54 protein-coding genes and 3 tRNA genes (1 of these 57 running past the window's edge) are annotated in these 57671 nt (G+C 54.1%); 23 read left to right on the top strand and 34 right to left on the bottom strand.

From position 1 onward, the window contains the following. On the top strand, positions 1 to 308 hold the end of the coding sequence (locus B2T33_RS13765) for a globin-coupled sensor protein (protein ID WP_197147285.1). It extends 1015 nt beyond the left edge of the window; only the last 308 of its 1323 coding nucleotides appear in the window; the start codon falls outside the window, past its left edge; its stop codon occupies positions 306 to 308. Positions 309 to 356: 48 nt separating this feature from the next. Here the strand turns inward: B2T33_RS13765 and B2T33_RS13760 are convergent, their stop codons facing one another. Beyond that, positions 357 to 1226, bottom strand: coding sequence for a helix-turn-helix transcriptional regulator (locus B2T33_RS13760; RefSeq protein ID WP_252724101.1), 870 nt, complete (start codon positions 1224 to 1226; stop codon positions 357 to 359). 340 nt (positions 1227 to 1566) lie between these two features. On the opposite strand from B2T33_RS13760, the gene B2T33_RS13755 reads away from it, so the two are divergent. The 3 genes from B2T33_RS13755 (at position 1567) to B2T33_RS13745 (ending at position 5171) form a co-directional block, all read left to right on the top strand. Further along, positions 1567 to 3579 (top strand): TonB-dependent receptor domain-containing protein, encoded by a 2013-nt coding sequence (locus B2T33_RS13755; protein WP_197147283.1) that lies wholly within the window; start codon positions 1567 to 1569, stop codon positions 3577 to 3579. Between the two features lie 103 nt (positions 3580 to 3682). Then, positions 3683 to 4828 carry an ABC transporter substrate-binding protein gene (locus tag B2T33_RS13750; RefSeq protein ID WP_197147282.1) on the top strand — a complete coding sequence of 382 codons (1146 nt, stop codon included), beginning with the start codon at positions 3683 to 3685 and terminating at the stop codon, positions 4826 to 4828. Positions 4829 to 4868: 40 nt separating this feature from the next. Further along, the gene (locus tag B2T33_RS13745) at positions 4869 to 5171 is read left to right on the top strand and encodes a DUF2218 domain-containing protein (protein WP_064790820.1); all 303 of its coding nucleotides are present in this window, start codon (positions 4869 to 4871) and stop codon (positions 5169 to 5171) included. Positions 5172 to 5224: 53 nt separating this feature from the next. On the opposite strand, the gene B2T33_RS13740 is transcribed toward B2T33_RS13745, so the two are convergent. The 5 genes from B2T33_RS13740 to B2T33_RS13720 all read right to left on the bottom strand — a co-directional run bounded on the left by B2T33_RS13740 (position 5225) and on the right by B2T33_RS13720 (position 8238). After that, complete coding sequence (locus B2T33_RS13740) at positions 5225 to 6193, bottom strand: energy transducer TonB (protein WP_286792337.1); 969 nt, start codon at positions 6191 to 6193, stop codon at positions 5225 to 5227. A 1-nt stretch (position 6194) separates the two neighbouring features. After that, on the bottom strand, positions 6195 to 6602 hold the full coding sequence (locus tag B2T33_RS13735) for an ExbD/TolR family protein (protein WP_286792336.1): 408 nt from the start codon (positions 6600 to 6602) through the stop codon (positions 6195 to 6197). Next, a complete protein-coding gene (locus B2T33_RS13730; RefSeq protein WP_120226299.1) occupies positions 6599 to 6988 on the bottom strand; it encodes an ExbD/TolR family protein in 390 nt (129 codons plus the stop codon). Before B2T33_RS13730 ends, B2T33_RS13735 begins: the two co-directional genes overlap by 4 nt. A gap of 23 nt (positions 6989 to 7011) precedes the next feature. Next, a complete protein-coding gene (locus tag B2T33_RS13725) occupies positions 7012 to 7893 on the bottom strand; it encodes a MotA/TolQ/ExbB proton channel family protein (RefSeq protein ID WP_286792335.1) in 882 nt (293 codons plus the stop codon). A gap of 269 nt (positions 7894 to 8162) precedes the next feature. Beyond that, positions 8163 to 8238 (bottom strand) — tRNA-Lys (locus B2T33_RS13720). A 267-nt stretch (positions 8239 to 8505) separates the two neighbouring features. On the opposite strand from B2T33_RS13720, the gene B2T33_RS13715 reads away from it, so the two are divergent. Together B2T33_RS13715 and rpsM are read left to right on the top strand one after the other, a co-directional pair. After that, a complete protein-coding gene (locus tag B2T33_RS13715; RefSeq protein WP_286792334.1) occupies positions 8506 to 10089 on the top strand; it encodes an FAD-binding protein in 1584 nt (527 codons plus the stop codon). A 701-nt stretch (positions 10090 to 10790) separates the two neighbouring features. Beyond that, positions 10791 to 11150: a 30S ribosomal protein S13 gene (gene rpsM, locus B2T33_RS13710; RefSeq protein ID WP_286792339.1), complete on the top strand. Its 360-nt coding sequence runs from the start codon at positions 10791 to 10793 to the stop codon at positions 11148 to 11150. Positions 11151 to 11193: 43 nt separating this feature from the next. Here the strand turns inward: rpsM and B2T33_RS13705 are convergent. The 5 genes from B2T33_RS13705 to B2T33_RS13685 form a co-directional block, all read right to left on the bottom strand. Then, a tRNA-Lys gene (locus B2T33_RS13705) sits at positions 11194 to 11269 on the bottom strand. 152 nt (positions 11270 to 11421) lie between these two features. Further along, positions 11422 to 11925 carry a peptidylprolyl isomerase gene (locus tag B2T33_RS13700; RefSeq protein ID WP_063088087.1) on the bottom strand — a complete coding sequence of 168 codons (504 nt, stop codon included), beginning with the start codon at positions 11923 to 11925 and terminating at the stop codon, positions 11422 to 11424. A 62-nt stretch (positions 11926 to 11987) separates the two neighbouring features. After that, a complete protein-coding gene (coaD, locus tag B2T33_RS13695) occupies positions 11988 to 12515 on the bottom strand; it encodes a pantetheine-phosphate adenylyltransferase (RefSeq protein ID WP_008890703.1) in 528 nt (175 codons plus the stop codon). Positions 12516 to 12526: 11 nt separating this feature from the next. Continuing rightward, on the bottom strand, positions 12527 to 15337 hold the full coding sequence (gene gyrA, locus B2T33_RS13690; RefSeq protein WP_286792333.1) for a DNA gyrase subunit A: 2811 nt from the start codon (positions 15335 to 15337) through the stop codon (positions 12527 to 12529). A gap of 203 nt (positions 15338 to 15540) precedes the next feature. Further along, the gene (locus tag B2T33_RS13685) at positions 15541 to 16512 is read right to left on the bottom strand and encodes a DMT family transporter (protein ID WP_286792332.1); all 972 of its coding nucleotides are present in this window, start codon (positions 16510 to 16512) and stop codon (positions 15541 to 15543) included. A 305-nt stretch (positions 16513 to 16817) separates the two neighbouring features. Here B2T33_RS13685 and B2T33_RS13680 point away from each other — a divergent pair, with 305 nt between their 5' ends. Then, on the top strand, positions 16818 to 17039 hold the full coding sequence (locus tag B2T33_RS13680; protein WP_286792331.1) for a hypothetical protein: 222 nt from the start codon (positions 16818 to 16820) through the stop codon (positions 17037 to 17039). A 24-nt stretch (positions 17040 to 17063) separates the two neighbouring features. On the opposite strand, the gene B2T33_RS13675 is transcribed toward B2T33_RS13680, so the two are convergent. After that, positions 17064 to 17942 carry a DUF547 domain-containing protein gene (locus B2T33_RS13675; protein ID WP_286792330.1) on the bottom strand — a complete coding sequence of 293 codons (879 nt, stop codon included), beginning with the start codon at positions 17940 to 17942 and terminating at the stop codon, positions 17064 to 17066. A 133-nt stretch (positions 17943 to 18075) separates the two neighbouring features. Here B2T33_RS13675 and B2T33_RS13670 point away from each other — a divergent pair, with 133 nt between their 5' ends. Continuing rightward, positions 18076 to 18963 carry a putative metalloprotease CJM1_0395 family protein gene (locus tag B2T33_RS13670; protein ID WP_286792329.1) on the top strand — a complete coding sequence of 296 codons (888 nt, stop codon included), beginning with the start codon at positions 18076 to 18078 and terminating at the stop codon, positions 18961 to 18963. Between the two features lie 181 nt (positions 18964 to 19144). Here B2T33_RS13670 and pyrC read toward each other — a convergent pair whose 3' ends face one another. The 5 genes from pyrC to B2T33_RS13645 all read right to left on the bottom strand — a co-directional run bounded on the left by pyrC (position 19145) and on the right by B2T33_RS13645 (position 24530). Then, a complete protein-coding gene (pyrC, locus tag B2T33_RS13665) occupies positions 19145 to 20188 on the bottom strand; it encodes a dihydroorotase (protein ID WP_286792328.1) in 1044 nt (347 codons plus the stop codon). 96 nt (positions 20189 to 20284) lie between these two features. Continuing rightward, a complete protein-coding gene (locus B2T33_RS13660) occupies positions 20285 to 20839 on the bottom strand; it encodes a hypothetical protein (protein ID WP_286792327.1) in 555 nt (184 codons plus the stop codon). A gap of 129 nt (positions 20840 to 20968) precedes the next feature. Then, positions 20969 to 21844, bottom strand: coding sequence for a serine hydrolase domain-containing protein (locus tag B2T33_RS13655; protein WP_286792326.1), 876 nt, complete (start codon positions 21842 to 21844; stop codon positions 20969 to 20971). Positions 21845 to 22138: 294 nt separating this feature from the next. Beyond that, positions 22139 to 24319 (bottom strand): tetratricopeptide repeat protein, encoded by a 2181-nt coding sequence (locus tag B2T33_RS13650; protein WP_286792325.1) that lies wholly within the window; start codon positions 24317 to 24319, stop codon positions 22139 to 22141. A gap of 134 nt (positions 24320 to 24453) precedes the next feature. Further along, positions 24454 to 24530 (bottom strand) — tRNA-His (locus B2T33_RS13645). A 330-nt stretch (positions 24531 to 24860) separates the two neighbouring features. Here B2T33_RS13645 and B2T33_RS13640 point away from each other — a divergent pair. Then, the gene (locus tag B2T33_RS13640) at positions 24861 to 25862 is read left to right on the top strand and encodes a Gfo/Idh/MocA family protein (RefSeq protein ID WP_286792324.1); all 1002 of its coding nucleotides are present in this window, start codon (positions 24861 to 24863) and stop codon (positions 25860 to 25862) included. A gap of 65 nt (positions 25863 to 25927) precedes the next feature. Here B2T33_RS13640 and B2T33_RS13635 read toward each other — a convergent pair whose 3' ends face one another. After that, on the bottom strand, positions 25928 to 26797 hold the full coding sequence (locus B2T33_RS13635; RefSeq protein ID WP_286792323.1) for a LysR family transcriptional regulator: 870 nt from the start codon (positions 26795 to 26797) through the stop codon (positions 25928 to 25930). A gap of 136 nt (positions 26798 to 26933) precedes the next feature. Between B2T33_RS13635 and B2T33_RS13630 the strand changes: the two genes are divergently transcribed. Continuing rightward, positions 26934 to 27284: a rhodanese-like domain-containing protein gene (locus tag B2T33_RS13630; protein WP_286792322.1), complete on the top strand. Its 351-nt coding sequence runs from the start codon at positions 26934 to 26936 to the stop codon at positions 27282 to 27284. A 101-nt stretch (positions 27285 to 27385) separates the two neighbouring features. Here the strand turns inward: B2T33_RS13630 and B2T33_RS13625 are convergent, their stop codons facing one another. Both B2T33_RS13625 and B2T33_RS13620 read right to left on the bottom strand, forming a co-directional pair. Next, on the bottom strand, positions 27386 to 27871 hold the full coding sequence (locus B2T33_RS13625; protein WP_286792321.1) for a hypothetical protein: 486 nt from the start codon (positions 27869 to 27871) through the stop codon (positions 27386 to 27388). Positions 27872 to 28035: 164 nt separating this feature from the next. Continuing rightward, the gene (locus tag B2T33_RS13620; protein WP_286792320.1) at positions 28036 to 29208 is read right to left on the bottom strand and encodes an aminotransferase; all 1173 of its coding nucleotides are present in this window, start codon (positions 29206 to 29208) and stop codon (positions 28036 to 28038) included. Between the two features lie 405 nt (positions 29209 to 29613). Between B2T33_RS13620 and B2T33_RS13615 the strand changes: the two genes are divergently transcribed. From B2T33_RS13615 to B2T33_RS13605, 3 genes are all read left to right on the top strand, one after another. Next, complete coding sequence (locus tag B2T33_RS13615; protein WP_007091888.1) at positions 29614 to 29952, top strand: P-II family nitrogen regulator; 339 nt, start codon at positions 29614 to 29616, stop codon at positions 29950 to 29952. A 62-nt stretch (positions 29953 to 30014) separates the two neighbouring features. Next, a complete protein-coding gene (gene glnA / locus B2T33_RS13610) occupies positions 30015 to 31424 on the top strand; it encodes a type I glutamate--ammonia ligase (protein ID WP_008890688.1) in 1410 nt (469 codons plus the stop codon). 145 nt (positions 31425 to 31569) lie between these two features. Then, positions 31570 to 33333, top strand: coding sequence for a tetratricopeptide repeat-containing sulfotransferase family protein (locus B2T33_RS13605; protein ID WP_286792314.1), 1764 nt, complete (start codon positions 31570 to 31572; stop codon positions 33331 to 33333). Between the two features lie 42 nt (positions 33334 to 33375). On the opposite strand, the gene B2T33_RS13600 is transcribed toward B2T33_RS13605, so the two are convergent. Both B2T33_RS13600 and B2T33_RS13595 read right to left on the bottom strand, forming a co-directional pair. Next, a complete protein-coding gene (locus B2T33_RS13600; RefSeq protein WP_252724100.1) occupies positions 33376 to 35031 on the bottom strand; it encodes a diguanylate cyclase domain-containing protein in 1656 nt (551 codons plus the stop codon). Between the two features lie 181 nt (positions 35032 to 35212). Beyond that, a complete protein-coding gene (locus B2T33_RS13595) occupies positions 35213 to 35545 on the bottom strand; it encodes a hypothetical protein (protein ID WP_008890686.1) in 333 nt (110 codons plus the stop codon). Between the two features lie 199 nt (positions 35546 to 35744). On the opposite strand from B2T33_RS13595, the gene B2T33_RS13590 reads away from it, so the two are divergent. The 3 genes from B2T33_RS13590 (at position 35745) to B2T33_RS13580 (ending at position 38534) form a co-directional block, all read left to right on the top strand. Beyond that, positions 35745 to 36149 (top strand): OsmC family protein, encoded by a 405-nt coding sequence (locus B2T33_RS13590; protein WP_063088127.1) that lies wholly within the window; start codon positions 35745 to 35747, stop codon positions 36147 to 36149. A gap of 152 nt (positions 36150 to 36301) precedes the next feature. Beyond that, positions 36302 to 37597 (top strand): alpha/beta hydrolase, encoded by a 1296-nt coding sequence (locus B2T33_RS13585; RefSeq protein WP_286792313.1) that lies wholly within the window; start codon positions 36302 to 36304, stop codon positions 37595 to 37597. Positions 37598 to 37613: 16 nt separating this feature from the next. Next, positions 37614 to 38534: an alpha/beta fold hydrolase gene (locus B2T33_RS13580; protein WP_197147267.1), complete on the top strand. Its 921-nt coding sequence runs from the start codon at positions 37614 to 37616 to the stop codon at positions 38532 to 38534. Positions 38535 to 38574: 40 nt separating this feature from the next. Here B2T33_RS13580 and B2T33_RS13575 read toward each other — a convergent pair whose 3' ends face one another. The 4 genes from B2T33_RS13575 to B2T33_RS13560 form a co-directional block, all read right to left on the bottom strand. Then, the gene (locus tag B2T33_RS13575; protein ID WP_197147266.1) at positions 38575 to 39549 is read right to left on the bottom strand and encodes an adenosine deaminase; all 975 of its coding nucleotides are present in this window, start codon (positions 39547 to 39549) and stop codon (positions 38575 to 38577) included. A 68-nt stretch (positions 39550 to 39617) separates the two neighbouring features. Continuing rightward, positions 39618 to 40946 carry a tetratricopeptide repeat-containing sulfotransferase family protein gene (locus B2T33_RS13570; RefSeq protein ID WP_197147265.1) on the bottom strand — a complete coding sequence of 443 codons (1329 nt, stop codon included), beginning with the start codon at positions 40944 to 40946 and terminating at the stop codon, positions 39618 to 39620. Between the two features lie 591 nt (positions 40947 to 41537). Continuing rightward, positions 41538 to 42434, bottom strand: a complete 897-nt coding sequence (locus B2T33_RS13565) for a DMT family transporter (RefSeq protein WP_197147264.1) — start codon at positions 42432 to 42434, stop codon at positions 41538 to 41540. 113 nt (positions 42435 to 42547) lie between these two features. Continuing rightward, entirely contained in the window at positions 42548 to 43324 is a 777-nt protein-coding gene (locus B2T33_RS13560) for an AraC family transcriptional regulator (RefSeq protein WP_252724099.1), read from the bottom strand. 250 nt (positions 43325 to 43574) lie between these two features. Between B2T33_RS13560 and B2T33_RS13555 the strand changes: the two genes are divergently transcribed. After that, positions 43575 to 44645: an EAL domain-containing protein gene (locus B2T33_RS13555; protein WP_197147262.1), complete on the top strand. Its 1071-nt coding sequence runs from the start codon at positions 43575 to 43577 to the stop codon at positions 44643 to 44645. Positions 44646 to 44660: 15 nt separating this feature from the next. Here the strand turns inward: B2T33_RS13555 and B2T33_RS13550 are convergent, their stop codons facing one another. After that, a complete protein-coding gene (locus tag B2T33_RS13550) occupies positions 44661 to 45287 on the bottom strand; it encodes a TetR/AcrR family transcriptional regulator (protein WP_197147261.1) in 627 nt (208 codons plus the stop codon). 162 nt (positions 45288 to 45449) lie between these two features. On the opposite strand from B2T33_RS13550, the gene B2T33_RS13545 reads away from it, so the two are divergent. Continuing rightward, positions 45450 to 46289, top strand: a complete 840-nt coding sequence (locus tag B2T33_RS13545; RefSeq protein WP_286792312.1) for an NAD(P)H-binding protein — start codon at positions 45450 to 45452, stop codon at positions 46287 to 46289. Positions 46290 to 46386: 97 nt separating this feature from the next. Here B2T33_RS13545 and B2T33_RS13540 read toward each other — a convergent pair whose 3' ends face one another. The 7 genes from B2T33_RS13540 to B2T33_RS13510 all read right to left on the bottom strand — a co-directional run bounded on the left by B2T33_RS13540 (position 46387) and on the right by B2T33_RS13510 (position 52768). Next, on the bottom strand, positions 46387 to 47103 hold the full coding sequence (locus tag B2T33_RS13540; RefSeq protein ID WP_197147259.1) for a GntR family transcriptional regulator: 717 nt from the start codon (positions 47101 to 47103) through the stop codon (positions 46387 to 46389). A gap of 55 nt (positions 47104 to 47158) precedes the next feature. Continuing rightward, positions 47159 to 48439, bottom strand: coding sequence for a TRAP transporter large permease (locus B2T33_RS13535; protein ID WP_197147258.1), 1281 nt, complete (start codon positions 48437 to 48439; stop codon positions 47159 to 47161). Beyond that, positions 48439 to 48891: a TRAP transporter small permease gene (locus B2T33_RS13530; RefSeq protein ID WP_120226337.1), complete on the bottom strand. Its 453-nt coding sequence runs from the start codon at positions 48889 to 48891 to the stop codon at positions 48439 to 48441. Before B2T33_RS13530 ends, B2T33_RS13535 begins: the two co-directional genes overlap by 1 nt. Before the next feature lie 87 nt (positions 48892 to 48978). Beyond that, a complete protein-coding gene (locus B2T33_RS13525; protein ID WP_063088149.1) occupies positions 48979 to 49959 on the bottom strand; it encodes a C4-dicarboxylate TRAP transporter substrate-binding protein in 981 nt (326 codons plus the stop codon). Positions 49960 to 50275: 316 nt separating this feature from the next. Then, positions 50276 to 51187 (bottom strand): AraC family transcriptional regulator, encoded by a 912-nt coding sequence (locus B2T33_RS13520; protein ID WP_197147257.1) that lies wholly within the window; start codon positions 51185 to 51187, stop codon positions 50276 to 50278. Positions 51188 to 51308: 121 nt separating this feature from the next. Beyond that, complete coding sequence (locus B2T33_RS13515) at positions 51309 to 52493, bottom strand: NADH:flavin oxidoreductase/NADH oxidase family protein (protein ID WP_197147256.1); 1185 nt, start codon at positions 52491 to 52493, stop codon at positions 51309 to 51311. 2 nt (positions 52494 to 52495) lie between these two features. Further along, positions 52496 to 52768 carry a hypothetical protein gene (locus B2T33_RS13510; protein ID WP_197147255.1) on the bottom strand — a complete coding sequence of 91 codons (273 nt, stop codon included), beginning with the start codon at positions 52766 to 52768 and terminating at the stop codon, positions 52496 to 52498. Between the two features lie 160 nt (positions 52769 to 52928). Between B2T33_RS13510 and B2T33_RS13505 the strand changes: the two genes are divergently transcribed. The 5 genes from B2T33_RS13505 to B2T33_RS13485 form a co-directional block, all read left to right on the top strand. Further along, the gene (locus B2T33_RS13505) at positions 52929 to 53828 is read left to right on the top strand and encodes a LysR substrate-binding domain-containing protein (protein ID WP_063088155.1); all 900 of its coding nucleotides are present in this window, start codon (positions 52929 to 52931) and stop codon (positions 53826 to 53828) included. 257 nt (positions 53829 to 54085) lie between these two features. Beyond that, entirely contained in the window at positions 54086 to 55282 is a 1197-nt protein-coding gene (locus B2T33_RS13500) for an ABC transporter substrate-binding protein (RefSeq protein WP_008890666.1), read from the top strand. 141 nt (positions 55283 to 55423) lie between these two features. Beyond that, positions 55424 to 56206 (top strand): ABC transporter ATP-binding protein, encoded by a 783-nt coding sequence (locus B2T33_RS13495; RefSeq protein WP_286792311.1) that lies wholly within the window; start codon positions 55424 to 55426, stop codon positions 56204 to 56206. Beyond that, complete coding sequence (locus tag B2T33_RS13490) at positions 56203 to 56910, top strand: ABC transporter ATP-binding protein (RefSeq protein ID WP_286792310.1); 708 nt, start codon at positions 56203 to 56205, stop codon at positions 56908 to 56910. The genes B2T33_RS13495 and B2T33_RS13490 overlap by 4 nt, the downstream gene beginning before the upstream one ends. Before the next feature lie 12 nt (positions 56911 to 56922). Beyond that, positions 56923 to 57671, top strand: a 749-nt coding sequence (locus B2T33_RS13485) for a branched-chain amino acid ABC transporter permease (protein ID WP_286792309.1), incomplete at its 3' end; no start/stop codon positions are given.

The raw sequence follows: 57671 nt of genomic DNA, 5'->3' as shown, positions 1-57671 counted from the left end.
GCACGGTTGCCGCGGTGAATGCAATTCACGGGGTCGCCGGCCAGATCAGCAACATCGTTGATTCCGTTACCGCCATCTCAGCAGCCGTCGAACAACAGGCCGCCGCCACCACGGAAATCAGTGGCAATATCAACGCGGTGTCTTCGGCCAATCGCGATGTGAACGGCAGCCTGGAAACCGTCAATGGCACCGCACAACGCACCAGCACGGTGGCGCAAAACGTCTCGGACGTCTCACGCATGCTTAAGCAGAATTCCGAAAAACTGCGGTCCGATGTTGATGCCTTCATCACGAAGCTGACGTCATAGGATCAAACACCGCCTTCACCCCCGAGGCCGTGCTGCTTAAGCCCGTTGCTAGCGGTCGCGTGCCTCGGACGGTGTGATACCAAAGACGCGCTTGAAGGCGGTTGCGAAATTGGCCGGGCTTTTATAACCCGCTGCCCAGGCGGCCTGTGCAATCGTCAGGCCGTCCTTTTCCATGGCATCGCGGGCCGCGACGAGGCGGCTTTCACGGATGAAATCCTTTACCGTCATGCCATAGGCATCCTTGAAGATGCGCTGCATGCTGGTGACACTGATCCCGATGGCGGCTGCAATGGTCGGAAGGGTTTGCTGTTCCGGGTCACTGGCCAGAATGAAATCACGGATTTCCTGTGCACGATGATGGCGATCTAGCGCATCCGGGCCGGAATTTTTGCCAAGCGTTGCCGTTTGGTCCTTACCGTTCTGAATGGCGGATAGTGCCTCGGCAAAAATCTCCAACCCGCGGCTTTCTTCATACAGCTCGCGCATAAGCGGATCCGTTGCATGCGGATAGATCAACTGATCAGCAAGTGCGAGTACCCGGCGTGACGGCCGCCAGCTGCGCACAGAAATGCCAGCATTGAAAAAATCGGCGATTTCACGATAGCGGGCCGGTGACTTGCCAAGCTGGCGCAAGACCCAGTCAAACTGTGCCGAAATCATCACCTTGCTGATTTCGCTGCCTTTGTGGATATAACGCCTGACCTTCGAGGGCTGCGGCACCGCCCAGATAAAGCCGACCGGGTGATCCCGCGCATCAAGGTCAACCGGCACGCCGTCAAACTCGGCCTGCAGCCGTCCCTTCAGCATAATGGCGACCTTTACCGCCGCCCCGACATGATAGTCGGCGATGGCATCCTTCATCTCCATCGTGTCAGATGTGTGAATATCAAGAAACGACTGCGTATCGCTAAATGACATGCGCCCGCTCATCAACGCGCCGCGACTTGCCAAGGCGTTGCCGAGCTCGCCTGTTTCCTGGATAAGGGTGCCGCGTTTTTCCAGATGGCTCCTGGTAATAGAGTCACGCCGCGTTATTTGCCGGTGTGCTGTTACCCCCACAAACCTCTCCTGCATCATTTTGAAGTCACAAAGCATCTTTGAACATGCAATCGGCGCCGAACGGCCTTTGCAAAGACATGCTGACGATTTCGCAAACATGTCCGGCGATTTGGCAAACATCATTCCTGTTGCATCCCCGCCTGCGAAAATAATATTCACAATCATTCGCATTTGCAATTATATTTCTCAGGAAATGAACATGCCACAGTCACCCTCGCCAACCTCGTCGCCCCGGATCAGCGCCCTTTTGCGCACAACCGTTCTTGCCGGTTTTTCGCTTGCGGTTTTGCCATCAATCACCTTTGCCCAACAGGCCAACAACGATGAAACCGTGACCAAGCCCCTCGAAGTCACCGCATCGGCCAAATCGGCACAGGGCCTTCCGGGTGGCGTTTCGATTGGCCAGGAAGAATTGGATCGCAAAAACCCGCAGACCATGAAGGATGTCTTTTCATCGGACGCGTCGGTTAAAGTCGGCGGGCCGACCGCCATCGTTCAGAAGGTCTATGTGCAGGGTATCGAGAATACCAAGCTCAACGTTCAGGTTGATGGCGCCCGTCAGGTAGATTCAAGCTTCCACCATATCGGAACAGCGATCATTGATCCGGCGATGCTGAAATCGGTTAATGTTGAATCCGGTGTCGCCCCGGCGGATGCCGGGCCACATGCCTTGGGCGGATCGATGTCTTATGAAACCCGTGATGCCCGGGACGTTCTTGAAGCCGGTGACACGTTCGGTGGCTGGGGCAAGTTGCAGTACAACTCAAACACCAAGGGCTTTGCCGAATGGCTGACCGTTGCCGGACAGTCAGACGGGTTTGAAGCGCTGGCGTATCTGAAAAACAGCAATCAGGGCAATTACAAAGACGGCGACGGTGATGAGGCGATTGGCACCGCCGATGGCAGCGAAAGCGGACTGGGCAAGTTTGCCTTTACCGGCAATGACGGTGGCCGTTTCGAAGCGTTTGCCAGCCATCTTGAAGATGAAGGTGTCCGCCCGTCCCGCCCGAACTATGCGGTTCTGGCCAACGGCGCAGCGCCACAATGGCTGTCCTATCGCGATACGTCGGTTGGGGTGAGCTATGTCGATGAAATGCCGTCTGGCCAGTTCGATCCGGAATTCAGTCTGGCATACAGCCGCACGGTTCTGAACATTCCGGCCCTTCAGGGTGGTGCGAACTTCTATCACGTCAAATCCGATATCCAGTCCATCAACGGCAAGGTCGCCAACAATTTTGAAGTCGATAACGGTGTCATCACCGCCGGGATTGATTTCTATCGCGATGAGGCAACCGGATATCACAACCGATCCCCGCGCAACGGTAGCTATTCGGAAACCTCGACCGATATTGGCGCATTCTCGCAAGCTCGCCTGTCCCTGACCGATCAGTGGCGCGTGTCGTTCGGCGGCCGTGCCGATCAGCAATGGTTCGAAGGCCTGACCGGTGAAGACTTTTCCGAATTCGGACTAAGCGGCAATGCCAACACCGAATATGATCTGACCGAACAGCTGATGGTCTATGGTGGTGCCGGGACGACGTTTGGTGGCCTCCCGCTTGGTGAATCGGCAATTTATGAATTCAGTGGCAACTGGAATTATGACGGTTTTGCCCCTTCGCGGTCCTATAACGCAAAGGTCGGTTCGCGCCTTGCGCTTGATGACTGGACGCTGGATGGAAACCTTTTCTACAACCTGATCGATGAATCCCACGATCTGTCCAGTGCAACGCGTAACTCGACCGTCGATCTCGATACCCGTGGTGTCAATCTGTCTGCCATGTATTCCTATGGTCCGGGGTTTGCGCGCCTGACCTACTCACACACCAACGTCAAAACCGACGGCGGCGTCCCGCTGAGCACCGAGGCCTCCTATCAGGGCGTCATCATGGGTGACATGTTCAACTTCGATGCCGGTCACAGCTTTGATAGCTATGGGCTGCGCGTTGGCGGCAATGCGGAATTCGCCCTTGCCGATGACAGCCCCGAAGAACGTGGCAACGAAAAACTCGATAGCTACTTCGTTGCCAATCTCTATGCCGAATGGGTCCCCGGAGTGTTGAACGATGCAGTTACCCTGCGTGTGGACGCGCTGAACATCCTTGATCGCGATTACATCGACCGCGCAACAACCGGTTATGACAGCACGCGCATTAGCGAGCCGTTCCACGAACCCGGACGCACTTTCCTGATTTCGGCGAAGGTCGATTTCTAGGACGCGAAGAAACACACTTCAAACCGAAATGGGTAGCACATCAGGTGCTGCCCGTTTTGGCGTTTGAAATGCACGAAAAGACAAACCTTCAGGATAACCTGACATGAAAATTCGCAATCTTCTTGCCCTTGCTGCGGCGACACTGATCTGGAGTGCAAACGCGTCCGCTGGTGAAACGGTCACACTAACTGATATTGCCGGACGTGAAGTCACCGTCGAGGTGCCGGTCAAACACATGATCCTTGGCGAAGGGCGTTTCCTGCCGTCCATCGGTATTCTCGATCCGGAAAATCCGGTGCGCTGGATTGCCGGAATGATGGGCGACTTCAAATCGCTTGATCCGGCATCCTTTGCGCAATATCGCGAAAAATTTCCCGAGATTGATGATATTCCGCTGGTTGGTCGTCAGAACGAAGAAACGTTTTCTGTTGAAAAGGCCGTGACAGTCGAACCCGACGTGGCAATTTTCGGCATGTCGGGCGGCCATGGGCCCGGTTCCACCAGCCACGAAGTTCTGTCAGTCATGGGGGCGGCAGATATCCCGGTGGCGATGATCGATTTTCGGGCCAAGCCGTTTGAAAACACCCCCAAAAGCATCCGTCTTCTCGGCAAGCTGATGGGCAAGGAAGAACAGGCAGAAGCCTTTGTGAAATTCTATGAGGAGAACCTTCGAAAGGTGACCTCACGCGCCACAGAGACAACCGAAAAACCCAGTGTCTTCCTTGAAAGCCGTGTCGGCCTTGCCGAGAACTGCTGCGAAGCCATGGGCAACGAGATGATCGGCAAGTTCGTTACCCTGGCTGGTGGTAAAAACATCTTTGCCGATACCGTTCCCGGCGTAATCAGCCAGATATCGGTCGAACAGGTGATCTTCACCGACCCGGACGTCTATATCACCACGGCCATCGGATCGTCCGGGCTGGATGCGGAAACAAATGCGCGGCGCATTGTTCTGGGTGCAAAGACAAATGCCGATCAGGCACGTGCGTCCTTGGCACGCAGTATGGAACGGACCGGCCTGCCGCTTCTGAGTGCTGTCAAAAACAGGAAGGTCTATTCCGTCTGGCATCACATTTATAACAATCCGATCAATGTGTTTGCCCTGCAGGCGATGGCAAAGTGGCTCCATCCCGACATCTATGCCGACCTTGATCCCGACGCCGAACTGGCAACATTTTTCGAGCACTTTCAGGCGGTTGATCTGAATGGCGTGTACTGGATCGGCCTGAACGACGCGCCGTCGCCATAAACCGACCCAGCCCCGCAAACACAAACAGAGAGATCGCCAGATGTTTACCACAAAGGGATCGGTCAAAACCGATAAGGCCGCCAAGTATCTTGTCCAGCTGTGCAAGCATTTCGCCCACAAGGTCGAAGTCGATCTGGGCGAAACCACCGGCAATGTGGCATTTCCCATGGGGCCGTGCGTCATTACCGCCCATGAGGACCGACTGACCTTTGACGGGCAGTCACACAAGCCCGAGGGTATCGAGAGCATGAAGGGTGTGATTATCGTCCATCTCGACAAATTCGCCTGGCGCGAGGCACCACTTGATTATCACTGGGAGGACGGCGAAACGCCTGATGCCTAAACGCGCCTTACGCAAACGAAAACGCCAGCCTTCATGGGCTGGCGTTTGTCATTCTAGTGAAGCTGATAGGCGACCGGCACGGTCCAGACGACTTGTTGTTCGGTCATCTCATCGGGGAATGGCGGGAATTTCCGCACCCGTTCGATCAGGCGTTCGGTTTCACGATCAAGGATGCTTGATCCGCTTGAACTGACCATACTGGCCTCAAGCACCGTGCCATCGCGCGCAATGACAAGGCGAATACGATTTTCGCCCTCGATCCGTCGACGCATGGCGCGTTCGGGATATTCGCGGTAACGCGCCAGTGTTTGAAGAACCGATGCCTGATAATCAACCATCTTGGCCTGGCTTGCCGCACCACCACCACTACCAGCCGATGAACTGGCCGCCTGACTTTGGGTGGTTTCACCCGTCGTGCCCTCTGACTTGACAGAGTTGGTCAGCCCGGAGGGCTGTGGCGTTGGCTGGGCGGCTTTTGCGACCGGCTCTGGCGCCTTGGTCGGCTTTGGGGCCTCTGCCTGCTCTAGGGGTGGTTTGGGCTTCATGCGCACCGGCAGGACCTCTGCCAGCTGCTGTTCGACAACCGGCTCGGGCACAGGTTCAGGCTCCGGTTCGGCAACTTGTTCGATAACCGGTTCTGGTTCTGGTTCAGGGATGGGTTCAGGCTGTTGCTCGACGACTTCCGGCTCCGGTTCCGGGAGAACTTCCGGTTCAGGCTCTGGCTCCGTCTCGACCACTTCCTCTGGGATCGGTTCAGGCTGGGCTTCCTGTTCCGGATCCGGTTCAACGATTTCTTCGGGCACTTCGGCCGCCATGCTGTCGACCGCGTCGGCACTTTGAGTATCGGTTTCGGCCTCGCCTGTTTCGGCCTGCCCGGCCCCCAGCGAGATGCTGATACTTTGTACGGCACCGGCTCCGCCCCAGCCCGATGGCTGCGGGTCGGGCATGGCAAGGACGATCCCGCCAGTCAGGACAAGACCGGTCAGCCCGGTCGCAATCAAAAGATCAACGCGTTTGGACATGCTATTCCTGACCCGGCTGCATGGCCGTCATCAATTGAACCTTTTCGATGCCAAGTTCCTGAAGGCGCGCCAAAAGGGTCACCACCTTGGCCCCTTCGACTTCGCGGTCGGCCCGGATTTCAACCGGACGGCCGATATAATCGGCTGGCAGCATCGACGACAGGCGATCAAGGCCCCCCGTCAGATCATCAATCCCGATTTCACCATTGCTGCCAAACCACAGAACAATGGTGTCTTCCGGTTGGCCTTCGGCCGTCTGGCTGGCAGGCGGGTCAACTTCAAAGGGTCCAAGTTTTTGCAGGCTTCCGGCGATCATGAAAAAGATCAAAAGCAGGAAGACGATGTTGATCAAAGGCAGCATCGGTTCCAGAACCGGTCCGTCCTCTGCAATCTGGATGCGGCGTTTCATTCAATGAACTCCACATCCGTAACACCGCCGCGGCCCAGCGTATCCATGACTTCGACCAGTCGCTGCAGATTGGCACCGTTGATCGGCCGCAGGCGCACCGGTGATCCGTCATGATCGCGCAAAAGCGTCGGTGCCAGATTGGACAGCGCAATCGCATTGCCATTGATCGACAGGCCACCATTCACATCGACTTCGACCGTGACCGGTCGGGTATCGCTTTGGCTGGTGGCGCGACCATCGGTAATGCTGACCGACATCTCAAAGCCCTTCCAGTCAAGGAAGCTTGAAGCCAGCATGAAGAAGATCAGCAGGATAAAGACAACATCAATCAGCGGGGTCAGACCGATCATCGGTGAAGAACCGCTGTTGCGTTCGCGCAGCTGCATGGGGCGACTTTCGGAAACGGGTTTTATTCGGCGGCGTGGCGCAGTTCGGAAATGTTTGATGCGCGGCTAAGCGTCTTGCGGGCCAGTTCACCGCGATTGACCACCAGCGTACAAACATCTTCCATCGTGGCGGCGGCACGGCCAATCACGCCCTGCATCCACATATGAAACGCGGTTGCCGGGATCGCGACTACAAGGCCGATTGCGGTTGTCAGAAGTGCCAGCCAGATACCGCCAGACAGCACAGAGGGATCAATACGGCTGCCTGCCCCTTCCATGCGCTGGAAGGCCTCGATCATGCCCATGACCGTACCCAGAAGGCCCAACAGCGGGCTTAGCACGGCAATGGCCGACATGATCCGCAGACCACCATTGAGACCATCAATTTCCTTGCGCGCACGCGAAGCAATCAGATCCGATGCCGCTTCGCGTTCCTCAGACGAACTTACCGGAAGCATCATGCCCGACAGCGCAATACGCGCGGCCGGATGGCGACGGCGTGCCAGAATTTCGGCCGCCTGCTGTTCGTCACCCGATGACAGATGACGTTCGACATCCTTTACAAAGCCGTCGGCAAAAACACCACGGCGCAGGAACCCGACCAGCTTATAAAAGAATACCATCAGCCCGATCAGCGCCATCGCGGCCAGCACCCAGCCGACCACGCCGGCCCGGTCGACCTGTTCAATCACCGGAAGGCCAACAAAGCCATCCAGCATACCGGTCGACTGGGTCGTTGCCGTTGCATCGATGGCAAGCCCGGTATTGGGGTCCACCATGACAGAACCGTCCGCATTGAGAGTTCCGGTCGCAGAGTCAGCCCCCACCGGGACGAGTGCGCCATCGGAAGAAAGCGGCGTTTGCGCATCCGAAGATGCGGCTGATGAATTCACAGGGTCAGACATGTAACTTTCCCGATCACAAAATTGATCACCACCAGACGTCCTGCTCTGGTGCGTTTGAAACTGATTTGCATTCTTTACAGGAAATAGAATTGCGATGCAATCGCAACCAACAGGCCAAAATACATTTTCATGCTGATCCCCTGCACCGAGCAGGTCATTCAGGGCGGGACAGGGTTTGCGTGATCGATCGGGAATTGCGATGGGAAATATGATGGCAAAAGCCGGATATGCAAAACCCCCGGAACTTCTGGGTTCCGGGGGTTTTGAATTGGTGAGCCCGACAGGATTCGAACCTGTGGCCAACTGATTAAAAGTCAGTTGCTCTACCAACTGAGCTACGGGCCCTCAACGTTGGTGAGCGGCGTTTTAATGGGACTGGCGGCATCGGTCAACCCCTCTTTTTATGCAAATGGTCCTTTTTACCTATGTTTCACCCTCCGCCAATCCAGCTTACCTCTTAAGCTATTGTTTTCATGGCATTGACCTAACGCTGGCAACAAGAACCATGCACAAAAACCAATTTACGGTTGCATAAGGTTTTTGATATACAGTGTATGTATACCTGCATGTTTGCAGCACACTAAACACACAGGGACCTTGGGGAAACACTAAATGGACACAATCGCAGATAACGCTAGGTACAGACGAATACTAAGTCAAGCATCATTGCCTCGTCTGGGAAGGGCTTACTCTGTAGGACCATTCGGTCGTCGAGTTAGCTTCGCATCACAGCAAATGCGAGCCCTTTCGATAGTCGCCGCACTCCAAGGAACAAATACGATTCATGAGAAAGCCCGCGTTGCTGTAATTGGAGCTGGCTTATCAGGCCTAACAGCAGCTGTCGCAGCTAGATCATGCGGAGCAAAAGTTTGGCTTTTCGAGAAAATGGGGGATCCTTTTACTATCCAAAAGCATGCGCAGCATCGTTATCTCCATCCGACAGTGAACTTCTGGCCAGAGATGCGATTAAGTGAGAGCACTAACTTTCCAATTTTTGATTGGGTGGAAGCAAATGCTTCGACCGTGTCAAACCACCTTTTAAACGAATGGAAAAGTTACCAAAAGAGGATAAATTTTAGACCATTTCATTTATTCACAGGCATCAAGAAATCTAAAGATGATTTGTATACAATATATATTCATAATAAAGAGTTTAACGAAGCAACATTCGATGTAGCTATCTTTTGTACTGGTTTTGGTGTTGAAGAGGTTTTTCCGCCAGCAATATCTGTTCCATACTGGTCACCCGACTCATTTTCAAACGAAATACATGATGACAACATTAACTATTTTTTTAGTGGCACAGGTGACGGTGGACTAATAGATTTATTTCGGCTTATACACAAAGATTTCGACTCAGGAAAACTTTGCCTGAGAGTAATAAGACTTATGGAAGACATACGCCTTGATGAAGATATAAAGAACATTGAGGATAGAGCGTTTGAGATTGCAGATGCCGGAAAAGACAATACAAGTAAAAAACAAGATTTAGAAACTGAGTACAAAATAGACGAAATATATAACGAAGGGTACAAGCGTGTCATTACAGACGCCGGAGATGACTTAAACTCAATACTAGGATCATCATATTTCGATGATATAGAGAGAAATATCATTGTAGGTGGCACCACAGAAAACGGTTTTAACTTTTCTGCAGCTCCTATTCATAAACTGATGTTCGCTCATTCATTAATGAAAAACAAAATTCGCTATATTAAAGGAAAAACTTCAATAAAAAAAACACTGACAGGAAAGTACAAGGCCACTTTTTCCAGTGAAAAAAATAAAATAGATCTATCTGACTACAAAATAATAGTTCGACACGGACCAACATCTGAGTACCCCATAAAATCCGCAATAAAAGACAAAACACTTCTAGAACAATTCATCCGAAGGCAAAAAATATTCTCTGATTGGATAGAGTACGATGGAATACAGCTCCCGGAGTTTTCCAACCTATTCAAATTTACTCTTAGCAAGAAAGATCCGCACTATATCCAAACGCGCCTAGGAAAAGCAGCAGACTATTTTTATCGTGAGCACGATTTAAACACCTTTGCTGATAGAAAATTCATAGTCAGCCCTCAGACTCCATCGAAAATCGATAAATCGAGGCTTCCCAACTCTTTGTTCGGCATCGAAGTACATGTCGGAGACTTTCCACATAGCATTTCGCGAACCGAGGAGGACAAATAATGACATCATTTCATTCCCCCGGTGAACGAGAACCCAAGGAAGTCACCAGTAATCTTGGCGTTACAGCAGGCTTAATCGTTCAAGAAATAAGCAGCAATGCAACCTATAAACTAACAGCCTCTCTTGAGCTAGCTATGGTGAAGAACCCCAGCATTCAATCGGAAGCCACAATTCGAAGTGAACAGATGGTAGTGCCGATCTATTACCCACCATCACAGCCCATGGTAAACCAACTAAATTCACAGCGATTTATTGAGGGGCATCATTCCCCAGAGGAGGCAATTTTTAGCACAGTCGAAGTCTGGCGCAAAAACGGACAAGAGAAAAGGTCAGAGGCAAGAATCGCTGGCATTAATCTCACCGTTGGTGTCACCGCCAAAGGAAAAAAAGAAGAAGTCATCGTAAAAGGATTGTTTGCAATAAAGTTAGCCGACAACGCCCCCCCCATTTCCGATGGTGACACAGGCGCTCCGGTAACATTTTTCAATCAAGAAACAGAGAAGAACGAGGTAATTGGCTTAATAGTTTCTTCGAATGAACAGCATGCCTTTGCCTGCCCGATTTCACGTGCTATGAGCGACAACAACTTCGAACTTGTTAAACGGTACAAATATCTCGGCATACACTTAGATACCTCCAACGTACTCCAAGACCTCGATGATAGTGAACATGTAAAAAATAATGTCAGAGCGAGTAAAAGAATTGCAGGTGTTGATTTACCTGAAAGTAAGAAAACAGTTTACGCATTAACACGAATCGCGGGTATCGGAATAACCAGCGCACGCGCCCTCTGCAAATGTGCGAATATCGAGGAACATGTAAAGTTTAGGGATCTTACAACTCAGCAGTTCCGCACAATCGTCACCTTAATCGCTGATAACTTTTTGGTTGAGGGTGACCTCCGACGTAAAACAGCTACGCGCATCAAACGCCTGATGGATATAGGCTGTTACCGGGGCCTGCGTCACCGAAAAAGTTTACCCACGAGAGGACAACGAACGCACACCAATGCTCGAACAAGAAAGGGTAAACCAACCCCAATTGCAGGTAAGAAAAAATAGCAAATAAAAAGCCCCCGAAACCGGTTGGGTTTCAGGGGCTTATTGGTGAGCCCGACAGGATTCGAACCTGTGGCCAACTGATTAAAAGTCAGTTGCTCTACCAACTGAGCTACGGGCCCTCAAGGTTGGTGAAGCGCGTTTTAATGGCACAGGCGGCATCGGTCAACACCTGTTTTCCATATTTTGGCTCTTTTTGCGCATTCAGCCCCAAAAACGCGAAAGCCGCCCCATGAAGGGACGGCTTTCGGTTGCAATAGTTCAAATATCGCGATTATTGCGCGTCGGCAGCAACCTGCATTTTGACGATCTGATCCGGGTCGGCAACGCTGCCATTGGCCCAAGGGGCACCCTTTTTGATCATATCGACATATTCCATGCCCTCAGTCACTTCGCCCCAGATGGTGTACTGGCCATCAAGATGCGGTGCATCGGCAAAGACGATGAAGAACTGGGAGTCCGCACTGTTCGGATTGGCCGAACGGGCCATGGAAACGGTGCCGCGAACGTGACGTTCGTTGGAAAATTCGGCATCAAGTTTCTGGCCGGAACCACCGGTTCCATTGCCTTTGGGATCACCGGTCTGCGCCATGAAACCTTCGATCACACGATGGAATTTCAACCCATCGTAAAAGCCTTCACGGGTGAGTTCCTTGATCCGGGCAACATGTTTCGGTGCCAGATCCGGGCGAAGCTGGATCACAACGCGGCCATCTTTCAGGTCAAGATAAAGCGTGTTTTCCAGATCCTGAGCGACAGCGTCGTTTCCATTGGACATGGTGATAAATCCTAGTACGAGAGCGATAATTGAAAATAGACGAAAAAGACGCATGGCCTGCGTTATTCCTTTTCTTCTGCCAGCTTTTCGTGCAGCCGTTTCAGCACGTTTGCCGGCACAAATTCAGTGACATTCCCGCCCAGACGGGCGATTTCCTTCACGAAACGCGAAGAGACAAACTGTTGTTTGTCCGATGCCATCAAAAAGACGGTTTCAACTTCCGGCGATAGCCGGGCGTTCATCCCGGCCATCTGGAATTCATACTCAAAGTCCGATACCGCCCGAAGACCACGGATAATCGTGCTGGATCCGTTTTCCTGGGCAAACTGCATCAGAAGCGATGAAAATGGCTTAACTGAGGTACGGGCGGCAACTTCACCGCCCGCAGCCTTGAGCGCACCTTCAACCAGTGCACAGCGTTCATCGACCCCGAACATCGGACCTTTGCCGGCGTTGATCGCAACGCCGACAATCAGTTGATCGACGATCCGGGTCGCACGACGAATGATATCCATATGCCCCTGGGTTACCGGATCAAAGGTGCCCGGATAAATCCCGATACGCGATACGGTAGAAGACGTTTCAGTCATCGAACTTCCCGTTATTCGTCGCGGTCCGCTTCATCAGATGCCGGTGCCTCAGCCGCATCTTCATCAGATGCTTCCGGGGCCTGGTCGGCGGTTTCAACGGCACCTTCGGCACCCTCGATCACACCTTCCTCGCCATCGATGATCTCATCATCTTCATCACCAAGGTTTGACAGACGTTCGACTGCGACGACCTGTTCGTCTTCGGCAGTACGGAACAGCGTCACACCCTGGGTCTTACGCCCGGCAATACGGATGTCATGGGTCGGCATACGGATGACCTTGCCACCATTGGTGACCATCATCAGCTCGTCACCTTCTTCGATCACGAAGGAGGCAGCAACATTACCGTTACGTTCCGACATCTCGATATTGGCAAAGCCCTGACCACCACGGCCGGTCACGCGATATTCGTAGGCAGACGTCCGTTTGCCATAACCGTTTTCAGTGACCGACAGGATCATCTGATCGCCACTGAGAATTTCCTGATAGCGTTCTTCGGACAGCAGTTCGAGCGGAAGGTTATCAGCCGTGATTTCCTCGCGACGCAACTTGCCGGTGATCGAGAGGTATTCACCGCGCTCTTCCATCGAAACATGGTTGCCAAACAGCACCGACATCGCGATGACTTCGTCCTGATCGGCCAGACGGATGCCACGCACACCAACCGAATTACGGCCGGTAAAGACGCGCACGTCACTGACACGGAAACGAATGCACTTGCCCTGACGGGTTGTCAGAAGGATGTCGTCATCATCGGTACAGGTCTGAACCGCAATCAGCTTGTCACCACGTTCTTCTTCAAGCTTCATGGCGATCTTGCCGTTTGATTTCACATTCACGAAATCGGCAAGGCTGTTACGGCGGACGTTACCGGTCGAGGTGGCAAACATCACATGCAGATTCGGCCATTCTTCCTCATCGGGAAGCGGCAGGACCGTGGTGATATATTCACCTTCTGACAGCGGCAACAGGTTCACAAGCGCCTTGCCGCGTGATTGCGGCGTACCCATCGGCAGGCGCCAGACCTTCATCTTATAGACCATCCCCTCCGAGCTGAAGAACAGAACCGGGGTATGGGTATTGGCAACAAACAGCTTGGAAACGAAATCTTCCTCGCGGGTTGCCATGCCCGAACGGCCTTTACCACCGCGACGCTGTGCGCGATAGGTCGACAGCGGAACACGCTGGATATAGCCGCTGTGCGACACGGTCACGACCATGTCTTCACGGGCAATCAGGTCTTCGATGTCATGTTCGAATTCTGCTTCCTGAATTTCGCTACGACGCGGGTCGGCGAATTCATTGCGCATTTCGGTCAGTTCATCCTTGAGGATGGTCAGCTTGCGCTCACGCGAGGCAAGGATATCAAGGAAGTCCTTGATCTTCTCACCCAACTCGGTCAATTCGCCCGCGATCTTGTCGCGTTCGAGACCGGTCAGGCGATGCAGACGCAGCTCAAGGATCGCACGTGCCTGTGCTTCGGACAGGCGATACATGCCATCGGTCGAACCAACCTGGTTCGGATCGGCAATCAGTTCGATCAGCGGAACAATATCGCCCGCCGCCCAATCACGTTCCATCAGCTGTTCACGCGCAACAGTCGGATCGGCTGCATTACGGATCAGTTTGATGACTTCGTCGATATTCGATACCGCAATACCCAGACCCACCACGACATGGGCACGATCACGCGCCTTTTTCAGAAGGTGGATGGTCCGGCGGGTAATGACTTCTTCGCGGAATTCGACGAAGGCCTGAATGATTTCCTTCAGGTTCATCAGTTCCGGCTTGCCACGGTTCAGCGCCAGCATGTTGACACCAAACGAGGTCTGAAGCGCGGTAAAGCGGAACAGCTGGTTCAGAACCACATCGGCATTGGCATCACGCTTAAGCTCGATCACCATGCGAACGCCCGAACGGTCAGACTCGTCACGCAGATCGGAAATGCCTTCAAGCTTCTTGTCGCGGACCAGTTCGGCGATCTTTTCCATCAGGGTGGCCTTGTTCACCTGATAGGGAACTTCGGTCACGATGATGGCTTCGCGGTTGGCACGGATTTCCTCGACATGGGTACGTGCCCGCATGACGACAGAACCACGGCCGGTCTTGAATGCCGAATGGATGCCCGAACGACCAAGAATAAGGCCACCGGTCGGGAAATCCGGACCATGGACAAATTCCATCAGACCTTCGACGGAAATATTGGGATCATCGACATAGGCCATGCAGCCATCAATGACTTCACCCAGGTTGTGCGGCGGAATGTTGGTTGCCATACCAACCGCAATACCACCGGCACCATTGACCAGCATGTTGGGGAAACGGGCCGGGATAACGGACGGTTCCTTGGTGGTTTCGTCATAGTTATCGCGGAAATCAATCGTATCCTTGTCGATATCATCCAAAAGGAAGTGCGCGGCCTTGGCCATGCGGGCCTCGGTGTAACGCATGGCGGCGGCCTTGTCGCCATCCATGGACCCGAAGTTGCCCTGCCCGTCAATCAGTTGCAGGCGCATGGAGAAATTCTGCGCCATACGGACCATGGCATCGTAAATCGCGCTGTCGCCGTGCGGGTGATATTTACCCATCACGTCCCCGACCACACGGGCCGATTTGCGGAACGGCTTGTTATATTCAAACCCGTTCTCGTGCATGGCGTACAGAATACGACGATGTACCGGCTTCAAACCGTCTCGGACGTCAGGCAGTGCGCGGCTGACGATCACGCTCATCGCGTAATCGAGGTAGCTGCGGCGCATTTCTTGTTCGATGGAAACCGGGAAGATATCGCGGTTCTCGGGATTGGTCTCTTTGGTGGACAAAGGCCGTGACCTCTTAAACGCTTGATCAGAAATGATTCAATCGGCGTGACATACACCTATTTGAAGGCACATGCCGGACCAGAAAGGCGGAAAGTATCAGGTTTGTCCCGCACAAACAATATTGACAAATCCTATCGCGCAAGGTTGGGCAATAAAGTTCAAAATTTCGCGAAAATTCGCGGATTTTCCGGTATATAAAACCGTCACTTCCCGCCCGATTTGTCGCCTTTGGGAACTTCCATCACCGGTGTCATCGGATCAGACTTCAAAACCGTCGCCTCGACATGCTTCGGTTTGCGGCCAAACCGCATCTGTGATGCGGCAATCCCGCCCAGAATGACCGCCAGGGCAATCAATGCATTGGGCTGGGGCACTTCGCCCAGCACGATAAAGCTGATCACCACCCCAACGGCTGGCACCAGATAATTGTTAAACACAAGGAAGCTGGCCCCGGCCACCGCGATCAGTTGTAAAATCAGGAACATGGCAATGCCGGTCGGAAACATGCCGAGATACATGATGGCAAACGCGCCTTCAGGGTCCCAGTCCATTGTCCAGGGCTGATCGACAATCAGGGTAAAGGGCATCAGCATTAAGGCGGCAAATGTCAGGATCACGGCCGTCGATCCGATGCGCGGCTGATCACGCAGATTGCGCGCCACAAGCGACGAGATCGCATAACCGATTGCGGCAACCAGAATGGCCAACTGGAACAGGAACTCGCCCCCCAGCCCGGAAAGTGTTTCCGGCCCGACCAGCACAATCACGCCAATCGTTCCCAAAATCACCCCGACGACCTTGCCGGTCGAAAGCTTTTCATCATGGGTAAAGAAATGCGCCAGAACCACCGTGGTCAGCGGCACAGTCGACATCAGGATCGCGGCCAAACCGGCATCGACCTGTGTTTCGCCAAAACTGATCAAAAAGAACGGGATGGCATTGCCAATCAAGGCGACCATAAAGGTCGAAATCCAGGCACCCCGCCCCTTGGGCAGTTCGGATTTACGAATAGCTGCGAAACACCACAGAACAAGGGCGGCAAAGGACAGACGACCACAGGCCACCACCAGCGGCGAATAGGCATGCACGCCGATTTTGATGAAGGTGAACGAACTTCCCCACATCAATGCCAGCAGCAACAGCAAGCCGTATTCACGAATTCCCGGACGTTTCATTTTCTCAGCCCATTTTTGCCATACTTATTGGGCCTTATCGCGATCACGAACAGACCAGATCAAGCGTTAAGACCCATACGCTTTTTAATCAAGGAAATACCTTTTCACAGATTTTGCCCCAATAACAGCACGCTGCAGGCCGCTGAATGCAGTTTGCGAAATTCTCGCATTGAAGCCCTGCCTTAAGGCAGATCAAAGCGTTTCAGAGATAAAAATGAAAAAAAGTCACCATCGACATAGAATAGTTGTTGCGAATGAATTGCAATTGCATTACATTACGCATAACAAAAAAATCGGGATATGAGATGATGAGTTATGTTGATCAGGAATTGACGGTCGAAGACATGCTTGCCGACCCGATCGTTCAGACATTAATGCGCTATGACGGCGTCTCTGCCAGTGATGTTCGTCACACGATCGAGCAGGTAAATCAGAATCGGCCGGAAAATCCGTTGGATGGCGCACATGCCGACGCATGGGCACCGACCAACCCTGTCAAACCAGGGCTACACAACACGGCGGCGTAACGCACCTTCCCACCTTGGCAGGTGTTATCGGGCGTTCAGGGCCCAGTCATATTCATAGTCGGCGATATCAAGTTCCGTGATATCGCCCAGTGCTTTCGTCAGCTCCGGCCCGGCGAATTTTCTCAGATGCGCGATGAATTCAGCATCACTTTTCCCGAAATCATCCCGATACCAGTCATACAGGCTTGAAAGCACAAACCCGCCATCGGCATTGATGCGCACCGCGCGCGGATGGTTGATGAAATCGCGCGCCGCCTGATCCAGCTGCGCTTCAAGCTTATCCGCATCAAAGGCCTCCGGTGCCAGTGCCGGGCAACCGATCGACGCACAATTGACCACATAATGAATGCGCGCATCGCGCCAGATCGGTCGCAGGATGCGATGTTCGATATCATCAAGGCTAAGTGTTCGGCCCTCGACCGTGATCAGCTTTTTGCCCCATGGGCCAGAAGACAACAACGATGAAAATAACCCAGGCGAGATATCGATATCGCGAATGCTATCGACCGGATAATGATCGAGAACCACCTTGACGGTCAGCGCATTATACAGGTTCACCCAATAGGCAAATTGTTGATCGCGGTTAAGCGCATCGACGCTGACCTTGGTCATGGCATCGACATAGCCCGCGACCATCCCCGCCCCGCCATCACGACTGGCCGCTGCATAATCAAAGCTGGTCACACCGGGCTCATGCTGGATCACGTATCGATCCAGCACCGTCTGCCAATCGCCATGGTCAATCTCGACCGTACTGCTTGGATCATGGGCCTGCCAATCCGGCCATAAATCGGCATCCGGCGCAGCGTGCACGGGGCGCACAGGCGCAACAACCGCGACAGCAATCAGCAAAAGGGACAGGGCAACACTTAACGCACGCATGATCACCAGACCAGATTTCAACAGATTTGATCCCACCTTACCCGCTGCGGGCAAAACCGGCGCATCAAACCGGCGTGATCACTATCATCACGCCCGGTCATCCCCTTGATCGGCTTATATACATTTAACCCCAAGTTGGGTTATACTGGCCGTCATGATACAGGCAGGTGCAATACAGGTTATCCCCGGCAGTGGCGGGCAACTTGGTCAGATTATTGCCACACGCGCCCTGCTCGGCTCCGGGAGCCACCCGCCGACCAACGGGTCGGGCGGAACGATTGCGTCTGCGCCGCAAACATTGCCGGCCGCCGTTGCACTTGTCCCGCTGTCGAGCACCATCGCCGCCACACAAGCACCGGCAACCGGGCCTTCGGCACGGACAGAGCAAGCAACCCCGTCGCAATCCTCCAGCACCGGCGATCGCCAACCGGCACCACCACCCTCACCAGCGCCCGCGCCTGCGCAATCCGCACCGGTCAATAGTGCGGCCTCGGTGGTGACCATCATTCAACAGCTTGATCCACGCGATATCAATGGTGCTGCACCGGACGATGCGAATACACAAAGCCCGACACAGCGCCAGCAGGAAGAACGCGAAGCCACCCCTGAAAATGCACGCCAACCCACCTCAAACCCTGCCCTTCTGACCGCGTCGGAGCGCGAGATTGTGCGCGAACTAAGTGCCCGCGATGCGATTGTCCGGACAGAGGAAGAAAGTCACCAAACTCTTGCCGGGGCCAATGCCGGCATGATCAGCTATAGCTATACCGCAGGCCCCGACGGGCGGCTTTATGCCACCGGCGGCAAAGTCAGCATCCGCCCGATTCAGGGGCTTGATGGTGTGGCAGCCATCGCCAATCAGGCCGCCATTTCGCGTGCGGCATCGGTACCCGGAAGTTCGGCGGCTGATTTCAATGTCGCCAAGGGGGCATCAAAGAACATCTCGGCAATGATCGCCTCACAGGCCAGTGCCGCGGCAGAAAGCTATCGCATGACCCTTGGCCTCAATGCCGCGTCGGGCAAAGTGGATCTCAGCGGTTAGTAGGATCCAAGCCCCCGTCATTCCCGTGCGGAGCCTGTGCCCGCGAAGGCGGGTACGGGAATCCATTATCGGCCACGACATAAAGATCTCGGCCCGTCGCTGCGCGCCGTCCGGAATGACGAACACCCAACGAAAAAAGCGGCCCCGATGGAGCCGCTTTTGTTTTGTCATGCCCTTGCGCTTAGGCGTAATGCCAGAACACATCAAAGCCCGGATTAAACACCGTTACCGGGCCTTCGCCGGTTTCGACCTTCTCGGCGAACTTGGCCGGTTCAGCCCGTTTTTCCAGCGTGATCTGATCACCATTGATTGGCAGGCCGTAATATTGCGGGCCGTGGATCGACGCAAAGCCTTCAAGCTTATCGAGCGCCCCTTCTTCGTCAAACACATGGGCTAAAAGCTGCACGGTGTTGTTGGCGGTAAAGATCCCGGCACAGCCACACGGGCTTTCCTTGCGCTCGTCGGTATGCGGCGCTGAGTCTGTTCCAAGGAAGAAACGCACATCACCCGATGTGGCTGCTGCCCGCAGAGCCAAGCGGTGCTTTTCACGCTTGGCCACTGGCAGGCAATACATATGCGGATGAATGCCGCCGACCAGAATGGCATTGCGGTTAATGATCAAGTGGTGCGTCGTGATCGTCGCGCCCAAATTCTTGTCATTGGCTTTGACATATTCGACACCGTCTTCGGTCGTGATGTGCTCCATCACAACGCGCAGTTCCGGCAACCGCTTGCGCAGCGGATCCAGAACCCGGTCGATAAACACCGCTTCACGGTCAAAGATATCAATATCGGGATCGGTCACTTCGCCGTGTACACACAGCGGAATGCCAAGCTCTGCCATCCGCTCCAGCGCTGGCATCGCATTATCAAAATTGCGCACGCCGCTGTCAGAGTTGGTGGTGGCGCCTGCCGGATAAAGCTTCAGCGCTGTGATCACCCCGGCCTTGTAGCCTTCCTCGATATCATCGGGATTGCTGCCCTCGGTCAGATAAAGCGTCATAAGCGGCGTGAAATCATGACCCGACGGGATGGCCGCCGTAATCCGGTCGCGATAGGCCACCGCATCAGCCGTCTTGACCACCGGCGGCACCAGATTGGGCATGATGATCGCGCGGGCAAAATGCTCGGACGTCTCGCCAATCACACCTTTAAGCATCTCGCCATCACGCAAATGCAAATGCCAGTCATCGGGACGGCGAAGGGTAATGCGATTGGTCGACATGCGGCGATCTCCTGGCAAGCAATGAACCCGTTTGGGAAATATGGAGCGTTACCTAGCAGATTGGCGCGGAATTGGGAATGTTAAAGCTGGCTCCCCTCAACGTCCCCTATCTAGGTACGCCAACAGATTTAGAACAGACTCCCTCGCAGGCGTTCCAAGTTCATCCTCCCATACGTGTTCTGTTGCCACAGCCAAGAGCTTGCTGCGAACCACTCTAACTTCATCGTCTAGTTTTTCTGTGAATATCGCTTCTGGAATTTGCGGCATTTGCTCCAACAAGTTCTTTGCCGCGATTTGAAGCTGCGCAAGGAGATCGCGATCTTCAACAATAGAGTCCGCAATCAATTTGTGGGGAATATTGCTGGTATAAGCTAAGAAAACTTCGGCCGCATCTCTTAACCTCGACTTGTAAATCATTTTTTGCTTACGTTGCGTCACTCTGTACGGTGTTACTGCCCCAACGTAGGCGATGAATGCGCCCACTACAGCCAACATTCCAGCCAACAACGTTTCCCATTGCAGCCTTTGAGTTTCACTGGGAGCAATAGAACTCCATGCCTGAATTTTGAAAAACTCAAAGAAGCCATTGGACAGGAACCCAAAAGCAACAAGCAGAACAGCAAAACCAATTTTTTCCGAAATTTTTAACAAGCTACCACCACCGAATTAGTTCGACAAACACAGGGTAAGGCAGTTTGTATAAAACTGTAATAAGTTATCCTGAAACGCGAAAAGACCAGACATCTTTGCCGACCTTTTATATTCCCTTTGTCGCTCTCGTTAGGTCAGTGAAAGCACAGGCCCCTCAAGCAGATCCATCAGTTGCCCAAAATATCCGCCTGAGCGTGCGGGCGAGGTCGGATCAGAGGTAATCGCCAACGCCAGGCCCTTTTCCGGATGTGCTGCGATGATCTGGCCGCCATAGCCGCGTGCGATAATGAAGCCGCTGCGGCTCAGGAACCAGCCATAACCATAAGCAAGACCCGAATAAGGTGATCGCGTGTGGGCTTGGGTGGATTGGTCTATCCAGTCGGCCGGAATGATCTGGTCGCCATCAAACCGGCCTTGATCCCGCATCAGGGTCGCAATGCGCAACATCCCGCGCGGTGTCATCGCCATCTGGTTCCCGCCGAAATAATAGCCTTGCGGATCCTGTGTCCAAGCCGGAATTTCAATGCCAAGTGGCTGGCCAAGGACAGCGCGCGCCTGTTCCAGCAGGCTTTTTCCTGTCGCAACCGTTAGCACCGCACCAAGGATATGCGTGGTGCCGGTGGAATAGATCATCCGCCCGCCGGGTGTGGCGACCATCGGTCGGCGCAGCGCAAAGGAAACCCAGTTATCGGAATTAACCCACGCGCCGTAGTTACGCCCTGATGTGCCCTCAAGCCCGGCCCTGAGCGTCACCAGATCTTCGACGGTCAGATCTTCCACCCCGGGGGTGGCATTCGAGGGCATGATAGACGGCGCGATTTCGCCGATGGTGGCGTTGACCGAGGGGATCGCGCCTTCCGCGATCGCGTTGCCCGTCAGCAGACCAATGATGCTTTTCGAGCAGGACTTGATGTTCGCAACCCGATCCAATCCCGGCCCGCGTGGCGCTTCGGCGACGATGATCTCGTCCCCGCGTTGGACTAGGATCGCATGAAGCTGGGACATGTTCGCAATTCGCGAACGGATGTCGCTTGGTGTTTGTGCGAAGGCCCTGGCCACAAAGGGAGTGGCCATAGCCCCCAGAAGGGTTACTGAGAAGGCACGGCGGGTCAGCATCGGGTGGGGTCTGTCGCTCGGCATATCCATCAGTCCTTGGCGGTCGGGATCACATGCGCACTCACCCTTCCAGCCAAGCAAGCCAGAAGAGATATTCCTTATCTGGAATTAATTCGTCAGGAATGTGACATCGGATCACAATCGGACAAGCCCCCGGCCAGGAGCCAGGGTCAGGGTCAGGACCTAGACACTCACGGCAATATCCGAAAGAGCCTCTCCTGCCAGTCTTTGCGCAAAAGCACGCTCCAGCCCCTGCTCAAATCCGCGCGTGTAGCCCTCGGTATCAAACAGCGGTTTGGTCTGGCGGTTGGTGGCAAGTTTGGTGCGGATATCGGACAGCATGTCCGGGTTTTGCGCGAGCTTGAGGATGAGCTCCTCATAAGCCTCTGGCGTCTCGGTGATCAGTTCCGGCAGGCCGACCGCCGACAGCAGGCTGGCGGCAACACGGGCGGCAAACTGTTTACCGGCCCGTGTCACCACCGGCAATCCGGCCCACAGCGCGTCGCTGGCTGTGGTATGGGCGTTGACATGGAAAGTATCGATAAACAGATCGGCGTGACGAAGGCGCGCGAGATGTTCGGATTGCGGCATGTAACCGGCAAAGATCAAACGATCACCCGAGATACCCTGCTTTTCGGCAGCCGCCCGCAAATTGGCCTTGGCAACATCATTATTGCACCAAAGCCAGAGCACGCTGCCCTCCACCTTCGCCATCACCCGCATCCAGATGGCAAATTCGGTTGGCATGATTTTGTAATTGTTGTTGAGACAACAGAAGACAAAACCGTCTTCAGGCAGGCCAAGCTCAGCCCGCGCCATCGCCTTTGTCGAAATCTCGCGGGTATTGTCATTGGGCTGATAGCAATCGGGAAGATAAATGATCTTCTCATGATAACCGCCGCGCTGTTCGGGCGGAATGACGACCGGGTCGGCCACAATATAATCGATGAAATCGCATCCAAGCGTGCCGGGATAGCCAAGATAACTGACTTGCAGCGGTGCCAGGCGGGCGGCAAACGGCTCCAGCCGGCTATCGCGGGTATAGCCCTTAAGATCAATGGCGATATCAAGGTTTTGCGCCCGCGCAAGCGTGATCAGATCGCCGTCGGACATATCGCGCACATCAAAGAACTGATCAACGTTATCAAGCACCTGATCACGCTGTGCACCATCCTTGTTCTTGCCGTAGCTGAACACGAAGATTTCGAACTTTGATCTGTCATGATGACGCAAAATGCCTGCCATCAGGAACATGGTCGCATGATCATGAAAATCTGCCGAGAAATAGCCGAGCCGGATTTTGCGACCCTCTGGCGAAGTTGGCTTGATCGTTGAAACCGAGGCTGCTGGCGGCAACAGGCTTTTGGCAAAGTTGCGCGACCGGGCAAGCTGATGAGCCGGGTTATCTTCAAACGGCAGAAGCGGAAATGGCAGCGCCGCATCGCCGGTGATGCCAAGCTGAGCAGCATGTTGCGCAAACAGATCACACGCCCGCCAGTCGCACAGATGGCTTTGTTCGCGCAATTGTTCGACCATGGCCGGGACATAGCCCGGCTTGACCGCCAGTGCACGTTGATAGGCCTCGACCGCCTCTGGCAGGGATTTAAGGGCGGCCATGGTTTGACCAAGCCCGTACCAGGCCTCGGCCAGTTTTGGCTGCAGCTTAAGCGTCTTGAAATATTGCTGCTTGGCGTCTTCAAGCAGGTCACGTTCGCGCAGCGTATTGGCAAGGTTATAGTGCGCATCGACGTAATCGGGTTTGCGCGCAATCGCATTGAGGTAACAGGCTTGCGCCTCTGCAAGCTTGCCGGCACTTTTAAGGATATTGCCCAGATTGTTATGCGCCTCGGCAAATTCGGGGGTGCGCGCGATCACTGCGCGATAGCATTCCTCGGCCTCATCGAGTTTGCCCAGACGTTCCAGAATGACACCAAGGTTGCTTTTGGCGGCCACCATATCGGGCTGCAAGCGGACAACGTTTCGCAAGGCCTGCTCGGCATCGGAAAGCAGGTTCAGATTGCTGCTGACCGCGGCACGGAAATTCCAAAGCTTGCCGGAATTGCCATACTGACCCAAAAGCTGGCCTGTCATGGCATGCACATCTTGCAAACGACCGGCCTGATAAGCTTGCGAGAGTTTGGCAAACACCTCGGCCGGTGGCTCGGTGGCACCAGACGCACCAACCTTTGCAGGTGCCGCAACCTTGACCGGGCCGCTGAGTTCGGCAAGGGCCGTTTTGACGCGTTCGTTTTTGGGGTAATCGGCAAGGATGGCTTCATAAAGGGCGCGCGCCTCGGCCATTTCGCCTTTACGCATATGCGCCTTTGCGCGCTTCATTGCCTGATCAACTTTGAGCTTCGCCATGCCGCCCCATATCGCCCCGAACATTGATATTTTCGGGCAGTCTAGTCGATCACCCGTCAAAGGCAACCGGGGCTGCGGCAAAAAGGCGCACAAAAGACAAAAGGCCAGGCATTTCTGCCTGACCTTTTCACAAATGGGGCGAGTGATGGGACTTGAACCCACGGCCCCCAGTGCCACAAACTGGTGCTCTAACCACCTGAGCTACACCCGCCATCGTGTGGCGCGGTTTATATGGCCCGAGGCCCCCAACGTCAAGCGCATATTTTCAATTTTTTAGCCCGATTTCCGCCAAGTTGTTCAAAGCACCGATTTTTGCGGGCTTGAGCATTCTGTGGCGATCAAACACACACCATTGATAACACAAATCCCGCCTCCTACCCATCAGGGCAACTTGCATGTAAATACAAATGACTTAATTAATCTGGTTCAATAACAGGCTATTGCCACAAATGCAGGTTACCAAGACACCATATATAAAGGGTTGCTTGCCTGTCTTGGCATGGAAACGGCCAAATAATAGAAAAACAGACGGAGTATCGGAATGAAGTGGGGCATCCTTAGCACCGCCAAGATCGGCACGGAAAAGGTCATCCCGGCCATGCAGGAAAGTGATCAGCTTGAAATCCTGGCGATTGCCGGTCGTGATCTTGAAAAGACCCGTGAGGTCGCTGAAAACATGCGCATTCCGCGCGCCTATGGTTCGTATGAAGAACTGCTGGCTGATCCGTCAATCGAGGCGATCTATAATCCCCTGCCCAACCATTTGCATGTCGAATGGACGATCAAGGCGCTTGAGGCCGGAAAGCATGTGCTGTGTGAAAAGCCGATCGGCCTTGATACCGAAGATGCCAAACGCCTGATCGCAGCCCGCGACAAAAGCGGCAAGCAAGTGCTTGAGGCCTTTATGGTCCGCCATCATCCGCAATGGCTTGAAGCCCGCAAGATCGTCGAAAGCGGTCAGATCGGCACACTCACCACGGTGCAAAGCATCTTTACCTATTTCAATGCCGATCCGAACAATGTCCGCAATAAAAAGGACATTGGTGGCGGCGGATTGCTTGATATCGGGTGCTATTGCATTGTCGGACCGCGCTTTATCACCGGCAAGGAGCCCGTCCGCGTGGTGTCGCTGATGGACAAGGACCCGAAATTCGGAACCGACCGTTTGGTATCTGGCATGCTTGATTTCGGATCCGGCCTGCAGGCAAGCTTTGTGTGCGGCACACAATCCGCCGCGGTACAGCGTGTGCATATTCTGGGCACCGAGGGCCGGATTGAAATCCTGATGCCGTTCAATCCCGTGCCGGAAAACGAAGCCCTGATTCGCGTCGCGGGCCAGAAACAACCAGGCTTTGACGAAGCACGCGAAATCAAATTTCCGGTTTGCAACCACTACACCCTGCAGGGTGAGGCAGCCACCGCGATCTTCAAGGGTGACAGCCCGATCGATTACCCAATCGAGGACGCAATTGCCAATATGCAGATTCTGGATGCATTTGCCCGCTCTGCCAAAACCGGCAGCTGGGAAATGGTCAAATCCTGATCATTCTTTTTACCGATATTCAAATGCACGAAAAGCCGGGGAAACCCGGCTTTTTCTTTGCGCACTCACGCGCCGGCAAACACGGCCGATTTGGCTTTGAGCCGCGGAAACATAAAGTCATTGAAGGCCCGAACGCGCGGTACAGCCCTGAGATCGCGGTGCATCAGCATCCAAAGATCATTATCAAGCCCGTCAATCGCATCACCAAGGACCGCGATATTGTCAAATGCCCCGGCAAGAAACACCGGCAGCACCGCATAACCCGCCCCGGCATTGACCAGCCGCGCCACATTCAAAAGTGAATTGCTGCGCATCGCGACATGCTGATCGTGAAAATGTTTGTCGCGCCACTGGGCGGCCTTGATATGGGCAAGACTTTCATCACAGGTGATCCATGGCGCATCGCCATTCTTGGGATCACCCATGCCCTTTGCGGCACAAACCACCGACCGGATCGGGGCAATTTGCCGCCCGACCAGATTTTCATTCGGCGCATTGCTGGGCCGGATGGCGATGTCTGCATCGTGACGGTTGAGATCATAAAACCGGTTATCGGTCACGACCTGTATGGTGATTTCGGGATAGGCCTGCGCAAACGCCGCAAGATCATCTGCCAGCACGGCATGAAGCAGCGTATCGGTCGTGGTCAGGCGCACTGTGCCTGACGGGCGGATATCCTGTCCGGCCAGGGTTCGGGCAAGCACGGCCATTTCGGCTTCAAGCTTTTCGGCGGTTTCGATGGCCGCCAATCCCGCTGGCGTTGGTTGATAGTCACCTTGCTGTCGCTCAAACAGCTTGACACCGATGCGACTTTCAATATCAGCCATGCGGCGAAACAGCGTGGAATGATGAATGCCGGTTTGTCTGGCCGCCTGCGTGATGCTGCGCGCCCGCCCCACCGCCAGCACCAGTTTCAAATCATCCCATTCCAGCATGTGACATCCTCCGAACGCGCCATCTGATTATTCGCATTATGGCACATACTATTCGATATATCGCAAATTTACTTCGCATGGATGCACATCGATAATGATCCCATCAACCAACGATATTTCTGATGGAGATTGGAAAATGACCAGAACCATTACCCGTGACGAGCTTAAGGCCGCCCTTGGCACCGCCAATGCCCCGACCCTGATCGAAGCGCTTCCGGCGCAGTATTATGTTGATGCCCACCTGCCCGGTGCGATCAACATTCCCCATGATGCGATTGATGAGGGCATCAAACAGATCCTGCCCGATCTGGATGCACCGATTGTTGTCTATTGCGCCAGCGGCCCGTGCAAGAATTCCGGCATTGCCCAGATGGCACTGACCAAGCTTGGCTACAGCAATGTGCGCGATTATCATGAAGGCAAGAATGACTGGCGCGAAGCGGGCCTGCCGCTTCAGGGACAGGGCGCACTTGAAAAAACCGTGTAACGCATAATTCCCAACTGCGTCACCAAAACGGGCCGACACTTTCATGTCGGCCCGTTGTATTTTCATTAATCAAACCGTGAACTTGCGAGTTATGACACAAGTCAGTTCACGAACCCTTGCAACCAACGCCCCCAAACAATCAAGAACCGATGAAAGTCAGCCAGAGACAGCCGAAGAATCTGACTACCCGCTCCTCTACGCAAATCGCATACGAAAGCTAAATAGGACGCAGGTCCATCGTAGCTAGTTCTCCCATACTCATCGAGATACGCTACGTTTCCATGCGCTAAAGAATGGCGAAAACACTCTGCCACATCCCCCAGCGTCAGCTCATTCTTAGCATCAATGGCAGCTTGCTCATTTAACGCAACCTCTACGAACTCAGGAAGCCCATTAGGAACCAAGAAAATTCGAGGTTTCTTGTGCTCAGTTTTGTAGTAGGCCCAATTTCCGCAGTGTATCCAATCGACATCACTCATATTTAATTTCATGGCGCGACGGAACTCAGACACTGCTTCACGATCTATAACGATCTCTCGAGCACGATCATGCTTTAGATCAAAACGCTCAAACGGCAGAATGATCATAGGCATTGCCATGGACAAAAGAAATGTAGCCGTCAGACTTCCTCTTCCATCATCAGCCTTCAGGCTCTTCTCAACGATAGGATACAAACCTTCGAGAAGAGTTAGTCCGCGCGCGGGGATCTCAGCTCCATAGACTTTTGGTATCCCCGCGGCGCTCTCCTAATTTAACGAGCAAAGGCCTTTTTCATGCGCGCAATCGCCTCGGCCATTTTGGCTTCGTCCTTGCAGAAGCAGAACCGCACAAAGTTGCGCACGCCACCATCTTCGCCCTGATAGAAGGCCGATACCGGGATTGCGACCACACCGGCTTCCTTGATCATGATCTGGCAGAACTCGACATCGTCGCAATCATAGCCAAGCGGTCGGAAATCGCAGGTGATGAAATAGGTGCCTTGCGAATCAAGGACGTCAAACCCGACCTCCTTAAGCCCCTTCATAAGGTAATCACGCTTGGCCTGCATTTCGGCGGTGAAGTTTTCGAAATAGGCGTCATCCTTGTTCAGCCCATAGGCCACACCATGTTGCAGGTCCGGTGCGACGGTAAAGACAAGGAACTGATGCGCCTTCTTGATCGGCTCCATCAGCTTTGCACAAGCCGTAATATAGCCAATCTTCCAGCCGGTCAGCGAGAAGGTCTTGCCCGCCGATCCGATGCGCACGGTGCGCTCATGCATGCCTGGGAACGTCATCAACGGTTTGTGTTTGCGCCCGTCAAAGACCAGGTGTTCATAAACCTCGTCACAGAGCGCAATCACATCATGCTTGATGCACAGATCGGCAATGAATTGCAGCTCATCATCGCCGTAAACCTTCGAGCACGGGTTCTGCGGCGAATTCAGCAGGATCAGCTTGGTCTTTTCCGAAAAGGCCGCCGCCAGTTCTTCGCGTGGCAGTTCCCAATGCGGCGGGGTAACGCGCACCAGTTTGGGAATGCCGCCCGCCAGCTTCACCATCGGAAGGTAGCTGTCATAAAGCGGTTCGATCAGGATGACTTCATCACCGGGCGCGACCAGACCAAGAATGACGTCAGCCAACCCCTCGGTCGCACCGACCGAAACCAGCACTTCTTTTTTTGGATCAACCTCGATGCCATAAAACCGCTTGTTATGGTCTGCAACGGCCTGAAGCAGCTCGGGCACACCTGCCAGCGGCGGATACTGGTTGGACAGCTCCATCGTCGCCTTGGCGGCGGCTTCGCGAATATCAGCCGGGCCATCTTCATCCGGCGCACCCTGCCCCAGATTGATGGCCTTATGTTTCTGGGCCAGTTCGTTCATCACTTCGAAGATCGTGATCCCGCCCGAAGCGAAAAGCGGATTGCCGACGAATTCGGTCATGAGGCGTCCTTTATATTATGGTCGTTCACCGGATGGTGGCCCCCGGTCGTATCATGGTCAGTCGAGTCCCTGTCATCGGGTATAATTTTTGTGCCCGACAACACCCTTGCATAGCAAATCCTGTCGCATGATGGCCCCGGAATGGCAAGCCCGGAGAGGTTTGAACGGGCCTGCCTGCCTTCTAAACAGGGCGTTTGCATATTTTTTGAACATCTTGCCTAAAACACAGTCACCAGCAAACCAGAAAATCTTAAAAATTTCATGGGTTTTGCTGGGTTTTCGCACAGAGAATCCTTAGAATGCCGTTGCTGGTGAAAACTGGCATGGTCCGTGCAATAGTCAGCGGGCGAAGCATTACGCTTTACAGAGTTCAACGCAACTCTCGCCAAAAAGCAGAGGGCGCTAATGAAAAAAATTGAAGCCATCATCAAGCCGTTCAAGCTTGACGAGGTAAAAGAGGCCCTTCAAGAGATTGGTCTCAAAGGGATTACCGTCACCGAAGCCAAAGGTTTCGGACGTCAGAAAGGTCATACGGAGCTGTATCGCGGCGCCGAGTACGTTGTGGACTTTCTGCCGAAGGTAAAGCTGGAAATCGTCGTCGAGGACACGCTGGTAGAGCGTGCGATTGAGGCAATCCAGCAAGCCGCTCATACCGGGCGTATCGGCGACGGTAAAATTTTCGTTTCCTCACTTGAGGACGCGATCCGTATTCGTACTGGTGAACGGGGTAACGACGCGATCTGATCGGTCACGCCTTTCGTTGAACACCATACGGTAACTGTTTATGAGTTTTAAAGGGTTGCATCATGTCTGACGCTGCTTCTGTACTTAATCTGATCAAAGAAAAAGGCATCCAGTTTGTCGATCTGCGCTTTACCGATACCAAAGGTAAATGGCAGCACACCGCACAGGATATCTGCACCATCGACGAAGACGTCTTTGTTGACGGCATCATGTTCGACGGTTCGTCGATCTCCGGTTGGAAAGAAATCAACGAATCCGACATGATCCTGATGCCGGATCCGTCGACCGCCGTTGTTGATCCGTTCACCGCGCAGCCGACCCTGATCCTTGTTTGTGACGTTATCGAACCGGCCACCGGCCAGGGTTACGAGCGTTGCCCGCGTTCGACCGCGAAACGCGCACTTGCATACATGAAGTCCGCTGGTATCGGCGACACCGCATATTTCGGCGCAGAGCCGGAATTCTTCATGTTCGACGACGTTCGTTGGAGCACCTCGCAGGAGAGCATGGCCTATGCGCTTGACTCCGAAGAAGGTCCGTACAACACCGGCACCGAATTCGAAGGCGGCAACCGAGGCCACCGTCCGGGTCCGAAGGGTGGTTACTTCCCGGTACCGCCGGTTGACTCGGCAAACGACATCCGTGCCGAAATGGTCAACTACATCAACGAAATGGGCGTGCGTTGCGAAAAGCACCACCACGAAGTTGCTCCGTCGCAGCACGAACTGGGTATCGCGTTCGGCACCCTGATCGAACATGCTGACGCGGTTCAGGTTTACAAATACTGCATCCACATGGTTGCTCACCAGTATGGCAAAACCGCAACCTTCATGCCGAAACCGATCTTCGGTGACAACGGCTCGGGCATGCACACCCACCAGTCGATCTGGCACGAAGGCAAGCCGCTGTTTGCTGGCAATGGCTATGCTGACCTTTCTGAAACCGCTCTGTACTACATCGGCGGTATCATCAAGCACGCCAAAGCTCTGAACGCTTTCACCAACCCGACGACCAACTCTTACAAGCGTCTGGTCCCGGGCTTCGAAGCACCGGTTCTGCTGGCATATTCTGCACGCAACCGTTCTGCTTCCTGCCGTATCCCGTACACCGCGTCTCCGAAAGGCAAACGCGTTGAGATCCGCTTCCCGGATGCCCTTGCCAACCCGTATCTCGCATTCTCTGCAATGCTGATGGCTGGCCTTGACGGTATCGAGAACAAGATCCACCCAGGCGAAGCAATGGACAAAAACCTCTATGACCTTCCGCCGGAAGAGCTCAAAGAAGTTCCGACCGTTTGCCGTTCGCTGCACGAAGCTCTCGACAGCCTCGACGCAGACCGCGAATTCCTGAAAAAAGGCGATGTGATGACCGACGACCTGATCGACGCATACATCGCCCTGAAAATGGAAGAAGTCGTTCGCTTCGAACAGGCTCCGCACCCGGTCGAATTCGACATGTACTACAGCGGTTAATCTTCCATCCGGAAGACAATGCTTACGCGAAACGCCCGGCCAATCGGCCGGGCGTTTTTCGTTTCACCGTCCAGCCCTAACAGTTTGCTTACCCCTTTGCCGCTAAGCTTGACCTCACCTTTCGCATCGGGATTAAATCAGCTTCATGACCAAGCCAGCATCACCATCGAGTTTCGCCGAAAAGCGCAACCGTCAAAAGGCTGACAAACTGATCCAAGCCGCGCAAAGCGCCCTTGCATCAGGCAACGCCGCAGATGCCAAGGCACGCGCGCAGCAGGCGATGTCAACCGCGCCAGGCTACGGTCCCGCCTTGATGATGATGGCTCAGATCCATCGCGCAACGGGCAATCTGAACGAAGCCGCACAGTTACTGCAATCCGCCTGCAATCTGCCTGACAGTAAAATTGACTATTTCCGTGAACTTGCCGGCATTTTTGCCAGTGCAGGCCGGTATGATCTCGTTCAGCAAATCCTGTTTGCCGCGATCCGGAAATTCCCGACACATGGGCAGACCTACAGCGACCTTGGCGTTTACCTTATTCAGAGCGAACACATCACCCAAGGCATCACAATCCTTGAAAAGGCCGTCAGCTTCAGCCCCGATAACTGGCAGGCATTGAACAATCTTGGGGCAGCACTGCTTAAGGTCGGGCGCGAAAAAGAAGCACTTGAATACCTTGCCCGCGCAGAAGAGATCGGCCCGGATGATCCGGAACGCCGAACGAGCAATCTGCTACAACTTGGTGAAGCAAAACGTCACATGGGCGATCTGGAAGGTGCGCAGGAATGCTTCCGGAAAGTCATCGCCCAAAACCCTAAATCAGGGCGTGCTTGGCATGATCTGGCCGATGTCATGAAGTTCGAGCCCGACAGTCCCGAAATCAAGATGATGGTCGATATCCTCAACGATGCTGACTTCGTGCTGCAAAAGGTTGATCGGGAGATGATCGGCTTTGCACTTGGCAAGGCCTATATCGACAGCAAAGACCCAAAGCAGGCTATCCACCATCTTGATGCCGCCAATGCGCTGCGCCGTCAGGACTTCGCCGAAAATACACCGACGCAAAAGGCCTATGATTCAAAAATTGCCTGCGGGCGGGTGCGCGCGATTGCCGATTATTTTCCGGCTGAGTTATTCAAAGACCTGCCGCAACACGACGACAACGGTCCAGCTCATACCTTTATCGTTGGTATGCCGCGCTGTGGCAGCACGCTGACCGAACAAATTCTTGGCAGTCATCCAGAAACATTGGCGACGGGTGAGTTGCGGACATTCCCGAAATTCAAGGATCGCCTGTTTGGCACGCTTTTCCCCAGTCAGCCGGAAGACCATGACAAAATCGGCAATTCTGCGCTGCTCGCGGAACTCGCGAAATCCTATCGCGAAGAAGTCAACGCGATGTATCCGCCGACCCCGGCGACAAAGCTGATCATCGACAAGATGCTGGGGAACTTTTCCTGGGTTGGGTTGATACTGGCTTCCGTGCCGGGTGCCAAGATCATTCATTGTCGCCGCAATCCGGTCGATACGTGTCTGTCTTGCTATTCCAAGCGGTTTGCCAATTTGCAGGTCTATACCTGCAACCAGACAGAACTTGGCGAGTTTTATCGCGCCTATGAGGACCTGATGGCGCATTGGCGCGCCGTCCTGCCAAAGGATCGGTTTATCGAGATCAATTACGAAGATCTGGTCACCAATATCGAACCCGAAGCCCGCAGGCTGATCGACTTTCTCGGCCTGCCTTGGGATGACGCGATGCTGGATTTCCACAAGACAGAGCGCTCGGTCCGGACTGCGAGTGCGGCACAGGTCCGACAGGGCCTTTATCAGACCAGTGTTGAACGCTGGAAACCGTATGCACCCTATATCAAACCGCTCTTGAAAGCCCTGGGCATTAAACCCGATTGAACCAAGCGCGCTGATACTTCGTGGAAAAGAATTCCCGTCGGCTCAGTCGTCAGTATGCAGATCGGGTTCCATATCCGGGGTATAGAGGCGATACTGCGCTTTGCCTGCCGCCTTGGCTTCATACATTGCCTTGTCGGCCCGGCGGAGTTGCTCGCTCATATCGCAATTGCCGCCATCGAACACAGCCAAGCCGATCGAGGCGGAAATATCGCAATCATGTCCTTCCCAGACAAATGGACGGCTCATTTCGGCAAGAATGGCTTCGGCGGCCTCCGCCATTTCCTTCTCAGCGCCCTTGTTCAAGAACAGCAAGGTAAACTCGTCCCCACCAAGGCGTGCCACCTCCTCTGCACGGCGGGCTGCACGTTTCAGGCGTTTGCCGGTTTCAACAAGTACCCAGTCCCCGGCGGCATGACCTTGTGTGTCGTTCAGCTGTTTGAAACCATCAAGATCAAGGATAAAGATCGCGGCGGGCGTATCGGTTCCGCGCAATACGGTTTCACACTGATCAAGTTTCTGCATGAAGCGCGCACGGTTAGCCAACCCGGTCAGCTCATCATTATTGGCCTTGTTCTGCAATTCGCGCGCGGCATGCTTTTGCTTGGTGATGTCGCTGGTCCACCAAAGCACGCTTTCCTCCCCCTGGAACGAAAGCGGTTCGATCGATGTTTTAAGCCAGCGTGCCTCGGGCATATCAGATCGGCGCAACCGGATCTCGACGTCCTGAAGTTCGCCCAGCGCATCCATATCCTCAAGCGACTTCTCGCGATAACGTTCGGAAAGAAGAATGGAATCCGTTGCTTTGCTTTCGTCTTCAATTCCGAGCATTTTGGAAAATGTGCTGTTGAAGAATTTGAAAACGCCGCTTTCCCGGTTGGAAATCCCGACCCCGATCGGTGCACTTTCAAGCAGCCCGGTCAGACGCTGGGATGCCTCGGCGACCTCGGCCTGCGCCTTCTTAAGGCTGGTCACGTCAATCAATGACCCGATGGTGCCCGCAATCGCGCCACTTGGGCCCCTGAGGGTGGCGGCGGCAAACAGGGCCGTGCATTCCTTGTCATCAATCGCAAAGGTAATCTCGTCACGTACCTGCCCCTCGGCATCGCGTAATGGGGCTTCGAGTTCACCGACGGTTTTGGCAAGTGATTTGGGCGCGAAATCCGCCATTCTCTTGCCAATTGCCGTTTCGACATCCGTACCAAACAGTTCGGCAAAGGCGCCGTTGCAACGAGTCAGAACCCCTTCGCGGTTTTTGAGATAAACCGGGGTTGGCAAAACATCGATCAGGTGCTGAATGAACGTCTTGTGTTCTGACAGTGCCTTGGCAAGTTCCTGGGCCCGCCCGGCATCACGTAACACCAGCGCGAATGTTCCGGACGGTCCGACATCGCAATGCCAGTTAAACGGCGTTTTGCCCAGACGAAAGGCCGGAAGTTCGGCATGTTTGCCCGACGAAATCGATGCAAGGGCGTTGCGAACTGCTGCTACCGCGTCGCCATCGGTAAATTCACCGTTTTTGGCAAGATAGGCCAGAAGCTGTTTGACCTCTGTGCCTTTACGCAAAACAGATTTTGCATCGCCAAGCTGCTTTTCCGCAGCCGCGTTGACATAGACGACGGTAAGGCCGTCCGGATCCAGAAAAATAAGACTGTCGCGTGACAACGCCGCAGTTGCCACAACATCCGCACTGACTGACAAGACACCCGGCGCGCTGCAAAACAGCGCTCTCCCTTTATTCGTGTTTTATGTGATGTCCCAGATCAGACCTTTTAAGACGGCCTTGTGTATTTATATGCGCAACCCATTGCATATACTGGAGAATAAGTCATTATTTTTTTGAATAGCAGGACATCAAACACGGGTGCAGGTCAGAATATCGTTATTTTTTCGCCGGAAGATCGATGTAACCGCGATCAATGCAGTGTTCGAGTTCCTTGGCGACGGCCAGCATTTCCTGAAAGCTCTCTCTCAGATGCTTGAGCTTTGCCAACTCGTCCACTGTCGGGTGTTCCTCTGCGCGATCATCGCAAAGATGAAAGGCAAATTTCAGATAATCCGCCCGAAGCCGTGCAACGGTGATCATCAGCGGCACGGCATTTTCAACCGACATATCCGGAATGGCCGGGCTGATGATTTCGTGATTGATCTCACGCAGGACATGCTCCATGCCCATCATGAAACGGCTTTTGCTGCGCGTCGGATCCTCTGTCATGACTGATACTCCTGCACCATAGGGATCTGAATAATTACACCAGTATCCATCCGGAAAGTAAAAACTCCTATAACAACTTACCACTCATGGTCGCATTTCCGACCACAGCCCGGCAGACTTTCCATGATCGCACCTTGCAGGTAAGCGCAAGGCGGGCTAGAGGTTAAGATAACAATTGTTCACATATGGGAATGCGAAGATGGAAGCGCGTGTAAAGTGGCTTGAAAACCTGACCTTCACCGGAATGAGTGGTACCGGACATGGTGTCGTCATGGATGGCGACAGGGATAACGGATTTGGCCCGAGCCCGATGGAGATGCTTCTGCTTGGTATCGGTGGCTGTTCGTCGATTGACGTTGTTCATATCCTCAAAAAGGGTCGTGAAAACGTCCTTGATGTTGAAACAGACGTTAAGGCCGAACGCGCAGAAACCGACCCGAAAGTCTTCACCAAAATCCACCTGCACTTCAAGGTAAAGGGTGAAAACCTTAATGAAACAAAGGTCGGCCGCGCCGTCGAACTTTCGGCAGAAAAATACTGCTCGGCATCGATCATGCTGTCAAAGGCCGCAGAGGTCACCCACAGCTGGGAACTGGTGGAATAATCCGGTTACTCATAGCGGCGATATTGATGAAAAAGCGATCTGTTCCCAGATCGCTTTTTTGTTTCTCGCACCATGCGACTTCCCGCGTTAACATCTTCTGACAAAAATAGAAAAACCACGTCCAATCCCGGGAACCGAACGGAGCAATCATCATGGGTACGTCCCGCATATTTCAGACTGGTTTGGCATCCCTTGCCCTGCTGGGACTTTTGACGACAGGTGCCTGCGCAAAGTCAGCCGACCCGCTTTCACCATCCGGTGCCGCAATTGCTCCGCCCGCTGAAGGACTGCCGTTTGAAGATTATGTCCGCTCCACACGCCAGCAACTCCGCGACGTCCTTGCCGCGACGCGATTTGCGCATGAAGAAAAACCGTTTGGCATTCATACCCTTGATCAGGTTGTCGATATGCGTGCACCTTTCGCACTTGGACCGGTGAGCAACACCTGCACCACCGACGAAACCGACCGGACGCAGGGAAATGGTGTTGGCTTCCTGATGGTACATGGCCTGACCGACAGCCCTTATTGGTTAAGTGACATCCGTGATGATCTGCGCCAACGTTTTCCCTGTGCAACGTTTCACGGTGTTCTTCTTCCGGGGCATGGCACGGTGCCGGGTGACTTGCTTGATGTCGAATATGAAGACTGGCTTGAAACCGTTCGTTTCGGCATGAACAGCTTTGGGGATGAGATCGATCACATCATCCCGATGGGCTTTTCGACCGGGGCCGCCTTGATTGGGCGAGTCTATAGCGAACAACAGGCAAACAGTGATTTGGTCAGTGCGCTTATTATGCTGTCGCCCGGTCTTGCCGCCAAAAGCGAACAGGCCTGGCTTACCCCCTATGTCCGATATGTCAAAGACTGGGTCGGTCAGGGCGGGAATAATGATCCGGGCAAATATGGTTCGATGGCCATGAACGCAGCAGCGGAGTTTTATTTGCTGACCAAGCCCTTTGGCCATGGAAAGTTGGCCGATTTCGATGTGCCGGTTTTCGGCGTTGTCAGTTCGGACGATCAGACCATCAACCCCGACCTGATGCGTGACTTCTTCTGCAACAAGGTTAAAAGCCCGCAAAAACACCTGATCTGGTATCAAGGCAAAATTGACCCGCCGACTAGCAGCGCAAATTGTGACGACATTGAAATTGTCCGCTCGGAAGACGACGAGATGCGCACACTCAACCATGCCCACACCGCAATTACCATGAGCCCCAAGGACCCCATTTATGGCCTTGATGGCGCGGTCCCCGATTGCGGGCATTATGATGTCGAAACTGCCCGCTCAAACTGCCAGTCCGGCACCGATGTTCTGTATGGTGAACGCAATCTTTTTGACGACGCGCCCCCCGGCACAATGCGCCGTGGCACATTCAATCCCGATTTCCCGGGTATGATGGACAAAATGGCCGCCTTTATCGCAAAGGCAATCACCGAACAGGACTAGGAACTGAAGCCGCCCCATGACTTTTGCGACCGACATTTTCCAAACACCGGACGGGATACATCTGCGCTTTGGTGTTCAGACGCCCGAAAACGCGCGCCAGCATGTCCTGATCCTGCAGGGGCGCGGGGAGTATATTGAACGCTATCAGGAAACGGCGGACGAGCTTGCCGAACGTGGTTTTGGCTGTGTAACTTTTGATTTTCGCGGCCACGGTGGCTCGTCCCGCGCAACGAATGATCCGGTCATGGGGTATGTCCATGATGTTGCGCAATATATCGCCGATACACGCCATGTTATTGACCATGTCAAAAACGTCTACGGGATTTCCTGCCCGCTTCTGATAACGCACTCGACCGGCGGGCTGGTTGCGATGGCGATGATGCTCGATCAACCGGATCTGTGGGAAAGCGTGGTGATGGTCGCGCCATTTTTTGGACTGGGCGGCCCTGACTGGTTGTCATTGGCGGCGCAATTTGTCGCCGACAGTATGTGTCGGTATGGATTTGACAAACAGTACCTGCCTGGTCAACGCAAACTAAGCCCGCTTGCCGGGTTTGAGGCTGAAAACATTCTGACTTCCGATCCGGTCCGCTATGCGCGAAATGTTGCCATCTTGCAAAACAGTCCGAACCTTGTGGTTGGTGGCGTTTCTGCCGGCTGGCTTGATGCCTGTTTCAAGGCGCAAGCATCGCTGACCACCCGGATCGAACAGATGAAGTCCGGCACACGGTCCCTGCCCCCCATCACCATTGTTCTGGCCGGGAACGATCAGGTTGTTTCCAACCAGACGACGGAAGATCTGTTTGGCAACGTACCGTCGATCACCATCGCGGAGATCCCCGAAGCCCGCCACGAAATTCTTCAGGAACGTGACATTTATCGAAACAGGTTCTGGCAATTTTTTGATGCGCACATCGCACGCACCCAAAAAAAGTGAACCCGGGAGACGTGGGCGGTGATTTGAATGCGTTTTGACCCTAAAGCTTTGCCAGAAGTTTCGCCTTGGTCGCATCATCAACAAAGGCTGCTTCGATGGCGGTGCGGGTCAAACCACCAAGCTCTTCGGGGCTAAAACCAAACACCTCCTCGGCACGCTGATATTCGGCTGCAAGCGAGGTAAAGAAAAACGGCGGATCGTCAGAGCCAAGGGTCACCTTGACCCCCGCATCGTAGAATTTGCGCAAGGGGTGGGATGTGTAATCCGGGAACACCGAAAGCGCGATATTCGATCCCGGACACACTTCCAGAACGATATCGCGCTTGGCCAGTGTTTCGACCAGTTTGGGGTCTTCGATGGACCGCACCCCATGCCCGATCCGCGTCACAGGAAGTTTTTCAATCGCATCCCAGACACTTTGCGGTCCTTCGACCTCCCCGGCATGGGTGGTGCAGCCAAGACCGGCATCGCGGGCGATCTTGAACGCCGGATAGAAATCTTCCTGCGTGAACATGCTTTCATTGCCGCCCATGCCAAAACCGACAATGTAAGGGTGACGACAATCAACCGTTTCACGCGCGACCTTGACCGCAACATCCGGCCCAATGTGGCGCACACAGGTCATGACAATCCGGCCGATGATCCCGGTTTCCTTTTCAGCACGGTCAATACCATCAACGACTGCCTCAAGATGCGCGTCAAACGACAGTCCGCAACTGGCCGCATGGGTCGGCGAACAGAAAAGCTCGACATAAAGCGTGCCGACCTTTGCCTGCTCGACCAGATAGGAACAGGTCAGGTCGGAATAATCCTGCTTGGTGCGGATGGCGGCACTCGCTTTGTCAAAACTGTTGAGGAACTCGGGAAAATCACGCCAAATATAACGATCCTGCGCATCATAGATATCACCCGGCAATGTCAGACCATTGCGCTTGGCAAAGCTGCGGACAAGCGATGGTGTCATCGCCCCTTCAAGATGCAGGTGCAGTTCTGCCTTTGGAATGGTCGTGCTCATCGCGGTGCTCCCGGTTTGTCGGCATCATCTTATAACCGATACCTTCTAACCCAAACCAACCCGCTTGGTCACGCAGCAACCGCACGACGCGATGATTTGCGCGCAGCACTCCTTTGCTGAACGTACGGATCATCGGCCAAGGATGCCAACGGCCCGATAAACGGCTCAAACCGTTGCCATTTCTCAACGGAGTCCTGATTGATCGGGCGACGAACCTGGATCATGCTGGCCGTCGCAGCAACTTTGCCGGCACGATAAAATTCAAGACATCCCGGATGCCAATCCAGTCCGCAATGGGCCAAATAATCCTGTGCAACAGCTTCCGGATCAGACACCAGATCTTCGTACGAAAGATCATACAACTGGCCATTTTGATCTGCTTCAAAACTGGCATTCATCAGACCGACATAGCCGCGGTAGTAATCGGCCAATTCCCCCAGATCGTCGGAATAGCGCATCGGGATTGAAAACGGTGTTGTGTAGATTGAAAGACAGGTCGCAAGTGGATGACGATGGGTGTGAATGATTGGCGCATCAGGAAAAACGCGCCGGATCATCTCAACACGCAGGAAATTGGCCGGTGTCTTGTTGGTGACAAACCGCTTTTCGGGCGCATAGGCCTTAAGTGCCGCAAGATACTGTTGGCGAATTTTCTTCGCTGCCTTGGCATCGATGCGCGCCAATTGATCAGAAATCTGGCCACGTCCGACAACATCAATCACCGCCTTGGCAAAATCGCCGATTTCGCCGGCGGCATGCACATCGGGATGGGCGCCAAGAATACGCTCGGTCAGGGTTGTTCCGGATCGCGGCATCCCGACGATGAAGATCGGGCGCGGGCCATCTTCGTTTTCTGAGCTGACATCTTCCAGAACCGGGACCGATCCCGCCATATCACGCAAACGTGCAAGTTCCCTGAGTTCGCGCGGCATATCAAACGGCCGCTCCGACCGGTTTGCACTATGCCCCAACCGATAGAAATCAAAGGCCTCTTTCATGTTGCCTTTCATCTCCTCGATCTTTGCCCGCGCAAAGGCCGCCTTGTAACGCTCCCCTTTTGCGATATCCGCCTTATCAAGCATTGCATCAAGAACACCACTCGCACCTTCGGGCATGGATTGCGGGCGCATAAAGGAAATGATCAGGTATGGCTGGGCACTGAAGGAAGGATCCAGTTCAATGATTCGATGGCAGGCCGCAACAGCCTTTTCAGCCTCACCCGCCAAGGCATATGAAGATGCCAACAACATTCGGACTGACATGTTTTCGGCGTTGCGTGCGACATACTCTTCAAGCAAATCAAATGCCTGTGCATGCTGCTCCTGATGCAGATAAATGCGTGCGAGCAAAGACTGACTATCTTCAAACTTGGGGTTTTCAGGGGTGATAGCACGCAAAATTTCAATCGCTTCCGACAAGCTTGGCGCTACGCTTAGGCCCGGACTCTTGTAAACCTCTGCTTGGAATAATACGTCGGCCAACACATAGGGCAACAAATCGTTCTGCGGCGCAGCATGAATACGCTTTCTGACTGCGGCTTCCAATGAGCCAAAGTCATTTGCCTGATATGCATATCGAAGAAAATTTTGGGCCACGGGGCCCCAGTACCGATCATCCAGCGAGAGAGAATTAAACAGTTTCTTCAATCGTCTACCAGCGTTCGCAAGATAACTACCTTGCAACTCGCTGACTGCTGTCATGATTTCGATATCTGTTCTTTTCGGATGCAAACGCAACAGCCGCGCACCGATTTTGGCCGCCCTGTCAAATTGGCCGACTGACATTGCCTGCTTCATTTCGTGCGCAATGTCTTTATTTGACTGCGTCATTCATCTGTCCTTGGATGCGTAATTGTTGTTCTACGCCCCCTCCCCAAGTACAGAGCGACTATAGGTCATTTACAGGATAGTGCACAGCACAAACATTGATGAATTTACGTAAAATCACGTAAACGTGACCAATATGTGACACAGGATTTGGCTATCGACTCACTCAACGGGAAGTTGGTGCTTGTCCTTGGGCGACTTCAAGCTTGCTGACGCCAGAACAGCGCCGCCAACGATCAAGGTGCATCCAGCGATAATAGCCGGCGTTGCAATCGCCTTGCCGAACGCAATCAACAAGCAGGTGCTGAGCAACGGCGCGCCATAGGCCAGAACACCGAGTATCTGAATATCACCGTGTTTGGTGCCATGGTCCCAGACGAAGAATGCGGCCCCGACCGGCCCCAGTCCGAGCCCGAGAATAGCAAGCCATTGTCTGGCATTAGGCATTACCCAGTCTTCGATCATAGCATGCGTAACAAGGCCAAGAATGGCGGCACCTGCGCAAAACCCGCAGACTGCCCCCACCGGAACATTGCGATAGCGCCGGTTCACGACAGAATACCCTGACCACAGCAATGAACAGATAATTGCCGCCCCGTATCCCAGCGCGAATGCCGGATCAAAGGTCAGGGCTTGCCCCTTCCCCACCAGAAGAACGGCACCAAACACCCCCAGAACAGCACCCCCGATATGCTGCCATTTCAGGCGTTCGCCGGGCAAAAGTGCGGAAAACAAAACAATCAGCAGCGGCCAGAGATAGGCAATCAGGCTGGCTTCGACCGCAGGCGCGTTTGCCAGCGCGACAAAATAGAAAAAGTGATAGCCAAACAGCCCCACCACACCAAGCGCCCAGGCACCAAGCGGTTGACGCAAGGCCCGAACCACATCACCACCGCGGAACGTGATCCAGAGCGCACTGAAAATGCTCGCAATACCAAAGCACAAACTGACCAGTTGAAACGGCGGGATGTCGGCCACTTCGGTCGTGAACAGGGCAAGCATGGCCCAAAGAATTACGGCAACCGAACCGATCAAGGTTGCCTTACGTTTTTCATTCATCGCGCCCATCCGAGTTTGCTGATTATGCAAACTGGAAGATGCACCTGTTTGACGATCCGGTCTTTGCCCAAACTCCGGAAGTTTGCGACAAGGACCTGGTGGGAAGTATAGCCCTAAAAGCCCGCCGGATCGCGGCGGACCGACCTGGGCGCGCAGCCAAACCGGCGGGAAAACGCACGTGAAAAGGCGCTTTGATCGGCAAACCCGACCGCATTTGCCAGATCGGACATCGAAAGGCGAATTTCGGGATCACGCAAAAGCGCCATGGCCATTTGCAGGCGTTGCTCGGTTAGCCAACGCATCGGGCTTGTCCCGACATGTTTTTGGAAGGCACTAAACAGGCTGCTCTCCGATTGGGCGGCAATGGTTGCCAAATCACTAATCGTGATGTCTTCGCCCAACCGGGCCTCCGCCCATGCCATGGCACGGACGAGCCGTGATGGCAGTGCGGCCATGCCAAAGGCATTCCCGCCACGGCTCTGACGGCTGCGCAATAAAAGCGTTTTCAGGCAATCGAGCATATCTGTCTGGGATTCTTGATCGTGTAGCGGTGCAATAGCCTGCAACAGCGCGACTAATCCCCTCTGATGCCCCAGTCCCACTTCAAGATACGTCGCAGCACTGCCATGGCGATGCCAAAGTGCCTCAAGACCGGTGCGATGGGCCAGATCGGCGTCGACATCAAGCACAAGGAAGCGGTTTAGCCCCTCCGCACGATAGGCATGGGTTTTGCCCGCCTCGACAAAGGCCAGTTGGCGACCGCACACCTCACCCCCACGCCCTTCGACCTCCATCTCAAGCTTGCCGAGCTCGGAGATGATGATCTGATGGAAATCGCCGTGGCTGTGGCTTTGTGCTTCGGGGCGGTATTGCCGCATGCTGTACTGCATCGGATCCTCCGTCTCGCAGAATGACGGGCAAAGTTTATCAGTGCTTTTCGCAATGATAAATCCTTTCGCGCAGCGTCTTGATTGATCGCCTGCGCCAAACATCGCCGTACAGGATAAAGTGCCGTAGGAATGTATTGATTGATGCAGGATTTATTGTCACTGCGCACCATATGTTACAGTATGTTAATCAGAAGAATTGCCGATCAGGAAAAGCCACCGGCACGAATAAGGACCAGACGGGGAGATTGAGGTGACCTATTGTGAAAAATGTGATGCGGTTCCTGAAATCGCACCTGCAAACGGGACACTCTTTCTCTGGCCGCCAGTTGCCCATACCACCGGTAAAATCCTGGCCGGTGCGAAATCAATCGGCATAGAGGTCGAAAAAACAACGTCTGTTGCAACACTTTCCATTCACTACACCCGTCCGGGTCTGCGAGCGCTGATTGATGCCATATCGAACAGTCTCCTTCCCGAAGAACTGTCAGACACCAAGGCACTGATCATGCCAGGCGTTCGGCGTCCCGAAATCGATGACATCGCCCAGATCACAAGCCTTGGCGCGATCCGTGCAGCAATCGGGGCAGAATGGCTGGGTGACCTGTTGCGCGACAACCGGCTGAATTCGGTATTTCAGCCGATTTTTGACATCAACGACCTTGGTAAACCCTATGCCCACGAATGCCTTGTCCGCGGCGAAAGTGCGACCGGCGATGTAATCAACCCGGGCCAGCTTTTTGATGCAGCCCAGTCCGCGACCTTGCTGTTTCAGCTTGATCGCGCGGCACGTGCGGCCAATGTCCGCAATGCCCACAAGGCAGGCGTGAAAGGCAATCTGTTTATCAATTTCACCCCAAGCTCGATCTATGATCCGGATTCTTGCCTGCGTTCGACCATCGAAGTCGTTGAGGAATGCAATCTTGATCGCAGCAATGTTGTGTTCGAGGTGATTGAAACCGAAAAGGTCCGCAGCACGGCACATCTGAGCGCCATCCTTCAGTCCTATCGTGATTCGGGTTTCCGGGTTGCGCTCGATGATGTCGGATCAGGCTATTCGACGCTGAACATGTTGCCGGAACTGCGTCCCGATATCATCAAGATCGACCGTGAACTGGTCGATCACGTCGATCATGACAAGTTCAAACAGGCAATTGTCAGCAAGCTGATCGCGCTGGCCAAGCAGCTTGATATCGAAGTCATCGCCGAAGGCATAGAACGCCAGGAAGAACTCGATTTCCTGCGTGATCACGATGTTGACTATGTGCAGGGCTTCCTTCTTGGCCGCCCTGCCCCAACACCGTTTGCTGCCAAGGCAGGCTAACCACGCCCGAAACGCCTAAACCCGGGCCATTTCCGCCAGTTCGCGGCCGACCATCCGCTTGTAGCTTGCCACGATCTCTTTGCCCTCACTGCGCGGGACAGCGATGGCAAGCCGCATGGTGGCTTCGCCGGAATACATGATCAGCAAACACCGTGCGGCAATTATTTTGAAATCACCATCATTGCCACGAACCCGCAAGATCGCCTTGGCCAGAAGGTCCGCATTGGCACGGCTGACCTCCATTTCCATATCGCGCAGCGTCTTGTCGGCTTGCGTTCCGGTCCAGATATCGCAAATCACCGGTTCGGCCAAAAACAGCTCGTAATAGGTATCAATCAACCGATCAAAGGCGGCGAGCAAGGCATCTGGCGAATTCACTTCTGCCAGCGCCTCTTCGATGCAATGCAAGGATTCGGCATTATAGCGATCGGCAAGCGCATGAATGATCGACGTCTTATCGGGGAAATACTGATAGAGCGATCCGATGGAAATCCCCGCCTTTTCCGCGACCTCCCCCATCTTGATGGCATCACTGCCTTGGGCTGAAATCAGCTCGCAGGCGACTTTCAGGATGGTGTCGACCCGTTCGCGACTTCTTTTTTGGGTCGGTGCGCGGCGCATTTTTTTCACGTTATCAGACAACGCGTTAGATCCTTTATCCTCGAAATATCCCGGCATCGCTGCGCAGGTTTCACAGGCTTGTGATGGGCCAAAGCTCTTGACGATCAAAATATGAGGATTTATCACATTTGGCAAATGTGAGGATTCCTCACATTTTAAAAACCTTACTCAGGAGCCAATTTGATGCCAACCAATCCCCGCTTTCTTGTTCTTGGTGCGACGGCGAAAACCGGCCGCCGCGTTGCCGAAAAACTCATTGCCCTTGGTCATGATGTGCGTGCTGTTTCACGCAGCACGACACCCGCCTTTGACTGGACCGATCCGACAACCTGGGATGATGTCCTGCGTGATCGCGATGCGGTCTATGTCACCTTCCAGCCCGATCTTGCCGTTCCGGGATCAGATGACATCATCGCAAGCTTTGCCAAGCGCGCGCTGATGCACGGCGCAAAACGCATTGTGATGCTATCTGGCCGCGGTGAAGAAGCCGCCCACCGCGCTGAAGACGCCCTGCGCCATTCCGGGGCGGATGCCACGGTGCTTCGTGCCAACTGGTTCTTCCAGAATTTCAACGAAGACCTGTTCCTGCCTTACATCCAGCAAGGCACCCTGGCCCTGCCCGCAGGTGACACGCCCGAACCGTTTGTTGATGCCAATGACATTGCCGAATGCGCGGTTGCTTGCCTGCTTGATCAGGTCCATATCGGCAAGACCTATGAGCTTTCGGGGCCGAGTGCCGTAACCTTTGCCGACGTCACTGAAATGATTTCCAGTGTTGCCAACCACCCGGTCAGTTTCGTGGCCATCACCGTTGATGAACTGGATGCCGGACTTGAAGCAGACGGTATGCCCGACGAAGTCCGTGGCCTGATCCGCTATCTATTTTCCGAAGTCCTTGATGGCCGCAACAGCCAACCGACCAGCGATATATATGAAATTCTTGGCCGTCAACCCAACAGCCTGCGCAACTTCGTCGAAGAAGCTGCGAAAACCGGCATCTGGGACGTGGCCAAACGCGCCTGATACAACGCAAACGGCGCGCTGCAATCATGCTGCGCGCCGTTTGGTTTATCTTATGCCTACTTGCCGGACGGCCCTATTCCTCACCGCCGCGCAAAGATCAGGAAAACAGTGTTTTGTTTTCTTCGATGATCTGAGGAAGACGTTCCATGGTGCCCGAAAGGTGCTTGCGCATTTCCAAGCTTGCCAATGCGCCATCACCCGACTGGACGGCGTCAATAATCGCCTTGTGACCTTCAAGCACCGAGACCATTTTACCCGCACGTGGCAGATCAAGGGTTCGCACCCGCGCCAGATGACCGCTGCGTGCCGTGATCTGCAAATGCAGGTTTGACTGGTTCACCCCGTTAAACAAGGCCGCGTGGAAGGTTTCATCAAGTTGTTTGAACAGGTCGATCTGTTCGATATCGCCAACCAGTGCTTCCTGCATTTTGACAATGCCCTTGGCCTTGACGACGGCTGGGGAGTCCTTGGCCTCGGCCAATTGGCGGACGACCTCGCACTCCGCAGCAACCCGAAGAAAATGTTCTTCGCGGATGCGGGCAACATCAATCTTGGTTACCACGGTGCGCGACTGCGGATAGGACACCACCAGACCATCTTGTTCAAGGCGCAAAATGGCTTCTCGTACGGGGGATTGGCTGACATTGAAGCTTTCAGCCAATTCCGCCCGGACAAGCGTGGTTTCCGGAAGCAGGGACAGAGAAACAATCTGGTTACGGACTTCTTCGTAGACCAGCGCAGATGCCGGAACATGCATGCTGGTTTTCACCGATCCGTCATGCATCGAAATCAGTCCGCCCGTTGGTGTGTTCATGTTTTTGTGTCTCCCTGGCATTTGCCTACATGCCCCTGTTGGACTGAAATTGTCATTACATCAATGTATTGGGCAACAGCAATGTCAAAGCGGGTATTGCTGCCAGCAGAACGAAGAACAGCGCCATGGCAACAAAGAACGGAATGGATGCACGTGTGTATTCCCCGGTTTTAACCCCCAAAATGCCGCAGACCGTAAACATGATCACGCCGACTGGCGGCGTCAAACCGCCAAAGTTGATCAGGGTGACAATCAGAATGCCCATATGCACCGGATCATAACCGGCACTGACCAGAACCGGCATGACGATCGGGGTTACCAGAAGGATATTGGCCGCACCTTCAAGGAACATGCCACTGACCACCAGCACCCCGACAACCAGGATCAGGATTGCGGTTCTGTTTTCAGTCAGCGTGGTGACAAATTCGGTGATCTGTTGCGGCGCGCGTTCAATCGTCATGGCATAGCCAAGCACTGCTGCCATGATGATCAGCAACATCACCATGCCAAGATCAGAGATCGACCCAAAGATGGCTTCCTTGAGCCGGGCAAAGTTCAGCTCGCGATAGACGAACAACCCGACGGCCAGCGCATAGAACACCAGAAACGCCCCGGCCTCTGTCGCGGTAAAGATACCAAAGCGGAACCCGACAATCAGGATAACCGGAAAGGCCAGTGCCCAGATGCTTTCAAAGAAGCTGGCCGTCAGTTCCTTGGCCTTGGGAAGTTCCGGCAAATCCGGCGTGTAGCCGTTTTTGCGCGCAACAAGCCAGGATGTGATCATCAAAACGATGGTCAGGAAAATGCCCGGCAAAACACCGGCTAGGAACAGCCGCCCGATGGAAACTTCGTTGACAAAGCCAAACAGGATCAACCCGATGCTGGGCGGGATGGTTGCGGTAATGATCGACCCAAAGGCCAGAACCGCCGCCGTATTGGCCTTGGAATAGCCTTTCTTGATCATGCTGGGGCCCAGCAGGCGGGACTCCATCGAGGCATCAGCCACGGCTGATCCCGAAATACCCCCCATCATGAAACTCAGCACAATTGAAACCTGTGCCAGACCGCCTGCCATCCAGCCGGTCAGAAGACTTGCAAACTTAACAAGGCGATGGGTGATCCCCGTCACGTTCATCAGATTGCCGGCCAGAATAAAGAACGGCACCGCCAGAAGCGGGAAGCTTTGTGTGGCGGTGACCATTTTCTGGATCACAACCGTCGGCGGCATAGCACCCGTCATAACAAAGACCGGAATGGAGGCAAGGCCAAGTGCAAAGGCAACCGGCATCCCGCAGATGAGGAAGACTGTAAACAAACCTGCAATCAACAACAGCATCAGTTGATCTCCCTGTTGCGAATGCGTCGAATAAGTTGGGCAACCATGGTTCGGATCATCAACAGAATGCCGACAACCATCGAAGCATGAATATAAGAAGCATTGATCTGCGCGGCCCCGACCAGGCGCGGATGCATCAAAATCATGTTTGTCCACGCATAGTTCAGAAGGAACGCAAGAAATCCGATAATCACCAGAATATTGATGATTTCCACCCATGCGCTTGCCCGTTTGGACAGGATTTCACGCAATATCTGAAGACCGAAATGCCGGTCTTCCTGCATGGCAATGTCGGCAGCCAACATGCAAAGCCAGGCAAAGATCAGTTGCGCCATTTCGACTGACCAGATGATCGGCGATCCCATGGCGCGCGCCACAGAGGCCACCGCCACAAGAATGACCACAGCGACAAGCAATATGCCGCCACAGGCAAACTCAATCCGCTTGAGCATCAATTCAATTTCCATTGTGAAGTTTGAAGTGCGTTGCCCGGTATAAAAGCAACGCACTTTCGCTAGGCTACCAGAAGGTTCGTGGTCTTAGCGACCAAGAACCTTGTTAACAACAGCGGCTTCTGCTTCGAGTTCGAGCATCTGGTAAACCGGTTTGACGGCTTCCTTGAACGGTGCCAGATCAACTTCGCTGACCTCAACGCCACTTGCAGCAACGTCTTCAAGCGCCTTTTCACCGAGCTCGATGGTCAGGGCCGAGGCATAACGACCATTTTCCACGGCCAGATCACGAACGATTTTCTGGTTTTCCGGTGAAATTTCGTCCCAGGCTTCGGCACCGACAACCAGTGCGGTGACAAGCTGGATATGGCCGGTTTTGGTGACGTTCTTGATCACTTCATAAAGCTTGGCGTTCCAGATCGCGGTCGGCTGTGCTTCGGCGGCGTCAATCGTGCCAAGCTGAAGGGCGCTGTAGACTTCGCCCCAGGCAATCGGGGTCGGTTCTGCACCCATCGCACGGATGGTTTCAATCCAGACCGGTGCACCGATGGTACGCATACGAACACCCGAAAGATCGGCCGGGCTTGAAATCGGCTTCTGCGTCAGGGCATGGCGCGCGCCCTGATACCAGTTCGAGGCAATCATCACGAGGCCGGATTTTTCACGCAATTCTTCACCCCAGGAAATGTATTCATCCGAAAGGGCAAATTTGTCAGCCTGTTCATAGGTATCGAACAGGAACGGTGCCGACATGATAGCAAGTGACGGCACGAAACTGGACAAACGGGCGACATCGGTCACGGTACCGACAGCAGCACCCGCACGCGCCTGATCGATCATTTCAGTGGTGTCACCAAGCTGCGAGTTGTGGAAAATCTCGATCTCCACATCGCCGTTGGTTGCCTTTTCCACATCCGTTTTAAACTTTTCAAGTCCCTGTCCCATCGGATCATTCGGGGCCAGAACGGTCCCGATCCGAAGGGTTGTTGCCGCGTTTGCCGGCATGACAGCGGCCAGTGCGCCTGCGACGACTGCACACAGTCCGAGTGATTTCATAGTGAGTTTCATTAGAGACATCCTCCCGATGGATTGGCTTTTACCAAAATTGATATTTTAGTTGCTTTGAAATTCTAGATATCTCGCCTCTATCTTGTCAACGAATTTCTCAAGCCTGTAAATTTGTTTATTTTCAATAACTTGAATAAAAATCATCCCTTGCCACCGGGCAACTTGTCAGTGACCGGACAATGATCACCGCAGACAAACGCGCCCGAAAGCACACCAATCAGACGCCCTGCTCAGCGAGCTCGGTCAGAGGACGCGACAGCAAAAAGCCACCTGATCAGATGGTTGGATCAGGCGGCCAATAGAAAGACGGGAGATGTTATTGGGAAATGCTGCGATATTTCGCAGGTGTCAGCCCGGTAAAGCGGCTAAACCGCGTGGTCAGATGGGCCTGACTGGAAAAGCCGGTTTCAAGCGCGATTTCGGCAACCGGGGCGTTGCCATCACGCAACATATGCATTGCGCGTTCGATCCGCCGACGCAGAACGAATTGGTGCGGTGCCTCGCCGACGGTTTTGCGGAACATGCGGGCAAAGTGATAAGCCGACAAATCAGCAACGTCTGCCAGTTCTTCGATGGTTAGCGGTTGATCAAGGTTGGCATCGACAAAATCAAACACCCGGCGTTTGATCACAGGCGACAACCCACCGCGGACCTTGAAACCAAGATCACGGCGCGTTGAGTAACTGCGCAGCATATGGCCCATCAAAAGCTGCCCGGCATTCGACATTGCCATCCGATCGGCGGGCACCTCCCAATCAAGTGGCAACATTGCCTGCCGCACAGTCTGTTCGATCAGCGGATCAAGGAAAAACGTCTTTTCCGGGACTTCGACCGCATTGGGTTCAATGTCAAAGGCCTCGACCACGGCGCGTTCCCAGGCGGCATGCGGAATATAAACGTGAAACAGCTCCACCTCGCCATGCACCAGCCAGTCCGATGTCAGATAGGCCGGCATCAAACAACACCGACCGGGACCACCGCCACTCATCGGGTCTGCGCCGATCTTGCGCTGAATGCCCGTACCGCCATTGACATAGAGACTGATGGTGTGGTGATCAGGATCGGTATAGCGGGTCAGGACATCTGCCTTGCGCCGCCAGTGGGCCGCCGAGATGCTTTCGCCGAAATCACCCGCGCGCAACAGGTTCGCATCCCCAATCAATTGATTGAAGACTTCAAACTTCTGATAGCGCCCGTTGGGCTGAAAGGATGATGCGGTCTCTGCCATTTTCTGTTCCTGACATGAAGACCACATCATCGCATTGTGATCTGGATTTGCAAAGCAATGCGCATGCAACCCTGACCTGTTTTGCGCAAGAATGTGAAAACGCCGCCCATCCGCGTAACGATCAAATGCCGAAATGCCGCAACCAAATCCGCGCCCGGTCCGCATCCCGCGCTTCGTAGGCGGCAAGGACCTGATCCAGATCATCAAATTCCGGCATTTCCATCCGCCCTGCCAGCGCCGTCAGTCGCATGGTGTACCATGCCGTAATGCCACCAGTCGGCGCATGATCAAAACGGGGAAAGACCGGATCATGGTAATCATCGCATTGCCAGATATCTGGCAGGGCGGGCTCGATAACCAGTGCGCGCGCCAGTCCGACGATATCGATGACGCCGCTATTCAGCGCCTGCTCTGCCTGTGCGCGGGTCTTAAAGCCACCGGTCAACATCAAGGGCTTGGTGGTAACCTTGCGGGCCCGCTTGGCGAAATTCATGAAATAAGGCCCGCCGCCAGCACCATCAGAGGCCGCCTTTGCCCCCGGAAAATAAGTGCTGCCACTGATATCAATCAGATCGATTTTGGTCTGATCAAGCGTGGCGACGACAGCCAAGGCATCATCTTCGCTTAGGCCACCTTCAAGCTGATCGGTGGCATTCAGTTTGACTGCCACGACGAAACCGGGCCCGACGGCTGCGCGCACGGCACCAATGGTTTCAAGTAGCAACCGCATGCGATTGGCAATCGGCCCGCCGTAGTCGTCGCAGCGCTTGTTAAACAGCGGTGAAAGAAACTGACTAAGCAAGAAGCCATGGGCCGCGTGAATTTGCACCCCGCCAAACCCGGCATGCTCAGCAAGTTTGGCAGTTCTTGCAAATTGGGCCGGGATTTTACGGATTTCATCATCTGTCAGTGCCGCACATTTCAGGTCCGGAAGATCAAGCGCACTCGGCCCCTTTGGCGTGCTGGTCGGGGCATAGGCAAGTGCGCCGGCATGACCAAGTTGTAGCCAAAGGTTACTGCCCTTTACCGAGCCCTGCCGGGCAAGCGTGCGGAACCGGTCAAGGTCCGCATTATCATCGAGCACAAGATTACCGGGCTTTTCGGCATATCCCGGTTGCGCCTGTACTTCACCGATGATCGACACCCCCACCCCACCCTCGGCCCAGCGGCGGTAAAGCCGATTCTGGGCCTTGGTCGGGTGGCCGGTGCCATCCCCAAGCGAGTCCGACATTGCCGATTTCGCAATCCGGTTCTTGAGGATGACACCATTTGGAAGCTCCAACGGTCTGAACAACGGATTTTCCAAGATCAATGATCCTTGCGCGACGGGGATGGCCAATTCAGAACCAGTCCCGACAGGACATCCCCCGGTTCGGTGATGTACGTGCCATGTGTGCGGCGGCCCTCATGCAGTTCCGCCGCACTCAGGTGAGACATGCTGGTAGCAGTTGCTACATCACGCAAAGTTTTGGCGGCAGAGGCTTTCCGGATCGCGCGTTCATTTTGCCAGGCTTCGATGGCCGCACGCAGGTGACCGACAAGGCCCAGCGGGGCATGTTCGAAAGATGTGATCGCTTTCATGATGAGAATCTCCAATCTGTGTTTATCCAAGATTGAGGATTCCTCATTGATTAATCAAACGAGAAGATCTAATCTTATCTATTAGAAAAACTCACAGCATAAGTTTCGCGCTATTGTTGCGAAACGCACCCATCGCGTTCCTTTTACCAAGAGGCCGATCATGAATTCCCCGACAAGCGTTGTTCACAATCTTGATCTCGATCTTGCCAGAACGTTTGTCGCGATCTGCGAGACTGGCAATTTTTCACGCGCGGCCGAGAAGGTTCATCGCAGTGCCTCGGCGATCAGCCTTCAGGTCAAAAAGCTTGAAACCATGGTCGGGCGGGAATTGTTCAAACGCGAAACCCGCAAGGTAACCATGACCGAGGATGGCGAGGTTTTGCTGGGTTATGCGCGGCGTTTGCTTAAACTCAATGACGAGGCGATGTCGCATTTTCATGCCCCGGAATTTGCCGGCACCGTGCGGCTTGGCGTCCCGAATGACACCGGCATCGTTGCCATTCCCGAGATCCTCAAACGGTTTGCGCAAACCCACCCGCATGTTGATATCGACGTCAATCTGGGTCCGACACGCACCCTGCGTCAGGCCATCCATAAGGGCGATCTTGATATCGCAGTCTTCAGTTTTGATGCGGAGCTTGATCGCCAACCACCGATCCACGCCGAACCGCTGGTCTGGCTGGGCGCGCGTCATGGCAGCGCGATTGACAAACGCCCCCTGCCGGTATCGATGGCCGAACCCGGTTGTTACTGGCGGACCATGGCACTTAAGGCGCTTGATGATGCGGGGGTAAATTACCGCATCGCCTATACCAGCGAGTTTTGCCAGGCACAGATTGCCGCCGTGCGGGCCGATCTGGCGATTGCGCCGCTTCCGATCAGTGTGATTTCAGATGATCTTGTGCATCTTGGCCCGTCGCACGGCCTGCCGGAAATCGGTGAATACCGCATGACCCTGGCCAAGCGTGATGGTCATGGCGCGGTCGAGGAGGCATTGGCCGAACATGTCATTGCCGGGTTCCGCAAGATTTCCGAACGCGGCATGCGGGTGTTTGCCTGATCACCCGGGCATCATAGCCCCCTGTTGCGCCCCATATATAGCGGTCGTCGCCCGCCGTGACATCAAGAAACTCACGCAATCACAGGTGTGAACTCAGCCACACATGAGTCCACCCATTTGGTCGCGAAACCTGCCGCCAACCGCCCCATATGCAAGAGCGTTTTTGTAACTTAAAGTTAAGAAACTGGAAACGCGTTGTGTTTTCTGTATACTGCCCCACGAATATAAAGGCCCAATAAAACAGGGAAGGCTACACTATGGGAAAACTCTCTACCCTCCTCTTCTCGGCAGCACTTTCGACGGCTGTCGTCGCAGGCGCATCTGCACAGGAACAGGTAAAGATCGGCATGCTGCAAGGCTTCACCGGCCCGACGGAATCACTCGTCAAGCCGATGGCACTTGGCGGCGAATTGGCCATTAAGGAAGTTTCCGACAGCGGCCTGCTGCTTGGCGGGCGTGAAGTTGTTTCGGTACGCGGTGACAGTACCTGTATCGACGCAGCAGCAGCCACCGCGGCGGCTGATCGTCTTGTGACGTCTGATGGCGTTCACGGCATTAACGGTGCGACCTGCTCTGGCGCGACCACGGCCATCCTGAACAACGTTGTCCGCGCAAACGGCATCGTCATGATTTCGCCGTCGGCAACCTCGCCGGCGCTGAGCGAAATCGAAGATGACGGGTACTTCTTCCGTACCGCGCCGTCGGACGCACGTCAGGGCCAGATCATCGCTGAAATCCTTGATCGTCGCGGCATCAAATCGGCTGCGCTGACCTATACCAACAACGACTATGGCAAAGGTCTTGCTGACGCCATTCAGGCGGCATACGAAGCAAAAGGCGGCAAAATCACCGCCGTTGCAGCCCATGAAGACGGCAAAGCCGACTATTCTGCTGAAATCGGCACCCTGGCATCTGCCGGTGGTGAAGTTCTGATTGTTGCCGGTTACCTTGACCAAGGCGGCAAAGGCATCATCCAGGCATCGCTTGATACCGGTGCGTTCGACAAATTCGTCCTGCCGGACGGCATGGTTGGTGAAGCGCTGACCGACAACTTCGGTGATATGCTTGATGGCTCGATCGGCACCAACCCGGGTACTGACAGCCCGGGCGCGTCCATGCTGGCCGAACTGGCTTCTGGCAAGGGCTTCAAGGGTGATGATCCTTATGTCCCGGAAGCGTATGACGCATCTGCCCTGCTTCTGCTGGCCATGCAGTCGGCTGGTTCGACCGATAGTGCTGTCTACAAAGACCACATCCTGAAAGTCGCCAATGCACCGGGTGAGAAAATCTATCCGGGTGAACTGGCCAAGGCGCTTCAGATCCTCGCTGATGGTGGTGACATCGACTATGTCGGTGGTACCGCGCTCGAACTGATCGAGCCGGGCGAGTCCGCTGGTAGCTTCCGTGAAACGGAAATCAAGGGCGGCAAGTGGGAAACGGAGATGTACCACTAAGCCGATCATCCTTTGATCGCTAACGACGCTGGAACTGTCAGAGACTTCGGTTTCTGGCAGTTCCTCTATTACCGGGTCGTCACCGCAATATTTGGTTGATCTCCCTGGTACAGAACGCATGACAAGGGTCAAAAACTCCCAATGATACGGGTCGAAAACATCGCCAAGAATTTCGGCGGCATTCAGGCAGTCGATGGCGTATCGCTATCCATTGAAAAAGGTTCCATCACCGGCCTGATCGGGCCGAATGGTGCCGGTAAAACAACATTGTTCAACATTATTGCGGGCGTCTTTCCGCCGTCTTCGGGGAAGATCTTCCTGGATGACGAAGACGTAACCCACCTTGAACCGCACGAACTTTTCCACAAGGGCCTTTTGCGAACCTTCCAGATTGCGCACGAATTCTCGACACTGAGTGTGCTGGACAATCTGATGGTGGTTCCGGGCAACCAGCCAGGCGAACAATTGCGCCATAGCTGGTTTAATTATTCCCGCGTCAAAGAAATGGAAGCCCAAAATTACGAGCGTGCGCTTGAGGTGATCGATTTCCTTGAGATTGACCATATCAAGCATGAGTTGGCGGGCAATCTTTCCGGTGGTCAGAAGAAACTGCTGGAACTGGGCCGCACCATGATGGTCGAACCCAAGATCGTCTTCCTTGATGAAGTTGGTGCCGGCGTGAACCGTACGCTGCTTAACACCATTGCGACCTCGATCAAGCGCCTTAATGAAGAGCGCGGCTATACCTTCTGCCTGATCGAGCATGACATGGATTTCATTGCCAGCCTGTGTGATCCCGTGATCGTCATGGCCGAGGGCAAGGTCCTGACCGAGGGCACGATCGAAGAGGTCAAGAATAACGAGGAGGTCATCGAGGCCTATCTCGGCACAGGTCGCAAGCATGAACGGAAGGTGCCGTCATGAGTTTCTTAAGCGCAACCGGCATGACCGGCGGCTATGGCGGCAGTGATATCCTTCATGACTGCACGATTACCGTTGAAAAGGGCGAGATCGCCGTTGTTGTCGGCCCCAATGGTGCCGGCAAATCCACCGCGATGAAGGCAGTGTTTGGCATGCTGAACCTGCGGCAAGGATCAGTGGTTCTGGATGGCAAGGACATTACCAACCTTGCCCCGCAGGAACGCGTGCCCGAGGGTATGGGCTTTGTACCCCAGAACCGCAACGTGTTCGTTTCGATGACGGTCGAGGAAAACCTCGATATGGGGGCCTTCATCCGCAAGGACGACAAGATCGAGGAAACCAAACAACAGATTTTCGATCTGTTCCCGATCCTTGGCGAAAAACGCAATCAGCCCGCAGGCGAGCTTTCCGGTGGTCAGCGCCAGCAAGTCGCGGTTGGTCGGGCACTTATGACCCAGCCAAAGCTGCTTATGCTCGATGAGCCGACCGCGGGTGTTTCGCCAATCGTGATGGATGAATTGTTCGACAAGATCGTCGAAGTCGCCAGAACCGGCGTCGCCATTCTGATGGTTGAACAAAATGCCCGTCAGGCGCTTGAGATCGCCGATCACGGTTTTGTCCTGGTGCAGGGACGCAACCGGTTCACCGATACGGGCGAAGCCCTTCTCGCCAACGAAGAAGTTCGCCGCTCCTTCCTGGGCGGCTAAGTGGGGACTTGAATGGAAATTCTTAACGCACTCGCGCTGTTTACCAATTTTGTGGTCGTTCCGGCGACTGCCTATGGTGCACAGCTCGCCCTTGGGGCGCTTGGCGTCACACTTATTTTCGGCATCCTGCGCTTTGCGAACTTTGCGCATGGCGAGTTGATGTCATTTGGCACCATGATCACGATTTTGGTCACCTGGTTCCTGCAAAATATGGGCATTTCTATCGCCCCCTTCCCGACCGCCCTTCTGGCTTTGCCGATCGGGGTACTGGCCGCCATCAGCATGGCGCTTGTCATGGATCGGATGGTGTTTCGGTTTTATCGCAAGCAGCGCTCAAACCCGATTGTCTTTGCCATTGTGTCGGTCGGCGTGATGTTCCTGATTGCCGGTATTATCCGCATTGTCATCGGCCCGGCGGATCAAAGCTTTGCCGATGGCGAACGCTTTATTATTGGCGCAATTGATTCACGCCGCGCCTTGGGCCTTGATGAAGGTATTGCGATCAAGCAAAGCCAGTTGATCACGGTTGTTGTCACCGCCATTGTCGTGGCATGGCTGTTCTGGTTCTTGCAGAAAACCCGATCGGGCAAGGCCATGCGTGCCTATTCCGATGACGAGGATCTGGCACTGCTTTCGGGGATCAATCCGGAACGTGTTGTGATGATCTGCTGGGTTATCGCAGCGGCACTGGCGGCCATCGCCGGCACGCTTTATGGCCTTGATAAGACCTACAAGCCGTTCATCTTCTTGCAGATCCTGCT

The organism is Thalassospira sp. UBA4513 (assembly GCF_002388495.1).
Classification (GTDB): Bacteria; Pseudomonadota; Alphaproteobacteria; order Rhodospirillales; family Thalassospiraceae; genus Thalassospira; species Thalassospira tepidiphila.
Note: the sequence above shows the minus strand (reverse complement) of the source record. Positions and strands in the feature narration are given on the sequence as shown.

What these genes read in the sequence shown, in the direction of transcription:
- B2T33_RS13650 (WP_286792325.1), bottom strand. Translation starts at nt 24,319, where the DNA reads ATGGCGAAGCTCAAAGTTGATCAGGCAATGAAGCGCGCAAAGGCGCAT.
- B2T33_RS13580 (WP_197147267.1), top strand. Translation starts at nt 37,614, where the DNA reads ATGACTTTTGCGACCGACATTTTCCAAACACCGGACGGGATACATCTG.
- B2T33_RS13680 (WP_286792331.1), top strand. Translation starts at nt 16,818, where the DNA reads ATGATGAGTTATGTTGATCAGGAATTGACGGTCGAAGACATGCTTGCC.
- B2T33_RS13500 (WP_008890666.1), top strand. Translation starts at nt 54,086, where the DNA reads ATGGGAAAACTCTCTACCCTCCTCTTCTCGGCAGCACTTTCGACGGCT.
- B2T33_RS13540 (WP_197147259.1), bottom strand. Translation starts at nt 47,103, where the DNA reads ATGAACACACCAACGGGCGGACTGATTTCGATGCATGACGGATCGGTG.
- B2T33_RS13510 (WP_197147255.1), bottom strand. Translation starts at nt 52,768, where the DNA reads ATGAAAGCGATCACATCTTTCGAACATGCCCCGCTGGGCCTTGTCGGT.
- B2T33_RS13700 (WP_063088087.1), bottom strand. Translation starts at nt 11,925, where the DNA reads ATGTCCAATGGAAACGACGCTGTCGCTCAGGATCTGGAAAACACGCTT.
- B2T33_RS13560 (WP_252724099.1), bottom strand. Translation starts at nt 43,324, where the DNA reads ATGCAGTACAGCATGCGGCAATACCGCCCCGAAGCACAAAGCCACAGC.
- B2T33_RS13730 (WP_120226299.1), bottom strand. Translation starts at nt 6,988, where the DNA reads ATGCAGCTGCGCGAACGCAACAGCGGTTCTTCACCGATGATCGGTCTG.
- B2T33_RS13530 (WP_120226337.1), bottom strand. Translation starts at nt 48,891, where the DNA reads ATGCTCAAGCGGATTGAGTTTGCCTGTGGCGGCATATTGCTTGTCGCT.
- B2T33_RS13595 (WP_008890686.1), bottom strand. Translation starts at nt 35,545, where the DNA reads ATGACAGAGGATCCGACGCGCAGCAAAAGCCGTTTCATGATGGGCATG.
- B2T33_RS13655 (WP_286792326.1), bottom strand. Translation starts at nt 21,844, where the DNA reads ATGTCCCAGCTTCATGCGATCCTAGTCCAACGCGGGGACGAGATCATC.
- B2T33_RS13735 (WP_286792336.1), bottom strand. Translation starts at nt 6,602, where the DNA reads ATGAAACGCCGCATCCAGATTGCAGAGGACGGACCGGTTCTGGAACCG.
- B2T33_RS13505 (WP_063088155.1), top strand. Translation starts at nt 52,929, where the DNA reads ATGAATTCCCCGACAAGCGTTGTTCACAATCTTGATCTCGATCTTGCC.
- B2T33_RS13635 (WP_286792323.1), bottom strand. Translation starts at nt 26,797, where the DNA reads ATGCTGGAATGGGATGATTTGAAACTGGTGCTGGCGGTGGGGCGGGCG.
- B2T33_RS13590 (WP_063088127.1), top strand. Translation starts at nt 35,745, where the DNA reads ATGGAAGCGCGTGTAAAGTGGCTTGAAAACCTGACCTTCACCGGAATG.
- B2T33_RS13760 (WP_252724101.1), bottom strand. Translation starts at nt 1,226, where the DNA reads ATGTCATTTAGCGATACGCAGTCGTTTCTTGATATTCACACATCTGAC.
- B2T33_RS13640 (WP_286792324.1), top strand. Translation starts at nt 24,861, where the DNA reads ATGAAGTGGGGCATCCTTAGCACCGCCAAGATCGGCACGGAAAAGGTC.
- B2T33_RS13745 (WP_064790820.1), top strand. Translation starts at nt 4,869, where the DNA reads ATGTTTACCACAAAGGGATCGGTCAAAACCGATAAGGCCGCCAAGTAT.
- B2T33_RS13490 (WP_286792310.1), top strand. Translation starts at nt 56,203, where the DNA reads ATGAGTTTCTTAAGCGCAACCGGCATGACCGGCGGCTATGGCGGCAGT.
- B2T33_RS13685 (WP_286792332.1), bottom strand. Translation starts at nt 16,512, where the DNA reads ATGAAACGTCCGGGAATTCGTGAATACGGCTTGCTGTTGCTGCTGGCA.
- glnA (WP_008890688.1), top strand. Translation starts at nt 30,015, where the DNA reads ATGTCTGACGCTGCTTCTGTACTTAATCTGATCAAAGAAAAAGGCATC.
- B2T33_RS13545 (WP_286792312.1), top strand. Translation starts at nt 45,450, where the DNA reads ATGCCAACCAATCCCCGCTTTCTTGTTCTTGGTGCGACGGCGAAAACC.
- B2T33_RS13620 (WP_286792320.1), bottom strand. Translation starts at nt 29,208, where the DNA reads ATGACCGAATTCGTCGGCAATCCGCTTTTCGCTTCGGGCGGGATCACG.
- B2T33_RS13725 (WP_286792335.1), bottom strand. Translation starts at nt 7,893, where the DNA reads ATGTCTGACCCTGTGAATTCATCAGCCGCATCTTCGGATGCGCAAACG.
- B2T33_RS13575 (WP_197147266.1), bottom strand. Translation starts at nt 39,549, where the DNA reads ATGAGCACGACCATTCCAAAGGCAGAACTGCACCTGCATCTTGAAGGG.
- B2T33_RS13495 (WP_286792311.1), top strand. Translation starts at nt 55,424, where the DNA reads ATGATACGGGTCGAAAACATCGCCAAGAATTTCGGCGGCATTCAGGCA.
- B2T33_RS13525 (WP_063088149.1), bottom strand. Translation starts at nt 49,959, where the DNA reads ATGAAACTCACTATGAAATCACTCGGACTGTGTGCAGTCGTCGCAGGC.
- B2T33_RS13565 (WP_197147264.1), bottom strand. Translation starts at nt 42,434, where the DNA reads ATGAATGAAAAACGTAAGGCAACCTTGATCGGTTCGGTTGCCGTAATT.
- B2T33_RS13670 (WP_286792329.1), top strand. Translation starts at nt 18,076, where the DNA reads ATGATACAGGCAGGTGCAATACAGGTTATCCCCGGCAGTGGCGGGCAA.
- B2T33_RS13605 (WP_286792314.1), top strand. Translation starts at nt 31,570, where the DNA reads ATGACCAAGCCAGCATCACCATCGAGTTTCGCCGAAAAGCGCAACCGT.
- B2T33_RS13630 (WP_286792322.1), top strand. Translation starts at nt 26,934, where the DNA reads ATGACCAGAACCATTACCCGTGACGAGCTTAAGGCCGCCCTTGGCACC.
- B2T33_RS13755 (WP_197147283.1), top strand. Translation starts at nt 1,567, where the DNA reads ATGCCACAGTCACCCTCGCCAACCTCGTCGCCCCGGATCAGCGCCCTT.
- B2T33_RS13585 (WP_286792313.1), top strand. Translation starts at nt 36,302, where the DNA reads ATGGGTACGTCCCGCATATTTCAGACTGGTTTGGCATCCCTTGCCCTG.
- B2T33_RS13750 (WP_197147282.1), top strand. Translation starts at nt 3,683, where the DNA reads ATGAAAATTCGCAATCTTCTTGCCCTTGCTGCGGCGACACTGATCTGG.
- coaD (WP_008890703.1), bottom strand. Translation starts at nt 12,515, where the DNA reads ATGACTGAAACGTCTTCTACCGTATCGCGTATCGGGATTTATCCGGGC.
- B2T33_RS13615 (WP_007091888.1), top strand. Translation starts at nt 29,614, where the DNA reads ATGAAAAAAATTGAAGCCATCATCAAGCCGTTCAAGCTTGACGAGGTA.
- B2T33_RS13520 (WP_197147257.1), bottom strand. Translation starts at nt 51,187, where the DNA reads ATGGCAGAGACCGCATCATCCTTTCAGCCCAACGGGCGCTATCAGAAG.
- B2T33_RS13625 (WP_286792321.1), bottom strand. Translation starts at nt 27,871, where the DNA reads ATGATCATTCTGCCGTTTGAGCGTTTTGATCTAAAGCATGATCGTGCT.
- B2T33_RS13740 (WP_286792337.1), bottom strand. Translation starts at nt 6,193, where the DNA reads ATGTCCAAACGCGTTGATCTTTTGATTGCGACCGGGCTGACCGGTCTT.
- pyrC (WP_286792328.1), bottom strand. Translation starts at nt 20,188, where the DNA reads ATGTCGACCAATCGCATTACCCTTCGCCGTCCCGATGACTGGCATTTG.
- B2T33_RS13535 (WP_197147258.1), bottom strand. Translation starts at nt 48,439, where the DNA reads ATGCTGTTGTTGATTGCAGGTTTGTTTACAGTCTTCCTCATCTGCGGG.
- B2T33_RS13715 (WP_286792334.1), top strand. Translation starts at nt 8,506, where the DNA reads ATGGACACAATCGCAGATAACGCTAGGTACAGACGAATACTAAGTCAA.